This window comes from Paracoccus sp. J56 (genome assembly GCF_019633685.1).
Classification (GTDB): Bacteria; Pseudomonadota; Alphaproteobacteria; order Rhodobacterales; family Rhodobacteraceae; genus Paracoccus; species Paracoccus kondratievae.
Window position 1 is genome coordinate 1 of sequence record NZ_JAFL01000021.1, and the last position, 56623, is coordinate 56623.

The window sequence follows — 56623 nt, forward strand, 5'->3', positions numbered from 1 at the left end:
CGCGCAGATCATCGCATGGTCATTGTGGCGAAGGGCGCATCAGGCCGCAGCAAGACAGGCTCATATCAAACTGAAAACGCAACTGTAATGCTAGTTCTTGCGCAGCGCGTTCAGCAGCGCCGCGCCAAGCGCGCCGGGCTGTTCCTTGCCTGCAGGGGCGGCTGATTTGGGGCCGCGTCCCGATTGGGGTCTGGGCCCCCGCTCTTTCTGCGCGTCGCGTGCCGGGGCGCCGCCGTCCTTGCGCATGGTCAGGCCGATGCGTTTGCGCGGCACATCAACCTCGGTCACGCGGACCTTGACCACTTGGCCTACCTTCACAACCTCATTCGGGTCTTTGACAAAACGATCGGCCAGCTGGCTGATGTGCACAAGCCCGTCCTGATGCACACCGATATCGACGAAAGCACCAAAGGCCGCCACGTTGGTCACCGTCCCCTCCAGCACCATGCCGGGACGCAGATCGGTGATCTCTTCGACACCTTCGGCAAAGCTTGCCGTGACAAAGCTTGGCCGTGGGTCACGACCGGGCTTTTCCAGCTCGGACAGGATATCGCGGATGGTGGGCAGGCCGAAATGATCATCGACAAAGGTCTCGGCCCGGATTCCCTTCAGCGCCTCGCCATTGCCCATGATCTGGCGGATGTCCCGACCGCAGGCAGCGACGATGCGGCGCGCGACGCCATAAGCCTCGGGGTGGACGGCAGAGGCATCGAGCGGCTCTTTTCCGTCGCGAATGCGCAGGAATCCGGCACATTGTTCAAAGGCGCGCGGGCCCAGGCCGCCGACCTTTTTCAGCGCGGCGCGCGACGGGAACGGTCCTTGCGCGTCACGATGCGCGACAATCGCCTGTGCCAGTGACGGGCCCAGGCCGGCCACATGGGCAAGCAGCGGCGCAGAGGCAGTGTTCAGGTCGACGCCGACCGCGTTCACCGCATCCTCGACCACGGCCTCAAGCGTCCGGGCAAGCTGGCGCTGGTCGACGTCATGCTGATATTGGCCGACCCCGATCGATTCGGGGGGCACCTTGACCAGTTCGGCCAAGGGGTCCTGCAGGCGCCGGGCAATCGAGACCGCACCGCGCAGCGACACATCAAGTTCGGGAAACTCTTTCGCAGCCAGTTCCGAGGCGGAATAGACCGAGGCCCCAGCTTCGGAAACGATCACCTTGACCGGAGCCTTGACCCCGGTGGGCAAACGTTTGAGCACATCGGCCACGAACCGCTCGGTCTCGCGGCTGGCAGTGCCATTACCGATTGCGATCAATTCGATCTTGTGGCGCAGGATGGCTGCGGCCAGCGCCGCCTCGGCCCCGCGCAGGTCGGATTTCGGCGGAAAGGGGTAAAGGGTCGCCGTCTCGACCAGCTTGCCGGTTCCGTCCACAGCAGCAAGCTTGACCCCGGTGCGGATGCCGGGATCAAGCCCGATGGTCGGACGCGGCCCGGCGGGCGAGGCCAGCAACAGATCCTTGAGATTGCGACCGAAAACCCGGATCGCTTCGGCATGGGCACGGGTGCGCAGCTCGGTCAAAAGGTCGATATACATGGTGTTGGACAGCCGTACACGCCAGCACCATCCAGCCACCTTGCGTAGCCACAGGTCGCCCGGCTGATCGCCCAGTCGGCCCAGAGCTGCGGCAACGATACCCTCGGCCCGCATTGTACCGGTCTCGGGCTCGGGCGCGATTCCGATGGTCAGGATTTCCTCTTTGGCGCCGCGCAGGATCGCCAGCGCCCTATGCGCCGGGATCGACGCCCATTTCTCGGCATGGTCAAAGTAGTCGCTGAACTTGGCACCGGCCTGCTCTTTGCCCGGCATCACCTTGGCAGAAATGATCGCCTCGGATTGCATGAACTCGCGCAACCGACCAAGAAGCGCCGCATTCTCGGACAGTTCCTCGACCAGAATGTCGCGCGCGCCATCAAGCGCCGCTTTCACATCCAGAACAGCCCCGGTCACATAGGCGGCGGCCAGCGCCTCAGGCGCAGTGGCGCGGTCCTCTTGAATGGCACGCAACAGCGGCTCCAGTCCGTTTTCGCGCGCGATCATCGCCTTGGTGCGTCGCTTGGGCTTGAAGGGCAGGTAGATATCTTCAAGCGTGGCCTTGCTTTCCGCTCCGGCGATGGCGCGGGCCAGATCATCGGTCAGCTTGCCCTGCCCCTTGATCGATTCCAAAATCGCCACCCGCCGCGCCTCAAGTTCGCGCAGATAGACCAGCCGTTCGGAAAGGGTACGCAGCTGTGTGTCGTCCAGCCCCCCCGTCACCTCTTTGCGGTAGCGGGCAACAAAGGGCACGGTAGCACCACCATCAAGAAGGGCCGCCGCCGCCATAACCTGTGCAGGGTTGGCGTTGATCTCGGCGGCTATGGTGCGGGCAATGCGATCGGTTGCGTCCACGGGCGGCATCCTCTGCTGACTGGAGCGCCGTCATAGCCAAAAGCCGCCGGCGTTCCAAGCATACCGTGGCAGCGTCTTCAGGACAGCCGCACCGCCCTGAGAGAGTGCCACAATGCTGGCAGCAACAGACTGCGAGCAGTCGATAAATATTTTTGCTCGTGAAAAGTTAAAATGATACGGGATAAAATCAGGCAGAGGCACGCAGGATCAGCTTGCCCTCAAGCCGCCGCAAAGGATTTGAGGGGCGCACTCCGTTCTCGATCATGCCGAAAAGCGTGTCGACGCTGTTTTCCGCAATTGATACATAGTCTTGTGCGACAGTGGTCAGGCCGGGGGCGGTAAAGCGGGCCATAGGATGGTCGTCATGACCCGCCACGCGCAGGGCGGTAGCCGCGCCGCGCCCTACCCTGAGCCCCTTTTCAAAGGCTGCGGCGATCAGGCCGATGGCGATACGATCATTGGCGCAAAGAACGGTATTGGTGGGCAGCCCATGTGCCGACAGCAGGCGCAGACCGGCGTCATAGCCCAGTTCCTCGAAATCCCATCGGGTCGACTCGACCGGGAAAACATGGGGCTGAAACCCCTGTTCTTCCATGGCACGGACATAGGCCTCACGTCGCTCACGGGCGTTGGTGTTAACGGCGGGCATGTCGAGAAAACAGGGTGGCTCGCCGCTGCGGCACAGGTAATCAACCATCAGACCAACGGTTTGAAAATTGTCGGTTCCGACAAAAATTTCATCTCCATTCATATGGTTGTCGAAAATCACCGTCGGGATATCAGCAGCGAGTTGATGAATGCGGTCCGAGGCAGAGCTGTCCCCAAGCGGTGCGATAACCGCCCCCGCGATGCGCAGGGAATAAAGCATCTCGATGGCGCTCAGCTCACGCTCGGTATCACCATGCGAGCACAGGACGATGGCCCAATAGCCGGCCTCGATGCAGCGGGTTTCGATCTGGCGCACGATTTCGGCATAGAACGGATCGACGATATGGGGGACAAGGATGCCGATATTCCTGGTCAGCTTGCGGTTCTGATTGATGGCAAAAAGGTTCGGGCGGTAACCGTAGCGGGCAATCGCCTCTTCGATCCTCTCACGAGTCGAACGCCGGACGCTGGACGGATCATTGAAATATTTCGAGATCGTCGGCCGAGAGATACCGCTGACGGCCGAGAACTCTTCCATATTCCTGATCTTCTGCTCTTCCATACAGCCCCCCTTGTCCGGCTTGACGCCGAAGCATTTTTTATCTCGCGTAAAGATTTAATTTGACAATATCATCCTGCGGACGATGCCAGTCAATAGCAGCCCCCTGCCCGTCGCAAACCTGATGGGCGGGGGCGTGTTTTCGCCACGGCGCACCCTCAGGGACAACAGGCAGCGACATAGTCCTGTGCCAACTTCTCGACTGCGGCCAGGACCAGATCGCGGGCGCGTGGTGGTAACCGGCCGGCCCGCACATCGGGATAAAGACCTCCCAGATATTGCGAGATCAGCGTTTCGGGCAAATCGACCCCCTCAAGCAGCGCGAAAAGCGCGCTCACGGCCTGTTCGGCAGCAGGCTGTGGCCAGTAATAGCGGATGCGGTCGCTATACGAAAAATGGCGCTGCAATGCGCGCTCGGCGTCAGAGCCGTGATAGTAGCGGTCCCAGTTGCCGGGGGCGTCAAGCATCACCTCTTCCATCACCTCGCGCAGACGGCGGAGGTGCCGGTCGGGGAACAGTTCGCCGGCGATGGCATCAAGACCGTAAAGCGCCTCGCGCAGCACAAAGGTCAACCCGGGCCCAACCTTAAGGATGGCAAAGCCATCCCGGACCAGCGCCCCCAATGCCCCGCGGGTCTGGTAATCGGTTGAATGCGCCTCGTACACCAGCCCGGGCATCCGGGCCAGCGCGGCGCTAAGATCACGCGCAGCCTCGGGGTCATAATCGACAACATTGTGGTTGCCGAACTCGACCCCCGGCTGGACCACCAGACCGATAACGCGGGCGAAAGCATCATCCTGACCGGCATCGGCAAAGGCCTGACGGTGCACCTGAAAGGTGGTCAGCGCCGCCTCGGGACTGGTGACCTCCAGCGTTTCGATTTCCTCCATCGCACCGCCCGGGATCGGGACTTCGGTGCCGATGATATAGACCGGGGCAATACCGTCCTGGGGACGCGCGGCCTCGGCTGCGGCTGCCAGCCGCGCGGCACGGGCGGCGGTAGTGGCGTCATCCAACGCCACCGGCTCACCCGCACAACCCATCGAGCAGTCGAGATGCAGCTTGGTAAAACCGGCGGCAGCAAAGGCGCGGATCATCACCTCGGCCTTTTCCATCGCCTGATCCGCAGGAAGGCTCTTCCAGGGGTTCGGGCCCAGATGATCACCGCCAAGGATCAGCCGCTGCAACGGGAAACCTACGCGCGCCGCGATCTCTTCGACAAAGCGGCGAAAATCGGCGGGGGTCATGCCGGTATAGCCGCCGTCCTGATTGACCTGGTTGCAGGTCGCCTCGATCAGCAGCGGCAGGGGCGTTGGCAGGGTACAGCGCATCGCGGCCTCGATCGCCATCGCATGGGCGGTGCAGATCGAAGGGATGCCCGAGGGGCCGGGGCGATAACGCCATCCGGCAATGGATTTCAGGGGGTTGTCGGTCATGTCTCAGCCTTTCCGTTCCGCAAGCAGCGCATCGAGTTCGGCACGGGTCGAGGTGCCCTCCATCGGGCCCAGCCGGGTGACGGCGCGGGCTCCGGCGGCATTGGCCAGATCAAGGGCCTGCGAGGGCTCTGCCCCCGCCAGCCACAGGCTGAGGAAGGCACCACCGAAAGTGTCGCCCGCCCCGGTCGGATCAACCTCATCCACCGGGAGCGGCGCAGCGTCGAGCCTAAGACCCTGCTGAAACAGGCTTGCACCAAGCGCGCCGCGTTTCACGACCACGGTGCGGATGCCGCGACCCAGCAGCGAGGCGATCACCGCCGCCTCATCCCGGGCGGGATCGAACAAAAACAGCTCTTCCCCCGAGGGCATGAACAGGTCGGTCATCGCCAGCACCACATCCAGCGCCTCGCGCATGCCGGGCGCGTTCAACAGCTCTGGCCGCAGGTTCGGATCAAACGAGATGGTACCGCCCCGCGCCTTGATACGCTGCGCCGCATCCATCACCATCGCCCCAAGCTCCGGCGCCGAAAAGGCCGAGCCCATGACGTGCAGATGGGTGCAGCTGTCGATCAGCGCCCCGGATGCCGGGGTCGGTCGCAGCTTGCCGCAGGCCGAATGGCGGATGTTATAGACAAAGGCGCGGCTGCCGTCCTCGCGGTATCGAACGAAGGCGCTGCCGGTGCTTTCGCCCGGCGCGATCTCGATCCCCGAGACATCGACGCCATCTGCCGCAAGCCGCCTGATATTCACCTGTCCGAAATCGTCATCGCCGACGCGCGAGACGATGGCACAGGCAGTACCCATCTTGCCGACCTGGTCGATAAAGATCGCCGGAGCGCCCGAGGGGAACGGCCCGACCAGCGGCTGTGCCTCAAGAAATCCGTTGCCGCGGGTGGTGGCGACGATCTCGACCAGAACCTCGCCGATTGTAAGAACCTTAACCATCTTTACCCCTGCCGCCGCTTGGCGCGCACGTCCAGCCAGACCGCAATCAGGATCACCAGACCCTTGACGATAAGCTGATAGAAATAGGGCACGGACAGCATGTTCATGCCGTTGTTCATCACCCCGATGATCAGCGCGCCGATCAGCGTCCCGACCATGGTGCCGACACCGCCGGCAAGACTGGTGCCCCCCAGAACCGCCGCCGCGATGGCGTCAAGTTCATAGCTCATGCCCGCATTGGTCTGGGCCGAGTAAAGGCGAGAGGAAAGCAGGATCCCCGAGATCGCCGCCATGACGCCCGAAAGGGTAAAGATGGCGATCTTGAGCCGGTCGACCTTGATGCCGGAATAAAGCGCCGCCTCGCGGTTGCCGCCGGTCAGATATGTACGACGGCCAAAGGTCGTGCGCGACAGCAGGACATGGTTGAAAATGAACAGGACCCCGACAATCCAGATGATGATCGGGATGCCTGCCAGCCGGTCGCTGCCGATGGCTGTCCATGACGCGTCCGAGATCATCGCCGGCGCACCGTTAGTCGGCAGGCTGACAAAGCCACGATAGATGCCCATGGTCGCGACGGTCACGATGAACGAGGGCAGAGCCAGCTTGGCGGTCAACACCCCGTTGATCAGTCCCATCAGGGCCCCGGCCGCCAGTGTGAACAACAGCGCAGGAACAAAGCCCACGCCAAAGGCCAGCGCCTGTGCACCAGCCATCCCCGCAACGGCGATGATCGAGCCGATGGAAAGGTCGATTTCCCCCAGCAGGATCACCCAGGTCATGCCAAAGGCCGCAATCGCGACCACCGCTACCTGTTGCAGGATGTTGGTCAGGTTTGCGACCGTCATGAAACGTTCGTTCAGCAGCGTGAAGATCACGCAAAGCAGCACCAGCGACACAAGAATGCCGCCGTATTGATGCAGCGCCACGACAAGCTGCTGCCTGCCCGCGCGGGGTGTATTATCGGTCGTCTGGGTCATTGATGGGTTCCCGTTGCATGGGCCATGACGCGTTCGGGCGTCAGTTCGCTGCGCGCCAGCGTTGCCTTAAGGGCGCCTTCGGACATGATGGCGATGCGATCCGCGAGCCCCAGCACCTCGGGCAGTTCCGAGGACACCAAAAGGATCGCCGTTCCTTCGGCGGCCAGTTCGCGGATGATGCGATAGATTTCGAATTTCGCCCCGACATCGACGCCGCGGGTCGGCTCATCAAGGATCAGGACGCGCGGACGGGTCAGCAGCCATTTCGCCAGCACGATCTTTTGCTGGTTCCCACCCGACAAGGTGCCGGCAATGGTGTTAAGCGAACTGGTCCGGATGGCGAGGCGCCTTACCTCATCCAGCGCCGCGCGGCGTTCACGACCAAAGCGCAGAAAACCCGCGCTGCCTGCAAATTGCGGCAAGGCCGCCATCGAGATGTTCGGACGCACCGCCGCACCAAGGACCAGGCCTTCTTCCTTGCGGTTTTCGGTGACAAAGCCGATGCCTGCGGCAATGGCCTCGGCCGGGGAGCCGATGCGGGCAGGCTTGCCCCCAAGCAGGACCTGTCCCGTATGCGCGCCCATGCCAAACAGGGCCTTCATCACCTCGGACCGGCCCGAGCCGATCAGGCCGAAAAAGCCCAGGATCTCACCGGGGCGAACGTCAAAGCTGATCTCGCGAAAGCCTGGACCGCTCAGCCCCTGCACCTCAAGCGCGGGCGCAACCTCGGGTCCGGGCGCAGGGGCAAGGCGCGGCGGATAGATCTCATCCATACGGCGGCCGACCATCAGGGTGATCAGCTCTTCAATCGAGGTTTCGTCCCGCTGACGCGTTGCTACATAGGCGCCATCGCGAATGACCGTAATGTCATCAGAGAGGCGCATGATCTCTTCCATCCGGTGCGAGATATAAAGGATCGCCGTCCCCCGCGCCTTGAGACGGTCAATGATGCGAAACAGGATCTCGGCCTCGGAATCCGACAGGGACGAGGTCGGCTCATCGAGGATCAGAACCTTGGCAGGACGGCTAAGGCCCTTGGCGATTTCAACCAGCTGGCGCTGCGCAATCGAAAGCCGGCCGACCTTGGCGTCAACATCGACCGGCAGCCCCAGATCGCGGACCAGCTCGGCCGCCCGCGCCCGCAGTTCGCGGTCGTTAATGAAACCCAGACGCGAGGGCTCGTGCATGGCCATGATGTTTTCGGCCACGGTCAGGTTGTTGCACAGGCTGAGTTCCTGAAACACGATGGCGATACCCTGGGCCGCCGCATCGCGCGGGCTTTGAGGCTGGTAGGGCCGGCCTTCCAGCCGCATCTCACCACCCGAGGGCGGATGCACCCCGACCAGTATCTTCATCAGGGTCGATTTCCCGGCCCCATTCTCGCCCAGAATAGTGTGGACACGGCCGGGCTGCACCTCAAGCCGCATGGACTTCAGTGCCTCGACCGGGCCGAAACGCTTGCTGACGTCGCGCATCGACAGCACGACGGGCGTAGCCTCGCTCATCCTCTTGCCCTCCAGGGGAAAGCGCGGGGCAAGGCCATAAGGCCGCGCCCCGCGCTGCTGGCTTATTTCCTGGTGTAAACGCCGGGCACGATGGGCTGTTCGGCCGGAACCTCTTTGCCCGCGATGACATCGACGGCGGTGTCGATCGCAGTCTTGCCCATCTCTTGCGGGAACTGCTGGATCACGCCGACCATGACCGGATTGGTGTCAACGGCGTTGCGGGCTTCTTCCATGCCGTCAAAGCCGATGACCTTGACCTGATCCTCAAGCCCGGCCGATTTGACCGCAACCGCCGCAGCAAGCGCAGCGTCATCGCCAAAACCAAAGATTCCGGTGATCTCGGGGTTCGCTTGCAGCATATTCTGGGACACGGCCAAAGCTTCGGCGCGGGTGATGCCGGTTTGCTGTGCGACAATTTCGATCTCGGGGTGGGACTCGAGCGCCTTCTTAAAGCCTTCGACCCGGGCGACGACCGATTGCACGGTCGGATAGTCGATGATCGCAACCTTGCCCTTGCCGCCCAGAACCTCGGCCATCAGCTCACCAGCTTTGACGCCGCCGGTGTAGTTGTCGGTGCCGATATGCGAGGTCACCTTGGCCTCGGCTGCGGGGACGTCCACGGTCACGACCTTGATGCCGGCCGCGTCGGCCTTGGCAATCGCCGCCGCCACGCCCTGGCTGTCCACGGGCGAAATCACGATGACATCGACGCCCTTGACGATAAAATCCTCGACATCCGCAAGCTGTTTGTTCAGGTCCTGGTTAGCGATGCTGACTTCCAGGGCCACGCCTTTGGCCTTGGCCTCGGCCTTCATCGCATCGGCCAGCTCGATATAGAACGGATGCTGCTGGGTCAGCAGCGAGGCGCCGATGCCGTCAGCGAATGCAGCGCCACCCATGGTCAGGGCAACAGTGGTCAACAGCGCCGGGAGCGCTTTCTTGAAGGTCATGGAATCCTCCCAGGATCTCGCATTTCGAGGAGAGTTAGGTCGGCACGCCCGACTGTCCACCGAGGCTCCTCCCCACGGCGGTTCAGGGAAAGTTAGGCAAATAATTTACGCGTGTCAAATTTAAAGTTTGTTCGCGGTGATGCTGATAAAAATTTCCGCGCATCCATCTGATTCATCATCATAATCTGCCCGGGACAGGCATTGGATCGCGCCAAACCACCCGCACCTTCCATTCTGCTCAGCGCTCGCGCATAAGAACCCATAGCAGATAGAATCCACCGCATAGTCCGGTCATCGTGCCGATGGGCAGCATCAGCCCAAAGGGCGCACGCTGGCTTAAAAGATCCGCCGCCATCAGCAGACAAGCCCCGGTCAGCGCGCCCGAGATCAGCGGCACCTCCGCCACGCGCGTCAGGCGTCGTGCGATCTGCGGCCCAGCCAGCGCGATAAAGGCGATGGGCCCGGCGCTGGCGGTCGCAACTGCCGTAAGCCCCACCGCCGCAATGACCAGCATCGCCCGGTTGCGCGCAATATTCACGCCAAGCTGCACGGCCATTTCATCACCCAGCTCCATGATTGCAAGACGGCGCGCGTTCAGCACCAATGGCGGCACGAACAGCGCAAGCCCTGCAGCGACGGGCCAGACATGCGCCCAGCCACGCGCGTTCAGCGAACCGGCAAGCCAGATCTGAGCCGACATAGCCCGATCAAGATTACCCATCACCATCAGCAGGTTATTGACGCCCGTCATCACTGCACCAATGCCGATACCGATCAGGATCAGCCGATAACCACCACCCGTGCCGCCGCGGCCACCGCGCGACAAAGCCAGTACCACCAGCGCTGTCGCCAGTCCCGCACCCACCGCAGCAGAAGCAACCTGAAAAGCCCCGGCATTGAACAGGATAATCTGCAAAAGCGCACCAGTCGCCGCGCCGGTGGTGAAACCGATCACGTCAGGGGAACCCAGCGCATTGCGCGACAGCGACTGAAACACCGCCCCCGCCATGCCAAGCGAAGCACCGACCAGCGCACCAGTCAGCACCCGAGGCAGGCGAATACCGTGCAGGACACGGGCAACCTTAGGCTCGGCAGATAGGCCGGCCAGCCCCTCGACCACCTGTATCGGGGATAAGGCCATGGTGCCGGTCCCAAGCAGCAGCAGCCCCAGCATCAGGCAGGCGGATGCAAGCACCACACAGACCGCAACGGCACGCGGTCGCCACAAAGTCGACAGGCGGCCAAGCCGCAGCAAACGGGCGCCGGGCAGAATCATAGACGCGCCACACGAAAGCGCCGCACGATATGGATAAAGAACGGTGCGCCAAGAATGGCCGCGACTATCCCGGCCGCCACCTCGGCAGGAGCGGCAACGACACGGCCGATGATATCTGCCCCGAGCAGCACCGCTGCCGCGAAAAGCGCCGACAGCGGCAGCACCCGGCGATTGTCTGGCCCGGCAAGCGCACGGGCGATATGTGGTGCGACCAACCCGACAAATCCAATCGGGCCGGCAGCGGCGGTTGCCGCCCCGGCAAGGATCATTACCGACACGCAGGCAAGCGCCCAGAACCGTGATGCACGCAGCCCCAGTGCCCGGCCCGCGTCGTGCCCCAACGCCATGGCGTTCAGCCCCGGCGCAAGAATTAATGCCAGTGCGCCCCCCAAGGCCAGCGCGCCGCCCATGGTCAGGGCGACCGCCCAGCCCCGTCCGTCAAGCGCACCAGAACCCCAGTTGCGAAACAGGTCCAGCACCTCAAGCCCCGAGTTCAGAATTACCAGATTAGCCGCCGCGCCGAGCAGGACCGAGACCCCCGCCCCCGCCAGCACCAGCCTGACCGGATCGGTCCCGCTTTCATGGGCGCGTCCCAGCAGGAACACCGCGCCCCCCGCAAGCCCTGCACCCAGAACGCCGAACCAGACATATTGCGCCATCTGCGTCAGCCCAAAGCCTGAGGCGCCAAGGACCACCGCAATGGCCGCGCCGGCATTGACGCCCAGCAGGCCCGGCTCGGCCAGGGGGTTGCGCGTCACAGCCTGCATGACCGCCCCGGCCAGTCCCAGCGCCGCCCCGGCAAAGATCGCCAGCAACATGCGTGGCAGGCGTAGTTCGCGCACCACCAGATGCAGGTCATTGCCCGGATCCGAGTCAACCAACGCCCACACCACCTGCGCCACCGGCACGGGGCGTGAGCCGATGGCAAGGCTCGCCATCGCCAATAGGGTCAGCACAGCAAGCCCCACCGCATATTGCCTGCCGGCGGGCGAGGAATGCACAAGTGGCCTCATTTGCGAAAATAGGGCGCGACCGTCTCGATAATCTGCAGGGCCGAGTAATAATCGACCCGGAACGAATGCGGCCCCAGCGGATACACCCTCCCTTCACGCACCGCAGGCAGGTTCGCCAGCACCGGATCGGCGATGAACTCTTGCACCGTCCTTTCGGTCCCGTTCAGCAGAAAGACGCTGTCTCCGGCAATCGCGGCGGACAGGTTCTCATGCGAGACGAAATCGAAATCTGCCGAACGCGAAACCTCGCCACGCATCACCTGCGGCAGACCGGCAATGGAAAAGCCAAGCGCCTTAAGGACACGCGCCTGCGGGCTGTCGGGTGTGCTGACCGCATAGGTGCCCGCAAAGTTGTAAGAAACGATGCTGGCATCACCCGCAGGCAAGACCAGTCCCGCCCGCGTTTCGGCCGCCTGTCGGGCAAAATCCCCGGTCACGCGGGCGGCATCCTTTTCATGCCCGGTGGCACGGCCAAGGGTGCGTGCCAGATCCTCCCACCCGTCATTTGCGTAATCCAGCACAACCACCGGCACATTCTGCGCCCGGAGCTGTTCAAGATAGGGCAGGATATTGTCGCCCCCTGTCGATGAGGCGACGACAAGGTCCGGCTCCTGCAGCATCAGCGCCTCGATGTCGAAATCAAGGTTCGGATACAGGACCTCGACCCCGCGCTGGTCAGCCACCGCCGCCCATTGCAGGAAAAAGCCCTTATCGTCAGTCAAAGGCCCAATCAAAGCCGATGCGGTCGCAGCAAGCGGTGCATCAATGGCCAGCAGGATGCCGGTCAGGCTGGGCGAGGTCGAAACGATATGCTGCGGAGGTTCGGCAATGGTCACCTCTCCCAATGCGTCGGTGATCTTGCGCGGCCAGCCCTCGGCGTACGCCACGGCGGGCAGGACAAACGCAAGGATCAGCGGGACCAGACGGATGAGCATGGGTTTTCCTCAGATCGGAAGTTCAGCGTCATCAAGGTCTTCCAGCCGCAGGCCGCGCCGACGGATCTCGGCATATTCGCGCAGCCTGATCCGGTCGATCTCTGAGCTGCTGGAGCCATGCTTCCAATAGCCGAAGACCCGTACATCGTCGCGACCAAGTCCGAGAGCACGGAAATGGTTGCGAAACTCACGCATCTCCTGCCGCTCGCCCGCAGCCCAAAGGGTCCAGCCCCCGGGCGCAGAGATCGCCTGCCGGGCGGCAGCAAAAAGCGCGCCGGTAGTGCCGGCCGGACGGGCGCGGCGGATCAAATGATAATCAAGTCCCGCAAGGCGCGGCAGTTCCTCGAACGCTGCAGGATCAGAGGTCTCGATCCACAGGCTGCCGGAAACACCATCCGGCCACGCATCAAGGATGGCGAAAACGGCGGGGATCGCAGTTTCATCAGCAAAGATCGCCACGCGCTTACCGGGTGCAAAGCCGGGAACAAGGTGCTGGCGCGGGCCGATCATATGGACCCTTGTGCCGGGTCCTGCAGCCCGCAGCCAACGCATCGCAGGACTGTCGTCGTCATGGATCACGAAGTCGATTTCGACCATGCCGGAACGCGGGTCAAAGCTGCGGATCGTGTAGATGCGCGAGACCGGGCGTTGCCCCTCGGGGGTCTCGACTTCGATGCGGACGGCTACATTTGCGGCACCCCAGGCCTGTGGATCATGCGCATCAATCCGACCCACCACCCGCGCGACCGAGGGAAAGGGGCAGAGGATCGCGACCACCTCAAGCGTGACGCGGTCCATGTCACGCATGTGATCTGGCTGCGCAAGCAGACCTTCGGGGTCTTCGACGGATTCGGGGTTCAGGCTGGCCATGGCATCCTTTCCGCCCGGGGTCGGGCGCGGGTCTGAAAAGCAGGGATGGCTGATCGCCGGACCGGTCTCTGGCGCAATGGCTGAAACCATATTGCAGAGCATATTCCGCAATGCAATACACATGCCGCAAAGAAACACCCCCAACGGAGACGCGGGAATGTCCTACCGCCTGCACGCCGATGCGGTCACGCTGCGCTATCAGGCGCAGCCGGTGTCGGAAAATCTGTCGCTGGCGATCCCGGACGGATCATTCACCGCCATCGTCGGCCCGAATGCCTGCGGCAAGTCGACACTGCTGCGCGCGCTGGCCCGGCTGCTGACCCCGGATGCCGGGCAGGTGGTTCTGGACGGCAAGGCGATTCTCAGCCTGCCGACGCGCGAAGTGGCGCGGCGATTGGGCCTTTTGCCCCAGTCACCGACCGCACCCGATGGGCTGACAGTGGCCGAACTGGTCGCGCGCGGGCGTTTCCCGCATCAGGGCTTTTTGCAGCAATGGTCGCCGGGGGACGAAACCGCCGTTCGCGCCGCACTGGACATGACCGGCACACTATCGCTCGCCGCGCGCCCGGTGGCCGAACTTTCGGGGGGTCAGCGCCAGCGGGTCTGGATCGCCATGGTGCTGGCACAAGAGACCGGGATTTTGCTGCTGGACGAACCGACAACCTATCTGGACATCGTACATCAGGTCGAGTTGCTGGACCTTCTGGCCCGGCTGAACACGCAGGGCCGCACCGTGGTCGCGGTGCTGCACGAGCTGAACCTGGCCTTTCGCTATGCCTCGCATCTGGTGGCGATGAAGGATGGCGCGGTGGTGGCCGAGGGCGCGCCCGAAAACATCGTCTCCGAGGCGATGATCGAGCAGGTCTTTGGCCTTGCCGCGCTGGTTCAGGCCGATCCGCTGACCGGGCGGCCAATGGTCATTCCGCGCCCGCGCGACTGATCAGTCAAAGGCGCTTTGCCCACCGGTGGCGCGGTTGATAAGCCGCGCTGCATCACGCAGCGCCACACTGGCATGGGGCGAATCAAGCTTACCCAGATTGCCCGCCGTGGTGACGACGCAGATCAGCTCCCCCTGTGCATCAAGGATCGGGGCCGCCTGCCCGGTCACATTGGACAAAAGATGGCTCGTCAGCTCGGCCCAGCCCTCGCTGCGGATACGGTTGATCACCGCCTTGCCGGGCGGAGTGCCGCGGAAACTCACAGGCTGCAAGCGCCGCGCCGCCTCGATCTGCGCGCGGGGCAGAAAGGCCTGGAATACCAGCCCGCAGGCGGTGTTATCGACCGGCAGCACATCGCCAAGGCTGATCGCGGTAATCGCGAAATGGGCGCTGCGAAACCAGCGCACGATGGTCGGGCCGCGCTCGGTCCAGATGCAGACCCCGGCGCTAAGCCCATGGTTCTCGGTCAGTTGTTTCATCTGCGAGCCCGCGATCTCGACCGCGTCGATACGGCGCAACGCGGCAACGCCAAGACTTAGCGAGGCCGGGCCAAGGTCATAGCGGCTGGAGACCGGATCCTGCACCGCCAGCCCTTCTTTGACGAGGCTTTGCATATAACGATGCGCGGTCGAACGGCTGGTGCGCGACAGCTGGGCGATCTCGGTCAGGGCAAGCGACCGTTCGGCCCCGGCAAGAATGTTGAGAAACCGCATCGCAACCGAGATCGACTGGATCGTCCCCGACCGTTTCTGCCGCGAGAGCTTCGCATCCTTATCAAGGAAAGGCTCGAACTCCACCATCGGATGTTTCTCCTGTGCTCGCGGCTGGTACCCATGACAGGCACGTGACAGCCGCGCAACACTAGCGCGCCGAGCAGCCATTAGCAAAGTGCCCGGCATATGGCCGATTGACATGCAGAACGCATTGCGCAATGTGGAACAGGAAATGCCAGCGAGTTCCCCGCGCCAGCCAGCACAACGCGACCAGCCGAGGAACCAATGTCCCACAGATATCGCCACCGCCAGCTGACGCAAACAGTCAGTCTGGTCACGCTTATTGCCGCAGCACCCCTTTGCGCGCAGGAGGCGCCTTCCGACACCATCACGCTCGACACCATCGTCATCACCGGCGACAACATCACTCGCGACCTGAAAGAGACCGCAAGCTCAGTCTCGGTGGTGACCTCGGGTGAGATCGAAAAGGAAAAGGCCGGCAAGACCGAGATTCGAAGTGTGATCGCCGGCACACCCAACGTGATCTATACCGACAATGTCAGCACGCCGGTCATTCGCGGACAGGACGCGCAGGGACCGCATACCGGGGCAAATGCATTCTTTGCCGGATCGGTGCCGCGGGCGACGATCAACCTGGACGGCCATTACCTAAGCTATAATGAACTGTATTTTGGCGCGACCTCGACCTGGGATGTGGATAGTGTCGAGGTGTTCCGGGGGCCGCAGACCACCTCGCAAGGCGCCAATGCCATCGCCGGGGCGATCATCGTCAACACCAAGAACCCAAGCTTTACCCCCGAGGGCGCCTATCGGCTGGAGGGCGGCGACTACAATCAACGTGCGGCCTCGTTCATGTGGTCAGGTCCGCTGAGCGAAGAGTTGGCCGCCCGTATCTCGCTGGATTATTCGGCACGCGACACTTTCATCGACTATGTCGGCTCGAACTTCATCCAAAACGACATCGGGCAGGACTTCCTGAACGCGAATGCGCGGTTAAAGCTGCTGTGGCAACCGGCCGGCCTGCCGGGCCTGTCGGCCAGGCTGACCTACAGTCACAGCCGGATGAAGCGCCCCAGCGCCGAGGGCGCGGCCGAGCCCTATGACAAGCTGCAATCCATCACCACCTGGATGCCAGGCTGGGATCAGACCACTGACACGGCAATCCTTGATGTCGATTACGACCTGGGCAACGGGATCAGCGTCAGCAGCAAGACGCAATATTCGACCTCGGATGTCGAACGCCGCGTCGGCACCCCGACCATGGGGGATGCCAATGTCTCACAGGACAATTACTCAAACGAAAGCAAGCTGACCTTCGGTATGCCCGAAGATAAGGTCAGCGGCGTCGCAGGTGTCTATGTCGCTTTCACCGATCAGGACGAGTGGCTGAACCAAGGGGGCATCTCGACCTTCCGCGACAAGAAATCCAACCTTGGCCTTTATGGTGAACTGAACTGGCGGCTGGACGAACGCTGGACGCTGTCGGCGGGGCTGCGCTACCAGCGCGACCATATCCGCCGTCAGGGCGACGTCTCGCCGCTATTTGCCAAAAGCGACGTAGATTACGATGAAACTTTCGACGTTTTCCTGCCCAAGCTGTCGCTGACCTATGAGGTCACACCAGACTGGAACGTCGGCGCGCTGATCAGCAAGGGCTACAACCCCGGCGGCGTATCGCTGGACTTTGGCTATTCGAAAGAATGGACCAAATTCGACGCCGAGACCGTCTGGAACTATGAGCTCTTTACCCGCGCCGAGTTGATGGAGGGGCGGCTGATGCTGACCGGCAACCTCTTCTACATGGATTACAGCAACGCCCAGCACAACATCGCCCATCTGGTCGATGGCGTGACCTATCTGCAAACGGTCAACGCACAGGACGCCCGCGCCTATGGGCTGGAACTGGGTGCCGACTGGCGCGCAACCGATGCGCTGACCCTGCGCGGCAGCCTTGGCTTGCTGCATACCGAGTTTGAGCGTTTCGATCAGATTCCCGCCTATGAGGGTAATGAATTCGCCCGTGCGCCCGGCAGGATGCTGACCCTCGGCGCAAGCTGGGACGCGACCGACCGGCTGAACCTTGGCGGACAGCTACGCTATGTCGACGGCTATTACTCGAACACCGCCAATACTCCGGCATTCGAGGTTGATGGCTATACCCTTGTCGATCTGAACGCGAGCTGGCGGATCAACGACAAGGTCGAGCTTTACGGCTATGTCAACAACCTCTTTGACGAACGCACACCCACCTTGCTCGAAGCGGCACGTGGCAATACGGTTTTTACTCAGGCCAGCATGACCTCGCCCCGCATGGTCGGTATCGGCATTCGCGGCACCTTCTAGGCGACCGCGTGACAGAGCCGGGCCGGCGCCGTCGTGGCGCCGGCTTTCTTTGACCAGGCGGGAGGAATAATGCGCCGGCCAAGACTTTGCATCGGCATGTCCGTGTCTCGCCCACATGGCTTGGCAACCCTGCCGTCGCAGAGACCTCGACGCGGGCAACAATGGATCTGACCCCGAAATCTCATTCCTTGTCCTGCCCGGCAGTGCGCTGGAAAAGGCCGCGCTGGCACGCAGCGGCAATGTGATCCGGCTGTTTCTGGCTGATCGGGGATATCTTGAAAATGGCCAGCTTGCCCCGTGCAGCCAGCCGGAGGCGGCGATCCACGACCTCGCGCAGGTAGTGGCCCGTGTCATGCGCGTCATTCGCGACGGCCAGGTCGAAATGGTCCGGGGTACCGTCATCCCGATGCCAGAGCAGTCGATTCTGATCCACCCGGACACATCGGGCGCGGTCGGACTGGCCCGGCGCCTGCGTGAAGGCATCACCACGGGCGATGTGACCATTGCGCCCCTGACCCGCCACATTCCGGGCCCCTGAACCCCAATGAAAGAAAGACGACAATGGCATTTTCGGACTACAAGACAGCATTGCTGACAGGCACTTCGGGCGCCGCCGCGTGCGGGTGATCTGGATCAGCCCCGAGCGGGTCGAGCCCGATATCTTTGCCCATGCCGAAAAGATTCCTCCGGCCGAAGCAAGATCTCTGTGTCGATAATGCCTCCAGACGGCGCCGAGGTGACGTAAGGAAGCGGCGCCGTCGCTGACTTTGGACAGCCCCTTTTTCGATTCTGGCCATGAGATCCCCTGTTGCAGCTCTGACTGCTCAGCTGATCACAGTACTGGCTGTCACACGGACCCACCTGTAGCCCGTTACTTCCAGATATCTGATGCCAGAATATGTAATTAATATCATTTATTTGCACATTTATCCGCCCCTTGGGAAAACCCCTTGGGAAATAAGCCAAAGCCCACCTCTGTTTCACAAGCGGTAAACCCGCCGTGAAGACGGAAACCCAGCGCCCGACAGGACGTTATTGCACCGTTGTAGACAGTGGCGAGTACGGGGCCGGCCCGCGTTACCGGCGACCAGAGATAAACAAGCTCCAGCGTCAAAACTGCTGGCCGGACAATCTGGTTTGCCGAGACTTTACTGACCCTGACCCGACTGCTGCACAGCATCAGGATGGCTGGGGCAAACCCATATCCAGCGCCCGGGCAACTCCAACCTGACGTTATTCGCGCCGATATGGTTCGGGCCGCGTTTCGACAAGTGGCAGCCCGGCATCCGCCCAGGCATCCACCCCGCCCGAAAACCAGCCCAGATTGGTATAGCCCAGCGCCGCAATCCGTTTGGTCGCATTCCAGCTGAGCCAGCAATCCAGCTTGCAGAACAGGATCAGCCCCGCTTCGCGATTGCCGCCCGTAATGCGCTGCAGGCTCGCGTCCAGATAATCGCTCTGCCATGGCTCCAGCTGGCCCCATCCGACCACCGGAAGCCAGTGCGCACCGGGCAGCGAAAGATGCCGCTCGGGCATGATCCATTCTCCGTCATCGCCGATCTCAAAGATGCGCGCACCCATGACATCGACGGGCGTCCAGCCCCTGGCGACCAGCGCCTGAACCTCGGCAATATCCAGCGTCCGCGCACCGGGCGCTGTATCAGGCACGGGGGCGCGATAACTGTCGATCCGGTAGCCGTCACTACCGAACAGCGCCTTTGGCTCAGCCAAAGCGGCCAAAGGAAAAAGCCCCGCCAGAAGCAGGAGAAATGCCCCGATTCTGGGGCGAAACGGCAGGGTCCGGCCCCTGCGCGGCATGTGCAATACGACCATGGCACAATTTACCCTCTCTCGATCTCAAGGAAATTTGACCAGGACAGAGCACACACCGGATATGCGCGAAGGACTTTGGAACATGACCAGCAGGATAAGCAAGATATTTCCTCTTGCCCTATCACTCGCATTCTGGGCGCCGATGGCGCTAGGCCATGGTGACACCGCCCCGCAGGCAGTCGACACCACTGGTCTGCCCGAATTGCCGGCCGAGATGGCGACCCAAAACCCTTGGCGCGAAGCCGAAGGAGAGGTCCTGTTCAAGGCAGTAGAAATCGGTGCCAAAGGATTTAACAGCAACTGCGCCCGCTGCCACGGGCTGGAGGCGATTTCGGGCGGGCTTGCGCCGGACCTGCGCTTTCTTGAGGCCAGTGAATATGGTGATGAGTGGTTTTTGGACCGCATCCTGCACGGCTATGAACAGAATGGCGCGGTCAAGATGCCGCCTTTCGAAGGCATCCTGAACCAGCAAGCGATCTGGGCGATCCGTACCTATATCGAGACCCGCCCCGATGCCGATGCGATAGCCGGGAAAAGCACCGAGATCGCTGCGCTTTACGACAAGGTCAAAGCACTGCCCCCGGATGCGGGCGAGGATCAGATCGCCGCGCTTGCCCAGGAGTTGGAGACCGCCGGCAGCGGCTTTGAGGCACTCTCGGGCGCGCCGCGCACTGTGACCGTGCTGGATCAGGCGGCACATATCCTGCGCAGCGGGGCTTCGCACGCACCTGCCGCCGCCGAGCTGATCCAGAGCGTTCTGAGGAAATAGGGCATGGCGCTGTTGACGGACATCCTGCCCGGCGCGGCCTCTCCGCCCCTGCTGACCGGCAAAACCGGACCGGCGGCCGTGGGGGGCGACGCGTTCGACAGCGGCATGTGGCCGTCACACAGGCAGGAATTTCTGGGCGATCCGGCGGTCTGGCGCAATGACCCGGCCGTCACCGTCCTTGCGCCGGGCGCGGCCGAGGATTCCAGCCATGTCCCCTTTCTGATCGACGCAACCGCCGTCACCCGGCCAATCCGGCGCATCGTCGTCACCATCGACTACAGCCCCTTTCCCAAGGCCATCGTCTTTCACCCCGGGCGCGCCCTGCCCTTGTTGGGCTTTGGCGTGAAATACGAGGTCGGTGGGGCCCTGCGCGCCTCGGCCGAGACCGGGGCCGGTGAATGGCTGGTTGGTGCGGCCTATGTCAGCGCGCTTGGCGGCGGCTGCAGCGCCCCCGCCGCCGCGCATCAACGCCCCGACTGGCAAGAAGGGTTTGGCGAATTGCGCGCCCGGCTCTGGCCTGAAACCGGGCGTCTGCGGATGCGGCTGCGCCACCCGCAGGACACCGGCCTTGCCGACGGCATTCCGGCCCATCACCTGACCGAGCTTGCGCTGCTTGATGCCTCGGGGGCGGAAATCGCCACGCTTGAGCTGCATGAGCCGTTAGAGGAAAATCCGGCGCTGACCTTTCTGTTGCCCCCCGATCTGGCGCGCGGACCGGTCATTATCCATGCCCGCGACAATCTGGGATACACCTTCGAAGGCAAGGTGGAGGCCACGCCATGACAGCGTTGTCCCGACGTGCCCTTCTGGCTGGATCCGCTGCGCTTGTCCTGCAGCGACGCGCCTTTGCCCAGCCGCGCAGCTACGGCCTGCAACCCTTTGAGGTCGCGGACGGCATCTGGATGATCGAGGGCCGGCGCGAGGTCTTCAGCCGCGAAAACGGCGGCGATATCGTCAATATCGCGCTGCTCGCGACGGATCAGGGTGCGATCATCGTCGACAGCGGCTCGACCGTCGCCATGGGGACCGAGATCCGCGCCTTTGCCGAACAGCGGCTGGGCGGACTGGCGGCGACGATCAACACCCATCACCACCCTGACCATTGGTTCGGCAACGCGGCCCTGGCCGACCGCCCGTTGCTGGCACTGGCAGAGACCGCCGCGACCTGCCGCGAATACGCCCAGGATTATGCCGAGACGCTGTATTCGATCCTTGGCAGTTGGATTTCCGGCACGCGCACGACGCCAGCGACCGGCAATATCGACCCTGGCACAAGCCAGATCGGGGGGCGGGCGCTGCGGATGATCCCGCTTGCCGGTCACACCTCGGCCGACCTTGCCATCCTTGATGAGGCGACCGGTGTGCTGATTGCCGGGGATCTGGTGTTTCTCGACCGGGCACCAAGCCTGCCTGACGCGGATTTCGCGACCTGGCTTGCGTCGCTGGATCAGCTTGAGGGGCTGGGCAGCGCCGGGGTGGTGCCAGGTCATGGCAGCTATCACCGCACAGGCGAAGGGATCACGCAGACCCGCGCCTATTTACAGGTCACGCGCGAACGACTGCGGATGGCTGCCGAACTGGGCCTGACGCCGGTTGAAACGATGGCTGCCGGCCCTGCCCCCGAATTCGCCGGGCTGGGAGCCAATCCCGAAGAATACCTGCGCTCGGTCGTGCGTCGCTTTGGCGACCTTGAAACCGGGGCTCTGCCGGTCATCGGCAGCGCCTGAAGCTTGGACGGACAAGGCACCCGACGCGGGCAACCCCGTCGTTCATGTATAGGAGGAGACTGCATGAATCGCTTTTTGAAACTGACCTCGGCCAGCGTCCTGGCCCTGACCTGCACAGTGGCGCTGGCGCTGGCCGAAACCAGCCCCGTCACGTGGGAGGACATCCTGAACGATGCCGAAACCACCGATGACGTCCTGATGTACGGGATGGGGGTCAAGGCGCAGCGTTTTTCGTCGCTTGACCAGATCAGCACCGAAACGGTCAAGCACCTGCGCCCGGCATGGTCTTTTTCCTTTGGGGATGAAAAGCAGCGCGGGCAGGAAACTCAGGCGCTGGTCCATGACGGGGTGATCTATGTCACCGGCTCATATTCCCGGATGTGGGCGCTGGACGCCAGGACCGGCAAACGGCTGTGGAAATTCGAGGCCCGCCTGCCCGAAGATATCCGCCCCTGCTGCGACGTGATCAACCGCGGCGCGGCGATCTATGGCGACAAGGTGTTCTTTGGCACGCTGGACGCCAGCATCTACGCGCTGAACAAGGACACCGGGAAAGTGGTCTGGCGTCAGAAGTTCGAGGACCACAAGATCGGCTATACGATGACCGGCGCTCCGACCATCGTGAAGGATAAAGAGACCGGGCGCGTCATGCTGATCCATGGCAGCTCGGGCGACGAATTCGGCGTGGTGGGCAAGCTTTATGCCCGCGATGTCGACACGGGCGAGGAAATCTGGATGCGGCCCTTTGTCGAAGGGCACAAGGGTACGCTGGCCGGGGCCGAAGGCACGGTCACCGGCGATCCTGCCGCGCCAAGCTGGCCCAACAATCCCGACGGAAGCAAGGTCGAAGCATGGAGCCACGGCGGCGGTGCGCCCTGGCAATCGGCAAGCTATGATCCCGAAACGAACACCATCATCGTCGGTGCCGGCAACCCCGCGCCGTGGAACACCTGGGCGCGCACGCCGGGCGACAGTCTCTATACCTCGGGACAGGCTTACGTCGATCCGACGAACGGCGAGCTGGTCGGCTTTTACCAGCACACCCCGAATGACGCCTGGGATTTCTCGGGCAACAACGAGATCATCCTGTTCGACTACAAGGACAAGGATGGCAACGTCCATCGCGCCGGGGCCCATGCCGACCGCAACGGCTTCTTCTATGTCACCGACATCGACGCCCTGTCCAAACGGGGCGGCGAGATCAACCGGCCGACGGCGCTGCTGAACGCCTTCCCCTTTGTCGACGGCATCACCTGGGCCAAGGGCATCGACCTTGAGACCGGCCGCCCGATCGAGGTCGAGGGCCAGCGCCCGCCCCTGCCCGCCGAGGGTGAAACCAAGGGCGCAAGCATCGAGGTCTCGCCTCCCTTCCTTGGCGGCAAGAACTGGAACCCGATGTCTTACAGCCCCAAGACCGGCCTGTTCTACGTCCCGGCCAACCACTGGACCGAGGATTACTGGACCGAGAACGTCACCTATCAGGCCGGTGCCGCCTATCTGGGTCAGGGCTTTCGCATCAAGCGGCTTTACGAAGACCATATCGGCACGCTGCGCGCCTTTGACCCGGCCACCGGCGAAAAGAAGTGGGAGCATAAAGAGGAATTCCCGCTTTGGGCCGGCACGCTGGCCACAGCAGGCGATCTGGTCTTTACCGGCACCTCGGACGGTTTTGTGAAAGCCTTCCACTCTGAGACCGGCGAAGAGCTGTGGAAGTTCAATACCGGCTCGGGCATCGTCTCGTCCCCGATCACCTGGGAAATGGACGGCAAGCAATATCTGGGCATCGCCTCGGGTTATGGCGGCGCGGTGCCGCTGTGGGGCGGCGACATGGCTACGCTGACCACTCAGGTCAGCCAGGGCGGCTCGTTCTGGGTGTTCGAGATCCCGGACGACCTGATGACCGCAACCAAGTAGCGCCGGGCTGAAACAGACGGACGGGCGGGCCTTGTCCCGCCCGGACCTTCACCCCCAGACCCAAGGGAACCAAGATGCTCAGAAGCCTGCCAATCCTTGCCGCACTGGCCCTTGCCTCGGGCGTGCATGTGGCCAATTCCGGACAGACCGGCGGCACATGGCCGGTCATCGTCGATGAGCCAGCCCCGCGCGAAGGATCGCTGGTCATCAATGGCTGCGAAATCGGCCCCGGCGCAGCCTGCCCCCGCGTTGACCTGAGCCATGCCGATCTGCGCGGGCTCAAGCTTAACGGCATCGACCTGAGGGGCGCCAATCTGATGCGCGCAAACCTTTTCGGGGCCGAGCTGAAAGGCGCGGACCTGACCGGCGCCGACCTGCGTGGGGCAAACCTGCAGATGGGACAGCTGCAGGGCGTAATCCTGCGCGATGCCGACCTGACCGGGGCCAATCTGGACTATACCCGGCTTTCGGGCGCCGACCTTTCAGGCGCGAACCTGACCGCCGCGACGCTGGAGGCCGCCATGGCCCCAAAATCGAAATTCGTCGGCGCACAGCTCATCGGCGCGAACCTGATGGAGACCAAGTTCTACAATGCCGATTTTGCCAATGCGGTGATGCAGGGGAACCACGCCCCCTATGCGATCTGGGAGGGGGTGCATATGGAGAACTGCACGGGATGCCCCGTGGACTGGTGATCCTGGTGTCAGCGGCTTTGGCCGCGGCACCCGCCCTGGGCTTTGACCCTGCAGCCGCGCTTGATGCCTGCCGGGGCGAAAGGGACGACGCCCAGCGACTTGCCTGCTATGACCGGCTGGCCGCGCGAAAGCCGGTCGTGGAACATCGCGGCGCGGGCAATCGCATTTTGCCGCTGTTCGACCTCAGCAAGCCGACGCGGCTGGTCTTTGAAAGCATGGATGCAATCATGGTGGTCTATCTGCTGGACGCATCGGGCGCGGTGATCCAGAATCTGCATCAGGCCGGGACCGGTTCGGGCTCGTTCCTGATCGAACGGCCGGGGCGCTATGGCATCCAGGTCAACGCCTCGGGCGGTTGGCTGATCCGACTGGAGGAACCGGGATGACAGTCGCCATACCTCGCGGGCACGCCGCCCGAAACAGACACGACCGACCTGCCAGTCACGGCAGCTATATGAGCGGAACCATGCAACAAGCCCAGCCCTGCCCGCCGACACCCCGGCCGCTGAACACTGCGCTGATCGTGGACGACCACCCGCTGTTTTGCGACGCGCTGTCGATGACGCTGACCGGCCCGGTCGGCATTGCCCGGGTCGAGGCTGTGGGCAGCCTTGCCGAGGCGCTGGATCGTATGACCTGCGAGCCCGTGCCCGATGTGATCGTTCTGGACCTGCACCTGCCCGATGTGAACGGGCTCGAAGGCGTCGTGCGCATGCGGCAGGCGGCGGCGGACCGCCCCATCATCGTGGTTTCGTCCATGGACGAGCGGCGGGTGGTGCGCGGCGCGCTACTGGCTGGCGTCAGCGCCTATGTGCCCAAACACGCCCCGCGCGAGGCATTCCGCGAGGCTTTTGATGCCATTGCCAGGGGCGAAGTGCATACAAGCCGCCTTGCGCTCGACAATGCCACCCCCAGCCTGGAAGAAGAGGCGCTGGCCCGGCTTGCCTCACTGACCCGCCAGCAGGCCCGCATCCTGCAACTGATCAGCGCGGGGCTTTTGAACAAGCAGATCGCGCATGAACTGTCGATCGCCGAAACCACGGTCAAGGCGCATGTCACCGCAATCATGCGCAAACTGCGCGTGCAGACCCGCACTCAGGCGGTGCTGTTTGCGCAAGACATCAGCTTCAACGCCATGACCACAGGATCAGAGATCACCGGCAATGACAGCGAAGAACTGAACCGTTAAGTTCAATCTCGCAGGTGCAGGAACGGAAGGGAGGCCGGGGTGGGCGCAGCGCAGGATTGCATCGCGCGCGCCAGTGCGCCGGCCCGGGATACCGATGTGACCGGGCGACTGGCGCGGGCTCTTGGGCCGGGGCCATTTGCGCTGGTCATGCTGTTTATCTCACCCCAGGCCGATATCGCGCGTATCGCCGCCGAGACAGCCGCTCAACTGCCTGCCACCCATGTCGTCGGCTGCACCACCGCGGGCGAAATCTCTGAGGCTGGCTATGACGAAGGCGCGGTGCTGGCGCTGGGGTTTCCTGCCGATCTTTTCGCGGCCGAAGTGCTTGAGCTGACTGATCTGGACCACCTGTCGCGCAGCGCGGCTGCGGCGGCTTTCTTGCAGCTGCGCCATGACCTTGCCAACAGCCATGCGCATCTGCCCCATGAATTCGCGGTGCTGCTTGTCGATGGGCTGTCGCTGCGCGAGGACGATCTTGCCTCGGCGCTGGCGGCAGGCTCGGGCAGTGTGCCGCTGATCGGCGGATCGGCAGGCGACGGGCTGCGCTTTCAGGAAACGCTGGTCATTCATCGCGGCCGGGCGCTGCGTAATGCGGCGGTCCTGTCGGTGCTGCGCGGACTATGCCCGGTCCGCGCGCTGAACATGGACCACCTGAACCCCACCGAAAGACGCATGGTGGTCACACAGGCCGATCCTGCCGCCCGCATCGTGCAGCGCATCAACGCCGAACCGGCAGCGCAGGAATATGCCCGCATTCTTGGCAAGGATCCTGAGCTAATCGACTACCTGACCTTTGCTTCGCATCCGCTCGCCGTGCGGGTCGGGGGCCGCTACCATGTGCGGGCGGTGCAACGGGTGCTGCCCTCGGGCGATCTGCTGTTCTTTTCAGCCATTGCGGCGGGCGTGGTGCTGGCGCTGACCGAACCCGATGACCTGCCCACGCATCTTGACCGGAAATTGTCGCAGCTTGCCGCGCCGGTGCCGCCGGTGGCGGTCCTTGGCTTTGACTGCGTGCTGCGCCGGATCGAGGCTGAACACAAACAGCGCGGCGCTGCCGTATCGGATGTGCTGCGCCGTCATCGCGTCTGGGGCTTTTCCACCTATGGTGAGCAATTTGGCCCGCTGCACGTCAACCACACCCTGACCGGCTGCGCGATCTATCCGCCCGGGACCCGGCTTACAGGGGTGGACTGATGGCAGGACGCATCTCTGACTGGCTGATCGACCGCGACGATGAGGCCGGGCACAACCTCGAAAAGCTGCTGATCATCGCCGAGGCGCTGATGCGCCATTCCGAAGAGCGCCGGGACGAAAACAGCGCGGCCTTCGAAGAATTCCGCCGCGCCGCCCTTCTGGAAGAGCGCGTCCGCCAGCGCACCCGCGACCTTGAGGCAACGCTTGAACGGCTGAACGCCGCCAATGCGACTGCCGAACGCGCCCGCCGCGACCTGTCACAGGCAATCGAGGCCATCGAGGAAGGCTTTGCCCTTTTCGATCCCGAGGATCGGCTGGTCCTTTGCAACAGCCGTTTCTGCGCCGACCTTACCGAGGTTCATCAGGCGCTGGCGCCGGGCATCAGTTTTGCGACCTATGTTCGCCATCTTGGTCGTTCCCGTCAGGTCCTGCTGCCCGAAGGGACCACCCCCGACGCCTGGATCGCCCAACGGCTGCAACTGCACGGCCAATCACAGCACTTCAACATTGGCCTGACCGGAGACCGCTGGATTCAGGTCAGCGAACAGCGCACCTCTGACGGGGGCACGGTGGTCCTGCATACCGATGTGACCCGCATCATCCGTACCGAGCGGATCGAGCATGGCAAGCTGCTGGACAGTCAGGCGCGGATGATCCGCGCGACCCTGGAACACATCAATCAGGGTGTCGGCATCTTTGACGCCTATGGGGCACTGATCGGCTGGAACCAGCGGTTGGCGGACCTGCTGGAGATCCCGGCGGCGCTGATGCATCGCGGGCTCAGCTTTGAGCGGCTGACGGTGCGGACGCTTTATCAGGCCCGCTTTAACGAGGGGTTCTCGGCCTCGCAGCTGCGTGACTGGGTACGGATGCGCGCGCCCCGCCCACCGCTGTCGTTTGAGCTGTGGCATGCCTCGGGCGTCATTCTGGACGTCCATGGCCGCGAGATGCCCGAACGCGGCTTTGTCATGTCCTTTACCGATGTCACGCGCGAACGGCTGGCGATCCATTCGATGTTGCGCGCCAAGGCCACGCTAGAGGCCCGCGTGACCGCCCGGACCGAGGAACTGGCCGCAGCACTTGCCAATGCCGAACGTGCCAATTCTGCCCGGGTACGCTTTGTCGCGGCGGCAAGCCATGACCTGCTGCAACCGCTGTCGGCTGCCAAACTGTTCGTTGCCTCGGCCCGCGACGATGCCGGAGACAGCGCCCTGCGAGGCACTTTGGAAAAGGCGCATAACGCGCTGCTTAGCGTCGAGGGGATTCTTAGCGCGCTTCTGGACCTGTCGCGGCTGGAATCCGGCGGCACCGAGATCGAGATCGCGCCCCTGTCGATGAAGCTGCTGCTGGCGCAGCTGACCGACGAATTTGCCCCGCTTGCTGCGGCAAAGGGGCTGCGGCTGCGCATCATGTCATGCCGGCTGGCCGTGCAAAGCGACGCGACCTATCTGCGGCGCATCCTGCAAAACCTGATCGGCAATGCCATCCGCTATACGGTTTCGGGCCGGGTGCTGGTCGGTGCGCGCCGTCGGGGGGACCATCTGCGGATCGAGGTCCACGACACCGGCCCCGGCATCGCCCCGGAACATCAGCAGGCGATCTTTCGCGAATTCCACCGCGTCGAGGGCACGGCGTCGGCGGCACAGGGCATGGGGCTGGGCCTTGCCATCGTCGAACGCGCCTGCGCGCTGCTGGATCACCGGCTTGAGCTGCATTCGGTGCCCGGACGCGGCACCCTGTTTTCAGTCGAACTGCCGGTGGCCCATGACCTGCCTTCGATCGACAGCCAGACCTCGGCCCCCTCGCCCTTGCCCGAGACCGGCATGGGCCGCATCGTGCTGCTGGTTGAAAATGACGAGGACCTGCGCAGCGCCATCACCCAATTGCTCGAACGGCGCGGCGTCGAGGTGGTCGAAGCCAGCAGCGGCTCGGAGGCGTTAACGCTTATCGAAGAGATGGGCGTCATCCCCGACATCTATCTGCTGGATCAACAACTGGGCGAAGGCCCAAGCGGTGTTGAGACGGCGCAGGCACTACACCGCCGTTTCGGCAGCCGTCCGACCCGGATCATTACCGCAGACCGCAGCCCCGAGACCCGGCGCGCAGCAGGCCGGGCAGGGCTACAGATCCTGTTCAAACCCATCGCCCCAGAGGCACTTGAGGCCTTCGTCTTTCAGGCCGACGATGCACCGCTCGCCTCGTGAACGGCGTCGGCCGGGCTAAGGACGGCAGGACAGCTGCCTCCCCCACTCCCGCCATTCGACAGAGATCTGACCGGATCAACCTCGAATCAGCACTTCTGCGAAATAAAACCCCACGGTCAAGACAACCAATGGGAGATTCCACCACTTTCCCGTCGAACAGCGCCCCAAACAAGCCGCCCGGTTTCGAGGTCTTGTTGTCGTGCCCGGGCCACCTCGGGCGTCCCTGCTAACCAGCGGTGGTTGCAACTGAAAATCCTGCTGCCGCGACGGTCTGTCAGCACGCGCGCCCGCTAAAACCACCCGTTGGAACGTCACGCCATTTCCGATCTGCCCGGCATGAATGGTTGTCACTTCACGTGACTGTGGACTAGCTTGTTCAGAACAGTCTGGAAAACAGGGATCTCGACATGAAGCTCAAGACATTGTTCGCGGCCGTAGCCATCGCCGCAGCCTCCTTTGGTCAGGCCGCTATGGCACAGGAAATGTCGTTCTTCCGTATCGGCACGGGCGGCACCGCCGGCACCTATTACCCGATCGGCGGCCTGATCGCGAACGCGATCTCCAGCCCGCCCGGCTCACGCGCCTGCGAAGACGGCGGCTCCTGCGGTGTGCCGGGTCTGGTTGCAACCGCCGTGGCCTCGAACGGATCGGTGGGCAATGTGAACGCCATCAACGGCGGCGCGATGGAGGCCGGCTTCAGCCAATCCGACGTCGCCTACTGGGCCCAGACCGGCACCGGCCTTTGGGAAGGCCAGCCGGCCGTCGAAAAGCTGCGCCTGATCGCCAACCTCTATCCCGAAAGCATCCACCTTGTCGCGCGTGCCGATGCGGGTATCGCTTCGGTCGCCGACCTGAAGGGCAAGCGCGTTTCGCTGGACGAGCCCGGCTCGGGCACGCTGGTCGATGCCAAGATCATCCTGGAGGCCTTTGGCCTGTCCGAGGCCGATGTTAAGCCGGAATACCTCAAGCCTGATCAGGCCGCTGACCGGATGCGCGACGGCGCGATGGATGCCTTCTTCTTTGTTGGCGGCTACCCGGCGGGCGCGATCGCCGAGCTGGCCAGCCAGCATGAGGTGACGCTGGTTCCGATCACCGGCCCCGAGGTCGAAAAGCTGCTCAGCACCTATACCTTCTTTGCCACCGACACGGTGCCGGCCGGCACTTATGAAGGCCAGGCGGCCGATGTCACCACGCTTTCGGTCGGGGCGCAGCTGGTCACCAACGCCGACCAGCCCGAAGAGCTGATCTATGGCATCACCAAGGCGCTTTACAACGAAAACACCCAGAAACTGTTTGCCGCTGGCCACGCCAAGGGCAAGCTGATCACCCTGGACAGCGCCACCCAGGGCGCAGGTATCCCCTTCCACCCGGGTGCCGAGCGTTTCTACAAGGAAGCTGGCAAGCTGCAGTAAGCTTGCCCCGCCAGAAACTCGTCAAGGACGCGACCGGTTCCCGGTCCGCGTCCTTTGGACCTGAACCGAACGGCAGAAACACCGCATGACCGAAACCACACGCACACTTTCCGACGACGAGCTACGCGCGCTTGAGGAAGAGTACGATCCCGAGGCGCGCTTCCGCACAGTGACGCGTCCGGTCGCCATCCTGTCAGGGATCATCCTGTTCCTGCTTTCGGTTTACCACTTCTATACAGCCGGCTTTGGCATCCCGCGCGCGACCACCCATCGCGGGCTGCATATGGGCGTGTCGCTGTTCATCATCTTCCTCAGCTTTTCGGCACTGGCGCGCAACCGCCACAAGACCGACGGTTTCGCCATCCTTGGCGTGCCAGTCTATGACTGGGCACTGGCCATCGGCGGCGCGATCAGCGCCTTTTACGTGCCGTGGATCTATTCGCAGCTGCAGTTCCGTGTCGGCAACCCGCTGCCCATCGACATCGCCATGGGCACGCTGCTGCTTGTCGTGTTGATGGAGGCAGTCCGCCGTTCGATGGGCTGGCCCTTGCCGGTGATCGCGGCGCTGTTCATCGCCTATGCTTATTTCGGCAAGTCGATGCCGGGGATTCTGGTCCATCCTGGGGCGGACTGGTCGACCATCGTCAACCACCTTTACCTGACCTCGCAAGGGATCTATGGCACCGCGCTTGGCGTCATCGCGACCTATGTGTTCCACTTCGTCCTGTTCGGGGTGATGGCGCAAAAGATCGGGCTGGGACAGTTGTTCATCGACCTTGCGACCGCACTGGCCGGACGGTTTGCAGGCGGGCCGGCCAAGGTCTCGGTTATTTCTTCGGCCATGCTCGGGACGATCTCGGGTTCGTCGATCGCCAATACCGTGACGACCGGCGCGCTGACCATCCCGGCGATGATCAAAATCGGCTTCAAGCGCCACTTCGCTGCGGCCGTCGAGGCGGCATCCTCGACCGGGGGGCAAATCACACCGCCGGTCATGGGCGCAGTGGCCTTCCTGATGGTCGAATATCTGGGCATTCCGCTGCGCACCATCCTGATCGCGGCGATCGTCCCGGCCTTTATGCATTTCTTTGGCGTGCTGGTTCAGGTCCACCTTGAGGCCAAACGTCTGGGCATTCGTGGCCTGCGCCAGGAGGAACTGCCCAAAGCCTGGAAAGTCCTGCGCGAAGGCTGGCTGTCGGTATTCCCGCTGATCCTGCTGGTGTGGATGCTGATGTCGGGTCGCACGCCCTTTCTGTCGGCCTTCTGGGCGATCACTGCCTGTATGATCGTCTATCTGATCCAGCGGATCATGGCCGCAGGCGCGGTCGAAGGCATCAAGGAAACCGCCGCCGGCATCTATGAAGGCTTTGTCGCCGGTGCACGTCAATCGCTGGCCGTCACCGCCGCCGCCGCACTGGTCGGCGTGGTGATCGGGATCGTCACCCTGACCGGAGTCGGCTTCAAGATCGCCTTCATGGTGACGAGCGTGGCACAGAACTGGGCGGCCTCGTCTCACGATTTTCTGACCTTCCTGCCGTTCGAGCTGTTCAGCATCCAGACGCTGACGCTGCTTTTCACCCTGGTGATGACCGCAATCGTCTGTGTGCTGATGGGCTGCGGCGTGCCGACAACAGCGAACTACATCATCATGGTTGCTGTCGCCGCGCCGGTGCTGGGAATGATGAATGTCGAGCCGCTGGTTGCACATTTCTTTGTCTTCTACTTCGGTGTGCTTGCGGATGTGACGCCACCTGTCGCGCTTGCCGCCTATGCGGGCGCCGGGATCGCGGGGGCCAACGGCTTCAAGGCCGGGAACACGGCTTTCCGGCTGTCGATGGGCAAGGCACTTGTGCCCTTCGTCTTTGTCTTCTCGCCCTCGCTGCTGATTGTTACACAGGCCTTTACCTTGCCCGACTTTCTGCTGGCCTTTGCTGGCGCGGTACTGGGCATCGTGGCGCTGTCGGCAGCGATCACCAACTGGCTCATGGGCCCGCTGCTGTTGTTCGAGCGGATCCTTCTGCCCATCGCCGCGCTTATGATGATTGCGCCCGAGCTGATCTCGACCCTGATCGGGGCGGCGATCCTTGCCGCAGTGGTGCTGCGACAGTATCTCGCCGGCAAATCGGGTCCAACTCTGCTGACCGCATAAGAAAAGCCGGGCCCCGCGATCCTGCGGGGCCCGGTGTTCATCCAGCCTGAAAACCAAGGCTCAGCCCTTTTGCCCGGCATGCGGCGCGCGGTATTCGGCCTGACGCTCCAGCATCCAGCCCGGATATTCGGCGGGCAGTTTGGTCACCGCATCCAGCGCCGCCAGATCCTCGGCCGACAGACTGACCTCGGTCGAGCGGATATTGTCCTGCAATTGCTCGATCCGCTTGGCTCCCACGATGACGCTGGTCACAACCGGCTGATGCAGCAGCCATGCCAGCGCCACCTGCGCCACCGTGCAGCCCTTGGCCAAGGCGATCTCGCGCATGACAGCGATAGCGGCATCGCCACGCTCAAGGTCGACGGGCGGGAAGTCAAAAGTGGCCCGGCGCCCCTGATCCGCAGCACTGCCGCCGCTGTATTTGCCCGACAGAAAACCGCCTGCAAGCGGGCTCCAGACCATCAGGCCGATGCCTTCTGTTTTCAGCATCGGCACGATCTCGCGTTCCAGATCGCGGCCAACGAGGGTGTAATAAGCCTGCAGCGACAGGATCGGGGCAAGCTTGCGTGCCTCGGTGATCCCGACTGCCCTGACCACCTGCCATGCCGCCCAGTTCGACAGCCCGATATAGCGCACATGCCCCTGCCGGACGAGCGTATCAAGCGCCTCAAGCGTCTCGGTCATCGGGGTCAGCGGGTCAAAACCGTGGATCTGGTAAAGGTCGATATGATCCGTCTCAAGCCGCTTCAGGCTTGCCCTGGCCTGCGCCATGATATGGGCGCGCGATGCCCCGCGGGCGTTCGGCCCCTCGCCCATCGGGCCCAGCACCTTGGTCGCAATCACCACATCATCCCGGGGGATGCCAAGGTTGCGAATGGCTTGGCCAAGGATGCGTTCGCTTTCCCCGCCTGCATAAACATTGGCGGTGTCGATAAAGTTGATGCCGGCGTCCAGTGCCGCCCTGACCAATAGGTCGGCCTCGTCCTGACGCAACTGGCCGATCTGACCCCACATCCCCTCGGAGCCACCAAAGGTCATGGTGCCGAGGCATAGTTCAGAAACCAGCAGGCCGCTTGGGCCAAGGGTACGGTAGCGCATGGGGTGTTCCTTCATATCGGATGGTGTTCCGGGGCCAGAAGGCACCGGATCAGGGCCAAGATAGACCCGGCAGGCCGCGGAACTGCACGCCGATCCTCGCAAATCCTTGCACGATCCTCTCACCGGAGCATATTTCCAGCTGCCGATCCCGCGCGCAGGCTCTAGATTAAAGATCATGGAAAACGACGCTCTCGCCCCGCTCAGGGATCTGATCGCCCGCCAGTTTCGGGCCAATGGTCGCGAAACCCCCATTGACGGGCTGGTTCTGACCTCGGTCTCCACACCGACCGGGCCGATCCACGCCGTCTATCGCCCCTCGCTTTGCGTGGTGGTCCAGGGCTCAAAGACCAGCATGCTGGGCGAGCACGCCTATCGCTATGATGCCGGGAAGTGCCTGATCGCATCAATGGAGGTCCCGATCCGGGCCGAGATCACCGGCGCATCCCCCGACCGCCCCTATCTGGCTTTCAGCCTGGCGCTTGACCCTGCGACGATCTCTGATCTGCTGCTGGCACTGGGGCCGGGCAAAGACACCGCTGCCGCCCCCATCGCTTTGGCGGTACATGCGCTGGAACCCGCGCTGATCGACCCGCTGTGCCGGTTGCTTGCTCTGTGCGACCGACCGCGCGACCTGCCGATCCTGTCGCCGCTGATCCAGCGCGAGATTACCTGGCTGCTGCTGAATGGGCCGATGGGGCGGGCGCTGCGCCAGGTCGGGCTTGCCGGCAGTCCAATGGCGCGGATCGCCCGGGCTATCGCCTGTATACGCGACAGCTTTGCCGATCAGTTAAGCATCCGCAAACTGGCCGATGTGGCGGGGATGAGTCCCGCAACCTTTCACCGCCATTTCAAGGCGGTGACAACGATGACGCCAGTGCAGTATCAAAAGCAGCTGCGCCTGCAAGAGGCGCGACGTCTGCTTTTGTCGGGCGACGCAGATGTGGCGCGGATCGGTTATGCGATTGGCTATGAAAGTCCCTCGCAGTTCAGCCGGGAATATCGCCGCCTGTTCGGTCAGCCCCCCGGCCGCGACGGGCAAGAGATCCGCCGCGTGCTGACCCCGCAGATTGGCGCCTGACCAGCCGCAGCCTGCTGCAAATCAGGGCCTTGTTCGTGCAAGCTCACGGGCAGATCGCCATTCCCTGCAACAATGACCGGCCTGCGCTTTGTGAGCAGCCCGTCGCGCGAATGCTCAAGATGAGTTTGCATCAGGTCATGTGCGAGGACTGAATCGCCCGTGCGTATCGCATCTGAGATCGCCGCATGTTCCTCGAACACCTGCGCCAGCCCCCGGACCTCACGCACGACTGAGGCGCCGTGAAAGCGCATGCCGACGGCGATATGATCCCTGAGCGCCTCCATCGCGATCGAGAAACAGGTGTTCTCGGAGGCAATCGCGATCGCAAGATGGAACTGAAAATCAGCATCCTCGCGATGGTGTTGGCGGTTGGTCACATCACGCATCAGGCCAAGGGCCACGTCGATGCGCTCCAGCGCCGCCAGATCACGACGCTCGGCCGCACAGGCGGCAGCCGCGGGTTCCAGCGTCAGGCGGAATTCATAGCAGCTGAGCAGATCCGAGACATTCTCAAGCGGCCCAAAGCCCAACGGCTGCTTCAGCCCGATGGTGCGCACGAAACTACCCGTGCCCTGACGCGAATAGATCAGGCCGCGCTCGCGCAGCTTTCGCAGCGCATCGCGGACAACTGGGCGAGAGACCTCGAATTCGGCTGCAAGGTCATGTTCGGTCGGCAGTCGTTCGTCAGGGTGGTAGGAGCCTGATTTGATCGCCCGTTCCATACGTTCGAACACGATCTCGCTCAGCGATCTCCTTGCCCTTTTTTCCCGGTTCCGCGATTCGGTTTCGCCCTTGAAAGATCTCTGGCAGCGTGACGCGGGTATCCGCTTCGCCGAAACCGCCAGATATAACGATAATGCTGATTTCCTCCATATTGGCCAGAGGCAACCCCGGCAGACATTCCCCCGCAAGCTGCAACGCGGGAATGCCTGTATGGGCCAGGGCCGCCCTGGCCGTCGCCCCGCCCGAGAAAAGCAGCGCCTGCCGGTCAGAAGTCAGCCAGAGATGGATGCCTTGCGCAAGCGCAGCGGGCCACCTGCTGCCCGGATATCTACCCGTCCCCGGCACCGTCGGCACCAGCACATGCGATCGCGGGGCGGTTCCGACGCCCTGTCTGGTCACTGACCCCAAAGCCATGGAACGCCATATGGGCTGTGCCGCCGCGCCTGTTTGCAAGGAACCCCGGTAGGCAGGGTTGGGCCAAGCCCACACAATGTGTCAGCGGGAGGAACGCGCGCCTGACCACTGGGGAACACTGGCCGGTGCCCGGTACACCTTAGCGCCCTTTCCAGACCGGATCCCGTTTCTCGGCAAAAGCGCGCGCCCCTTCGAACTGATCTTCAGAACTGTAAAGCCGCTCGACTGTTTCAAACTGGCTCCTGGTGATCCGGTTCATCGCGTCCTGAAACTTCATGTTCTCGGCCTCGCGAACAATCTCCTTGATCGCGGCAAAGACCAGCGGAGGCCCAGAGGCCAGCTCATCGGCAAGCCTGCGCGCCTCGGCCATCAGATCTTCGGCGCGGGTGATACGGTTGATCAGGCCCCAGCCAAGCGCCTCTTTCGCGTCAAACCATCGTCCGGTCAGCAAAAGCTCCATCGCGATATGATAGGGAATGCGCTTGGGCAGCTTGATCGACGCCGCATCCGCGACCGTCCCCGAGCGGATTTCAGGCAAGGCAAAGGTCGCGTGTCCGGCAGCAATGATGATGTCCCCTGACAAAGCAAGCTCAAGCCCACCGCCGCAGCAGATCCCGTTTACGGCGATGATGACCGGCTTGTTCAGGCCGCGCAGCTCTTGCAACCCGCCAAAACCGCCGACCCCGTAATCTCCGTCAACCGGGTCCCCGGCGGCGGCGGCTTTCAGGTCCCAGCCGGCGGAAAAGAATTTCTCACCGGCCGCTGTCAGGATCGCGACGCGCAGATCGGGGTTGTCGCGAAACCCGGCAAAGACACGGCCCATCTCGCGGCTGGTCGCAAGGTCAATGGCATTCGCCTTGGGCCTTGCCAGCGTGACCTCAAGGATATGGCCACGGATTTCGGTCAGAACTGCGCTCATTGCTTCCCCCTTCGGATCAATGCGTCCACCGCAACGGCATCACCCGTGCGGCAGATCAGTGGGTTAATTTCGGCCTCGATCAGACCGGACGTTGCGCGAACATATGATTGCAGCGCCATCACCGCCGCGATGATCGAACCAATGTCGGCGCCCTGCCCGCCGCGCCAACCTTCAAGCAGCGGCCAGATACGCAGCCTATGCAGTGCCCCCTCGACCTCCTCGGCACTGACCGGCAGCAGCAGCGAGACGCTGTCCTGCAACAGCTCTGTCAGGACACCGCCTGCCCCCAGCGTCAGCATCCAGCCATGCGGGCGGTCGCGGGTGATGCCAATAATCAGCTCGGCCACCGCACCGGTGACCATTTCCTCGACCAGATAAGAGGCCGCGTTGATACGCGTCGCTGCCTCTTGCACGTCCTCCGCTGAGCGCAGGTTGATGGCGACCGCGCCAGCCTCGGTCTTATGCGCGAACCCCTCACCCTTCAGCACGACCGGAAAGCCCAGTTCCCGAGCAACCGAAACCGCCTCATGTGCCCCATTCACCCGGCAGGAAACGGGCGTGCGGATACCATGGGCGGCAAGCTGAGCCTTGGCCTCTGCCTCGGGCAGCAGTTCTTCTGCGACGGGATCGGGACCGGGATCCCACAAAGGGTCGGGGGCGTTGCGCAATGAAGGCAAGGCAGCCGCCGCAATCGCCTCCATCGCCTCGGGGATGCCACAAAGTGGCACGATATTATGCGCCAAACAGCACAACGCCACCTCCTCGGACATGGTGTCGGGGATGCTTGAAATCAGGGCCAGCGGCAGATCAGGCGCCCGGCTGCCGTGGCGGCTGGCCGCAAAAGCCCCCAGCACCCGGTCCCATTCCTGCGTCGCACAGCGATCCGGACGCGGAAAATCCAACACCACGCAGGACATGGCCAGCTCTGGATCGGCCATGGCGCGAAAGCAATCGGTCAACGCGTCGCTGTCGCCCCAGATGTAGGTGTTGTAGTCCAGCGGATTTGACAAGGCGACCCTGGGGCCAAGCGCCTGCCCCAGCGCCCGGCGCTGTTCGGGACCAAGGGGCGGAAACTCGACCCCGGCCGCCAGTCCGGCATCCGCAATCAGACTTGCCTCGCCGCCCGAACAGGACATCGAGGCGATCCGCGCACCGGACAAAGATCCAGCAACGTGAAAGATCTTAAGCGTCTCAAGCAGCGCCGACAGGCTGCTGACCTGCGAAATACCAAGCCGCCCAAGCAACGCCCGCCCCGCCGCATCCGACCCGGCCAGCGAGGCCGTATGCGACACCGTTGCCACACGCGCCTGTTCCGAGGCACCGACCTTCAGGGCGACGATCCGCTTGCCAAGCCGCCTTGCCGTCGCGGCCATAGCCTCGAAAGCGGTAAGGTTGCCGATCCCCTCGATATGCAGGCCAAGTGCAGTGACACGCGGGTCACGCAACAGCGCCTCGCCGACCTCGGGCAGGCCGGTCCGGGCCTGATTGCCCACAGTCACGACATAGCCCACCGGAACCCCGCGCCGCTGCATGGTCAGGTTGATGGCGATGTTCGAGCTTTGCGTGATGATCGCCACGCCGCGATCAATCCGCACCGCACCGTGCTGGTCGGGCCAAAGCGCCGCGCCATCCAGCGCATTGATGAAACCATAGCAGTTCGGCCCCAGAAACGGCATCTCTGCTGCCGCCGCGATCAGCCGCTGTTGCAGATCAGCGCCGTCCGGCAACTCGGCGGCGGCCTCTGAAAAGCCGGCGGCAAAGCAGACGGCCCCGCCCGCCTTCATCTGTGCCAATGCGGCGACAACCGGGATCGTTGCCTCGCGGTTCACGCCGACAAAGGCAGCGTCAGGTGGGAACGGCAAGCTTTGCACGCTGGGGTAGGCCTTGACGCCCTCGATCTGGTCTTTTGACGGATGAACCGGCCAGATCGGACCCGTAAAGCCGATCTTGCGGCATTCGCGGACGATATTGGCACACCATGACCCGCCGCCCACCACGGCGATGCTTTGTGGTCTGAGCAACCGTTCCATCACGCGCCCATAGGACGAAAAAGATCGCGGCTGATGATGTGGCGCTGGATTTCGGAAGTGCCGTCCCAGATCCGTTCGACCCGCGCGTCGCGCCAGAAACGCTCGATGGGGAAATCGTCCATCAGCCCCATGCCGCCAAAGATCTGTAACGTCCTGTCCGTGACCCTGGCCAGCATTTCAGAGGCATAAAGCTTGGCGCTCGCTATCTCGCGGTTCGCAGGCAGCCCCTGATCCAGACGCCACGCCGCCGCAAGGGTCAGCCAATCAGCCGCGTCGATCTCGGTGATCATATCGGCAATCTGAAAGCTGACACCCTGAAATTTCGCAATCGGCTGACCAAACTGTCTGCGCTCGGCCGCGTAGTTCAGGGCATAGTCAAAACAACGACGCGCCCGGCCGACACAAAAGGCCGCGACCGTCAATCTTGTGGCGTAAAGCCATTCATTCATGACCCTGAAGCCGCCATCCACCTCACCCAGCACCTGCTCTTTCGGCAGGCGGCAGCTGTCGAAATAAAGCGTGTAATTCTTGTAGCCGCGATGTGAGACAGAGTTATATCCGTCACGGATCTCAAACCCCGGAGTGCCACGGTCCACAAGAAAGCAGGTGATCCGCTTTTTTGGTCCGTACGGGGAATCGTCGACGCCCGTGGCGACAAAAACGATGAAGAAATCGGCATGTTCAGCGCCAGAGATGAAATGCTTTGAGCCGTTGACGATCCAGTCATCACCGCTGCGGACCGCCTGACATTTCATGCCACGAACATCAGAGCCCGCATCAGGTTCGGTCATGGCCAACGCATCCATTTTCTCACCGCGCACGGCGGGGAAAAGGTAGCGTTCGCGCTGATCTCCGACGCAAGCCATCAGGATATTCTGGGGGCGCCCGAAAAAATGCGTCAGCGCCATCGAACCTCGGCCCAGTTCCCGCTCGACCAAGGTGATATCGACATGGGAAAGCCCTGCGCCTCCGACCTCTTCAGGAAAGTTGCAGGCGTAAAAGCCCAGGTCGCGAACCTTTTGCTTTAAAGACTCGGCAACTTCGCGCGGGACCGTTCCGCTGCGCTCGACCAGCTGTTCATGCGGGTAGATTTCGTTTTCAACAAAGTCCCGGACCGTTTTCACAATCATGTCCTGTTCCTGAGTCAATGCGAAATCCATGGCCTTCTCCCTTGCCGATGCCCCCTGACTATGTAACGGCTCGGCAAGCGAGATCATGCAAAGTAGGTTTATTTTCATGCAGAAATGGCAGGAGGCGAAAATAATTCGGCGAGTCGATGTCCTGCTGTTCGACAGGTTCTCGAACCATTGCCTGGCCAATACGATCGAACCCTTGCGCGCGGCGAATGATCTGGCCGGGGAAAGGCTGTATACGTGGCGTTTTCTCAGCATGACGGGTGCGCAGGTCACCTCTTCCAGCGGATTGCCGGTGATGCCCGAGGCGGGGCTGACCCAGGACGATGGCGCAGACTATCTGATCGTGATGCCCAGCTATGATTTCCGCCAGCACGCGACAGGCAAGGTGGCGCGCGCGCTCCGGGCTGCGGCAGGTAAATATGCAAAGCTGATCGGCATGGATACAGGTGCCTGGTTACTTGCCGCGGCCGGGCTGCTGGATGGACGCCGCGCCACCATTCACTGGGATGAGCTTGATGCCCTTGCCGAGCAGTTTCCGAATGTCGAGGTGTTCACCGACCGGTTTGTCGCGGATGGGAACTGCATTACCTGCGGCGGCGTGACGACAGCTTTCGACCTGATCCTGTCCCTTATCCGCGAACATCATGGGCCGATGCTGTCAATCGAGGTTGCCAGCATGTTCATGCATGGCATCAGAAACGACCTCAGGGATATCCGGCCTTTGGACAGCCAGCTTGTCAACGATGCCATCTCTCTGATGCGCAGAGAGATTGAATATCCGCTACGAATACCCGAGATCGCCGGGCGACTTCGGATCAGCCGAAAAAAACTGGAAGAGCTTTTTCTGGAACACACCGGCTCCACCCCGCAATCCATCTACAAATCCCTGCGGCTGCGTGAGGCGCGAAGACTGGCGCAAAGTTCCGGTTTCAGCATAGCCGAGATCGCCACACGCTGCGGCTATGCCGATCCCTCTGCGCTGACCCGGGCATTTCAGATCGAATATGGCCATCCGCCAAGTTTTTACCGGGGGCATAGAGGCGCCACAGGTCAGGCCTGACGCATCAGCCAACCTTGTCCTGTGGCAAAGCAGCAAACTCTATTCGCTCTCGGATGACGACGCCGATTATTCCGGCCCATCACTCTTTGCCCCCTTGGATGACTGACGTCGCTTTGGGGCGGTATAATAAGTGTTCAGCTCTGACAGATGCCGGTCGGCATTTTCCAATGCAGCCAATGCACCCTCACGGTTGCGATTGGCCAAAAGCCCGCAAAGCACCTCGGACACGGCCAGCGCAGGGGCAAGAGTGTGAAAAAAGGTCGGGCTTTCCGTAGGGCAAAGGATCACTTCATCTGCCATGGCAGCCAAAGGGGAAACCTCGCTGTCGGTAATCGCCACCATGCCCAGCCCTTTGTCGCGGGCCATGCGCGCCAGCTCAAGCGAATAGCGCGCATAAGGGTTGATCGACACCGCCAGCAGCACATCCTGCGGTCCGGCCCCCATCAGCCCGTCACCGACCGTCCCCGCAGGCCCGTCCAGATGCACGCTGTGCTCTCCCAGCAGCGTCATCACATAATGGAAATGCCATGCAACCAGATGACAAGAGCGCAGCCCCAGCACATAGATGCGGCGGGCCTCGCCAAGACGTGCGGCGGCTGCCTCCAAGCGGCTTACGGCCCCCGGCTCGGTCAGCCGCGCAATCTGCACCGAGAGGCTTTGCAGCATCTGCACGGCCAGCCCGTCTTGGCTTACGCTCGCCCGTTGCTGCTGGGCAGCGAAACCATCAATGCGCTGCCGGATGGCGCGGGCATGATGGGCACGGATGTCGTCATAACCATCCAGACCCAGAAACTTGGCCAGCCGGGTCATGGTCGAGGGCTGCACCCCCGCACTGCGCGCCAGCTGCCGCATTGAGACCAGCGCCACCTCATCTGGATGTTCAAGAATATAGCGCGCGGCCTGCTGCAACTGCGACGGCATTCCATCAAACGCGGCAATGAGTTGAGCCCGCAGGGCGTCTTGATGAGACATTCGTTCCAAGCCTTTGGGTCATGTGCCGTCAGAATTGGTAAAAAACGTGCAAAGTGCAACGTAAAAGCTCAGATTCCGGTGCTACAGACGTTTCTTCAACGAAGAAATAAAACATTTGTTGCCTGATACCATAAGTTTTGGCACAAACGAATCAGGGAGGAGGGGGAGAGCGATTCCCCTTCATCAGCAGGGCAAATAAATGACCAGAATACTCCACCGCTCGATTGCGGCGGCGCTGCCGCATGCCGTCTCTGGACAGGGCGTCTATATTCAGGATGCCGAAGGGCGCCGCTATATCGACGGCTCCGGGGGAGCAGCGGTAAGCTGTCTGGGCCATGGCAATCCCGAGGTGCTTGAGGCCATGCGGGTCCAGATGGACCACATCGCCTATGCCCATACCTCATTTTTCACCACCGACGTCGCCGAGCGGCTGGCCGAGCGGCTGGTGAGACTGGCTCCCGAGGGGCTGGATTATGTCTATCCCGTCTCGGGCGGTTCCGAGGCGGTCGAGGCAGCGTTAAAGATGGCGCGCCAGTATTTCGTCGAGATCGGCCAGCCGCAGCGGCGCCACATCATCGCCCGCCGCCAAAGCTATCACGGCAATACCATCGGGGCGCTCGCCGCTGGTGGCAATGCCTGGCGCCGTGCCCAATTTCAGCCCATCCTGCCCGAAACGCACCACGTTTCCCCCTGCTATGCCTATCGCGACCAGCGCCCGGACGAGACGACCGACGCCTATGCCCAGCGGTTGGCAGCGGAACTAGAGGCCAAGATCATCGAACTGGGGGCCGATCAGGTCATCGCTTTCGTCGCCGAGCCCGTTGTCGGTGCGACCATGGGCGCGGTTCCGGCGGTCCCCGGCTATTTCCGCCTGATCCGCGAGGTCTGCGACCGGTATGGCGTCCTGCTGATCCTTGACGAGGTGATGTGCGGCATGGGGCGTACAGGCTCGCTTTTCGCTTGCACGGCCGAGGAAGTGCGCCCCGATCTTGTCACCATCGCCAAGGGGCTTGGGGGTGGTTACCAACCCATTGGCGCAGTCATGCTGTCCGAACAGATCTATCGCGCCTTTGCCGATGGCTCGGGGCTGTTTCAGCACGGCCATACCTATATCGGCCACCCGGTCGCGGCCGCCGCCGCCGATAAGGTCGTCGAGATCCTGTCACGCCCCGGAATGATGGAACATGTGCAGGCCATGGGCGAACGCCTGCAAGCGGGCCTGGACGCAACATTAGGTCAATCCCCCCATGTCGGCGATATCCGGGGGCGAGGCCTGTTTCGCGGAATCGAGCTTGTCGCGGACAAGGACGGCAAGGCGTCTTTCGATCCGGCCCTCCGCATTCACGCCCGGGTCAAGAAAGAGGCGATGGCGCGAGGGCTGATGTGCTATCCGATGGGCGGCACCATCGACGGGGTGCATGGCGATCATGTGCTGCTGGCACCGCCCTATATCATTCAGCCCGAGGAAATCGACCAGATCATCGACCGTCTTGCCGGCGCCATCGCCGCCGCCACCGCCACCGCGGGGTAGCGTTGTCATGCAAGCGCGCATCGCCTTTGCCGGTTTCAACCTTGAATCGGTCAGCAGCGTTCCGCAACAGGTCGAGCTGGCCGAGTTCCAGCGCGTCTGTACCCGCGGTGCCGAGATCCTGGTAAGGTTTCGCGGCACCAATACCGTTCCGGGCGGCTGCATCGGGGTCTGTGACGCCGAAAGCGCCGAGCTTGTGCCGCTGTTCCATACGCTTTTGGGCGCGCTGGGTCCGGCAAGCGACGAAGCTGTGGCGCATTATACCGATGAGTTGCTAGAAGGGGTCGCCAAGGCAGAACCGCTTGACGGGATCGTCCTGTTCCTCCACGGCGCTTGCTGGGCCAACAGCTATACAGATGTCGAACGTCATATCATCGACAGCCTGCGTGCCGCCCAGCCTGATCTGCCCATTGCTGTCGCCCTGGACTATCACGGCAATATCGACGCGCGGATGCTGCAAGGCGCCGATATCGCCGTAGCTTACCGCCATTCCCCGCATATCGACATGGGCGAAACCGGCAAGCGCGCCACCCGCGCCCTGCTGCGCATGATCCGCACCGGACAAAGACCCGGGCTTGCGGTGGCACGTCCGGGTATCGTCATCCCGTCGATCATGTCGGCCACCTCGCTGCAACCGCTTGCGACCGTCATGGCTGAGGCACGCGAAACTGAGGCCAGGCATGATTGCGACATCTCGGTCATGGCCGGGTTCTCTTACGCGGACGCCGCCAACACCGGCATGTCGGTCATCTGCCTTGACTGGCAGGGGCAAGCCTCGGCCGAGGCCCGGGCCCTGCATTTCGCCCGCCGCCTGCACGGGCTGCGGCGTGAATTGTCCGGGGCCGTCCCGGTGATCTCGGTCGATGAGGCCATGGCAGATCTTGCCGCGCATCCTGCAACAGGCAGACCGGTGGTGCTGCTGGAGCACGCAGACCGGATGAACGATTCCACGCATCTTTTGCGCGCCTTAATGAACCGGAATGTCGGCAAGGTCATGGTGCCGTTCCTGCTGGATCCACAGACGGCGGCACAGGCTCATGCAGCGGGCGCCGGCGCACGCATTCCGGTCAGTCTTGGCGGCAAAAGCGCGCCCGAGACCGGCGGACCGATCAATGCCGAAGCAGACGTGCTATGGTCCGGCCAGAAAAGCTTTACTGTGTCAGGCCGCTATCAGCAGGGCAGCTTCGTCGATCTGGGCCTGACCGCACTGCTGCAGATCGGGCAGGTGCGGATTTCGGTCACATCGCATTTCGCCTTTGCCGTAGACGGAGATCCTTTCGCCATCTTTGGCGAGCAGCCACAGGATTACGATGTGATCCTGCTGCGTTCCAAGACGCATTTTCGCGACTTTTACGAACCTTTGGCCGAACGCATCCTGGTGGTCGACACCCCCGACCTTGGCCCTGCGGATGTGCGGCTGATCCCCTATCGCCGGCTGGACATCACCCGGGCATGGCCGTGGTGCGAACTGCCGGAAATCACAAAAAAACCAGAAACAGGAGAGGTATGATGACGATTTCGGGACTTCGCGCCCTCGGCTGGGCCGCTATGGCGACAGGGTTTCTTCAGGCTGGTCCGGCTTTGGCCGAGACGGTCCTGAATGTGGTGATGCAGGCACCATTGCGCACGCTGGACCCGCATCTGAGTACGGCCCAGATCGTGCGCACGCACGGGTTCATGGTCTTTGACACGTTGCTGGGGATGGATGCGGATTACAAACCGCAGCCCCAGATGGCTGACTACCAGATATCAGAGGACGGGCTGACCTATACCTTTACCCTGCGCGACGGACTTAGCTGGCATGACGGCACCCCGGTCACGGCCGAGGATTGCGCAGCCTCGTTGAAACGCTGGGCGGCAAACGATCCGGCCGGACGCAAGATGATGGAATATGTCGCCTCGATAGAGGCGACTTCGGACAGGGTGCTGGTCCTGAAGCTGGACCGGCCCTTTGGGCATGTGCTGGACCTGCTGGCCAAACCCTCACCCGTGCCACCCTTTATGATGCCAAAACGTCTGGCCGAGACCCCGGCGGGCGAGCAAGTGGCCGAAATGATCGGTTCGGGCCCGTTCAAATTCGTCGCCGACGAGTACCGGCCCGGCGATCAGGCCGTCTATGTCAGAAACGAGGACTATCAGCCGCGCTCTGAGCCGGCCAGCTGGACTGCCGGCGGCAAGGTCGTGAATATCGACAAGGTGGTGTGGAAGGCGATGCCCGACATGCAGACCTCGATCAACGCGCTGCAATCAGGCGATATCGACCTGATCGAGCAGGTGACCATTGATCTGCTGCCTTTGCTGCAGATGAATGACGAGGTGGCATACGGCGTCATCAACCCGCTGGGCAGTCAGGTGACGGGCCGCTTCAACCACCGCCTGCCGCCCTTTGACAATGCCGAGGTCCGCCGCGCCGCCATGTATGCACTGGATCAGGAGCAGCTGATGCAGACCGCCATCGGCAATCCGGAATATTACACGCTTTGCGCCTCGGACTACGGGTGCGGGGTGCCTCTGGCCTCGGATGCCGGCTCGCAATACCTGACCGGCAGCCCAGAAGAGCGGATGGCCAAGGCACAAGAAATCCTCAAAAGCTCGGGCTATGACGGAACGCCGGTGCTGATGATGCAGCCGACGGACCTGACCATCCTGTCCACCCAGCCCATCGTCGCCGCCGAACGCCTGCGCGAGGCAGGTTTCACAGTCGAGGTCGCCTCGATGGACTGGGCCACGCTGCAATCACGCAAGAACGGTTGGCAACCCGCGGCCGAGGGCGGCTGGAACATGCTGTTTACCTATTGGGGCGTGACCGGGATCTGGAACCCTCTGGTGCATGCCATGCTGGACGGGTCGGGCAGCGACAACGCCTGGGCGGGCTGGCCGGTCAGCCCCGAAATCGAGACCCTGCGCGAACAGTATCTGGTCGCCACCGAACTGGATGAGCAAAAGCGCATCGCCTCGGAAATCCAGCAGATCGCCTATGATCAGGGCTTTTACTACAATGCCGGAGAGTTCCAGTCGGTCGCGGCATGGCGGAACAGCATCACCGAGCTGCAACCCGGGCCGATCACCCTCTTCTGGGGCGTGAAAAAGCCTGAATAAGCCAGTCCCCGCGCGGGTCCATCCCGCGCGCCGACGCTTTACGAGAGGTCGTCATGCTCTATTATCTGCTGCGCCGCCTGCTGATGGCGGTGCCCGTCATGTTCCTGATCGCGCTGATCGTGTTTCTGTTGCTGCGGCTGACGCCGGGCGACCCGGCCCAGGCCATCGCTGGCGATCAGGCCAGCCCCGAACAGATAGCCGCTATCCGCGACAGCCTTGGCCTTGATGCGCCGCTGACCACACAGTTCACGACCTGGATCGGCAATATGCTGCATGGCGACTTTGGCAATTCGCTGATTTCACAGCGTCCGGTGCTTGAAATGATCGGCCAGCGTATCGGCCCGACCCTGGCGCTTGCGACGGTGGCGATGATCCTGACCGTCATCATCTCGCTGCCTCTGGGCGTCGCCGCCGCGCGCCGCCATGGCGGGCTGGTGGACCGGCTGGTCATGTCCCTGTCAGTCCTTGGATTTTCAGTGCCGATCTTTGTCATCGGCTATGTGCTGATCGGGATTTTCGCAGTGCATCTGAAGTGGTTTCCGGTCCAGGGCTATAAGCCTCTTTCCGATGGGATCTGGCCCTTTCTGCACCGCATCTTTCTGCCCGGGCTGGCGCTGTCCTCGATCTATATCGCGCTTGTGTCACGCATGACCCGCGCGGCGATGCTTGAGGTTCTGCGCGAAGATTATATCCGCACCGCCCGCGCCAAGGGATTGTCCGAACGCGTGGTGCTGTTTCGCCACGCGCTGCGCAACGCGGCAATCCCCATCCTGACCGTGGTCGGAACCGGGTTTGCTATGATGATCTCGGGCGTGGTGGTGACCGAAACGGTATTCAACGTCCCCGGTCTTGGCCGACTTGTGGTCGATGCTGTGCTGGCGCGGGACTATCCGCTGATTCAGGCAATCATTCTGCTGACCGCCGGAACCTATGTCGTCATCAACCTGCTGATCGACGTCTCATATGCGCTGACCGACCCAAGGATCCGCTACCAATGACGACGCCCGCCTACCCCGCTTTGCCGCGCCGCCGATTTGCCCGCAACCTGCCGCATTGGACCGTCATCCTGTCGCTGGTGGTCCTTGCCGCAGCACTTGCCATGGCGGTGCTTGCCCCACAGCTTGCCAATTTCGATCCGACACGGATCAATGCCGCCATGCGTCTGCAACCGGCGTCCGAAACCTACTGGCTGGGCACCGACAGCTTTGGCCGCGACCTTTATTCCCGGATCATATATGGCGCCCGCGTCTCGCTGGTGGTCGGTGCGGGCGTCGCGGCAGGTGCGATCCTGATCGGCCTGCCGCTGGGGCTGCTGGCCGGGTGGTTTCGCGGCGTTGACGCGGTGCTGATGCGGCTGATGGACGGGATGATGGCCATTCCCGGTATCCTGCTGGCCATCGCCATTGTCGCGCTGACCAAGGCGGGGCTGGTTACAGTCATCATCGCCATCATGATCCCCGAAATCCCGCAGGTGGTGCGGCTGGTCCGCTCACGCGTGCTGGCCGCCCGTGCCGAACCTTATGTCGAGGCTGCCCAGCTGCTTGGCACACCCGCTCCGCGCCTGATCCTTCGCCACCTGTTGCCTGCGACCATTGCACCACTGATCGTGCAGGCAACCTATATCTACGCCTCGGCTATCCTGACCGAGGCGGCGCTGTCTTTTCTTGGCGTAGGTATTGGCACCGAAACCCCGACCTGGGGCAATATCATGGCCGAAGGGCGGCTTTACTTTGCCATGCGACCCTGGCTGGTATTCTGGCCAGCCATCGTGCTGTCGCTGTGCATCCTGTCGATCAATCTCTTGGGCGATGCATTGCGCGACCGCCTTGATCCAAAGATGAAAGGGAGGGCCGAGTGATGGCTGATCACACCACTGCTGCCCCGCCGGTCTTGTCGATCCGCGACCTGCGCGTATCGACCTGCGGCCGCGAGCCCGTCGAGATTCTCAAGGGCGTCGGCTTTGACATCGCACCGGGCGAGACGGTCTGCCTTGTGGGGGAATCCGGATCGGGCAAATCCGTGACCTCTCTGGTGACGATGGATCTGCTGCCACAGGGCGAGCTGTGCGCGACCTCAGGGTCGGTCAAACTGAACGGTGAAGAGATCCTGACCGCCACCCCCGCGCGAACCAAGACGTTGCGCGGATCGGATATGGCGATGATCTTTCAGGAACCGATGACGGCACTGAACCCGGTGCTGAAAATCGGTCTGCAAATGGACGAGGTGTATCGCGCGCACCGCCGCATGAGCCCGGCCGAACGCAGGCAAGCGGCGCTTGAGGTTTTTGCCTCGGTGCATCTGCCCGATCCCCCACGCATCTATGACAGCTATCCGCACCAGCTGTCCGGCGGTCAGCGCCAGCGGGTGATGATCGCCATGGCACTGGCTCTCAAACCCAGGCTGCTGATCGCGGATGAACCGACCACGGCGCTGGATGTAACGACCCAAAAGCAGATCCTGACGCTGATCCGCGAATTGCAGGAACAGCAGAATACTGCCGTTCTGTTCATCACCCATGACATGGGCGTAGTCGCCGATATTGCTGATCGCGTCTGCGTCATGCGTCATGGCGAAATGGTCGAATCCGGCACGGTCGAAGAGGTGCTAAGCCGCCCGACGCAGCCCTATACGCAGGCGCTTTTGCGGGCTGTGCCCTCTTTGACACCGCGCAAGCCGCGCCCCGAGGTCACCGGCACCCCAGCGATCGAGGTCAACGCGCTGGAAAAGGTGTTCCAGATAGGTTCGCTGGCCGGTCAACTTATGGGTCGCGCCCCGCATCGCGTCCATGCGGTAAACCGTGTCAGCTTTCGCCTGGCGCAGGGGCGAACACTGGGCATCGTCGGCGAAAGCGGTTCAGGCAAGTCCACCGTTGCGCGCTGCGTTCTGCGGCTAGAGGATCCCAGCGCCGGCGAAATCCGCATTGATGGTCAGGATATCGCCCGCCTGCGCGCGGGCAAAGCGTTGGCCTCGGCGAGGCGCCGGGTGCAGATGGTGTTCCAAGATCCCAACCGCTCTTTGAACCCGCGGCTGCGCATCGCCGAAAGCATGATCGAGGGGCCGCTGAACCTGGGCGAAAGCCGCGCCTCAGCTCTTGGCCGCGCGGGCGAGCTGATCGAGGTCGTAGGGTTGCCTCGTACCAGCCTGCAACGCTTTCCACATCAGTTTTCGGGCGGCCAGCGCCAGCGCATCGCCATTGCCCGGGCACTGATGATGGACCCCGAGGTTATCGTCGCTGACGAAGCGGTGTCCGCGCTGGATGTCTCGGTACAGGCGCAGGTGCTGGAGCTGCTTGCAGATTTGCAGGCCAAACGTAATCTGGCCATCCTGTTCATCACCCATGACCTGCGTGTCGCAGCACAGATCTGTGATGAGGTGATGGTAATGCGCCGCGGTGCGGTGGTGGAACATGGCCCCGCGGCCGAGGTGCTGGCCCATCCGCGCCATGATTACACCCGCAGCCTGATCGCGGCAGCGCCTGGCCGGGACTGGGATTTTGCCGCAGGACGCCGGCTGGAGGTGCTGACATGATCACCGCAAGTCTTGTCCAGATGGACGTGACAACACTGGACCCCACCCGGAACCTGCGCAAGGTCCACGACCATATCGCCGCCGAGGCGGGGCACGGCGCGCAACTGATCCTGTTCCCCGAACTTGTCAACACCGGCTATGTCGAGCCAATGGTGCCGGGCGGACCCATGACCATCCCGGCCGCGGATTATGCCGGCGCGCTTTATCACGCCTGCGCCGCACCCGATGGGCCCGAGATCGCAGCACTGGCCGAGGCAGCGCAGCAGCATGACACGCATATCGTTATAGGTATGGGGATGCGCGACCCTATACGCGCGGGCGTCATGCGCAATTGCTCGTTGCTGATCGGGCCTTCGGGTGTTCTGGGCTGCTATGCCAAGATCCACCAGTGGCAGAACGAAAAGCTGTATTTCACTGGCGGCGACCAGATCCATACCCACGCTTTTGGTGAAACCCGGCTTGGCATGCAGATCTGCTACGACATCCGCTTTCCTGAAATCACCCGCATCATGGCCATGCAGGGCGCGGGGATAGTCACCTCGGTCTGGGCCTCTTTTGGTGCCGAAGATACGCCAGTCGCGGATGAGGCGCTATTTCTGCACCGGGCCTATACCCGGGCAACCGAAAACGGCGTCTTTTTTCTAAGTTGCAACCGCTGTGGCAGCCATGGCGGGCAGCGGTTTTTCGGCCGCTCCTGCGCACTCGCACCCGATGGTGCCGTGCTGGGCGCATTGGACAATGATGGCGAGGATGTGCTGAGGGTCGAAGTCGACCTTGCCCAAATCGCCCGCTATCGGGGCTTTACCGGCATATGGGCCGACCGTGCGCCCCAGATCTATGCCAAATACTTTCCCTGACCCGGAGCTTTCCATGACCTCGCCCTGCCCTCCGCTGTCGGATGCCGACTGGCCCGCCGAAATCCTTGACCTGCGCGAAGGCTTTGCCGGAGCGTTGAACGTCTATCGCACCATGGCCCATCACCCCGCACTGTTGCGGGCCTGGGCACCGCTGCGCCAGCATATCGTCAAGGATACCGCTCTGGGGCCGATCCGCTCAGAGCTGGTGATCCTGCGGGCCGCGCATCGCATGGGATCGGATTATGAATGGGCTCATCACGTCAGCCGCGCCCGCGCACTTGGGATGCCGGATCAGCGCATTCTGGGCATGCGCGGCGAAAACGACAACAGACCCGATGGTGAGGATGGGCTGATCGCCGCAGCGGTAGATGCGCTGTTCGAACAGCGCCGCCTGCCAGCGCCGCTTGAGGCAGAGCTGGCCCAGACTCTGGGGCGCAAGGCGGTGATCGACCTGATCGCCACCGTCGGCTTTTATTCGGTTCTGGGTTATATTCTGATGACCTATGAAACCCCGGTCGATGCCGGGGTCGCACAGGAGATGCAGGATCACCCGCTGTAGGACGCAGCGTCAAGGGCTTGGCCTGAGCCACTGGGCGCCTTTGCCTGGGCCAGGTCCATCAATCTGCTACCCCTCCTGAACCTGCCGCGCGGCTGTCAGGTCCAGTCTGACCAGCTCTCCGTTGCCAAGCGCCTGACGGGGCATTCCCTTTCCGCCGTCAACGGCCAGCTGCAAACCACCGAGCCATGCGCCATGGCCAAAAGCCAGGACTGGCCCGGAGGCCGCCAACACCCGCTCGCGCACCCGCGTGATCCGGGCGATGAAATCGGAAAACGGCTCGCCCAGCGGCAAGGTGTGTGGCGCATTTTCCCAAGCACCCGGATGGGCGGCCTCCAGTTCGGCCCAGGTGCGCCCTTCCCACGCTCCAAATGCGATCTCGGCCAGGTCGGGGTCAGGCTCGGCGGCAAAGCCGTGCAGTTCGGCCGTGCGGCGCGCCCGCTCCAGCGGAGAGGTCAGGACCAAAGCGAAATCCCGTCCTGCCAAAGCCTGACGGTTTGCAGCCAGCACCGCCATACCCTGCAGGCTCAGCGGGTCCTCCAAGGCGATATCCCGTCGGCCTTGCAGACGGCCCTGAGCATTCCATGGCGTACGGAAATGGCGGATGAACCAAAGCTCGGCCATGGATCAGGCTACCAGCAAGGGCGCGTTCTGGCTGTCGATCGCCAGCGACACGGGCGCGCCCTCGTCATAAGGTGGCCGACCGGAAGAGTGCAGCGTATCGACGATAATCTTGCCGTCCGCCGTATCTACCAGATAGCGGATCTGGCTGCCCAGAAACTCGCGATGCGCGACCCTGCCCGCAATCGTGCCATCCGACATGCTGATGTGGATATTCTGGGGACGCAGGACGATGCAGTTCGCGCCCTTGACCATGGCTGCTACGGGCAGGTGCTGGCCACCCGCCGTCACGAATTCTGCCCCCTGCAGGGCGCCTTTCAGGATATTCGCGGTACCAAGGAACCCTGCAACAAAGGCATTGGCCGGCTGGTCATACAAATGTTGCGGAGTGCCGATCTGCTGGATCACCCCCTTATCAAGGACCGCCATCCGGTCAGAAGTGGTGTTCGCCTCTTCCTGATCGTGGGTGACGAAAATCGTCGTCAGGCCCAGTTTGCGCTGCAAGGCCAGCAACTCGCGCCGCATCTGAACCCGCAGCGCAGCGTCAAGGTTCGAGAGCGGTTCATCCAGCAGCAGAACCTGTGGTTCGATGGCGATGGTGCGTGCCAGTGCGACGCGCTGCTGCTGCCCGCCTGAAAGCTGGGCGGGCATCCGGTCAGCCAGATGCAAAAGGCCGACAATCTCAAGCGCACGCTCAACCTTGGGGCCGATCTCGCGTGCAGGCAGGCGGCGTTCTTCCAGGCCAAAGGCTACGTTGCGGCGCACCGACATGTGGGGCCACAGCGCATAGGACTGAAACACCATGCCGACGTTACGCCTCCACGGTGGCAGGTTTGCGATATCACGATCACCGATCAGGATGCGTCCGCGTGGCGTGGGCCCAAAACCTGCAATCGCCCGTAAAAGAGTCGATTTCCCCGACCCCGAAGGGCCAAGAAAGGCAAAGAACTCACCCGGTTCGATGACCATGTCGATACCTTCCAGCACCTTGGTGTCACCGAAGGACAGGTGCAGATCCTCGATACGGATGCCAGCTTTGGTCTGTGTCATCTGTGCTTCTCCGAAACTAGTGCTGATCGCCAGTCATGGTCTGGCGCGCACGCTCGCGCTCAATGATGCGCTGCGAAAGGTAGGTGCCGACCGCCACGATCACGACGGCAAGGATACCAAGCGCGGCCCCCGGACCGCGTCCGGCGGGCGATTGCATGTAAAGATAGATGCCATAGGCCAGCGGCGCGTCCGAGGATCGTCCGACCAGCATGATCGTCGCCGAAAGCTCTACCGCGGCTGTGGCAAAACTGGTGACGAACCCGGCAAGGATGCCCCCGGTCATCAGCGGCACCACGATACGGCGGATAGTGCTTGAGCGTGAGGCGCCAAGGCTTTCGGCAGCCTCTTCAAGCGACAGCGCGACCTGCTGCAGTGCCGCCATACAGGCCCTCAACGCATAAGGCAGGCGCCGCACGGCCAGCGCCACAATGATGATCCCCCAGAAACTGGACATCTGGCCCAGCCCGAAAGGCAGCTGGATGCCGTGGAACATGCGCAAATATCCGATCCCCAGCACCACCCCAGGCACGGCCAGCGCAGCGGTAGCCATGTAATCCAGCCATTTGCGTCCCGGCAGCCCGGTGCGGATCACGATATAGGCGATGGCAGTTCCCAGAACGACGTCGACCACGGCAGCCGATCCGGCATAGACAAGCGTGTTCCAGACATATTGTGATGACTGGGTAAAGATCGTGCCAAAATGCTGCACGGTGAACCCGTCTGGCAGCGGCGAGAATGACCAGATCGTCCCGAATGCCAGCAAAAGCAGCCCGATATGGGGCGACAGGACCATGGCCAGGATCAGCAGGATCACGCCCCATGCCAGCCATTTCTCGCGCGGTTTCAGATCCCTGCGGGACAGGCCACCACCACCCTTTTGCACGGTTGCATAGTCCTTGCCCCGCATGAACAGAAAGGACACCCAAAGCGAAAAGACCGAGAACGCCACCAGAATGAACGAGATCACATAGCCCATCGGATCATTGATGCCGACCCCGGTGATGCGCAGATAGGCCTGCGGAGCCAGCATGTTGTTCACGTTCAGCAGCAGTGGCGTGCCCAGATCGTCAAACACCTTGATAAAGACCAGCGCCGCCCCGGCCAGATAGCCAGGCATCGCCAGGGGAAAGACGATACGCCGGAACATCCGCATCCCATACGAGCCAAGGTTTTGCGCCGCCTCTTCCATTGAGCGGTCGATATTGCGCAGGCTTGCCGACAGGTTGATCAGGATGAACGGAAAGTAATGGATCGACTGGACCAGAATGACGCCGTTCAGCCCCTCCATGAACGGAATGCGAAAGCCCAAATACTGGTTCAGCAGCAAGTTGATCGAGCCGTTGCGCCCAAATAGCAGTGACATCGCCACCGCCCCGACAAAGGGAGGCATGATCAGCGGGATCACCCCCAGCGCCTGAATTACCGCCGCACCCCCAAAGTTGAAGCGTGTGGTGATATAGGCAAGAGGCAGCGCGATCACCGTCGCCACGACCACCGACATCAGCGAGACGTAAAACGAGTTAACAAAGCTTTCACGAAACAGCGTCGTGCTGAAAAAGTCCTGAAAATTCTGCAGCGTAAAGCTACCGGTCCGCGCCTCCAGAAAGGCTACATAGATTACCTGCGCCACTGGCAGGATCAGAAACGCCATCAAAAAGATCGCGATCAAGATACCTGCGACCGCAGCTCCTGACAGGCGCGGAAACAAGGTGAACCCGCTTGAAGCGGTCTGGGAAGTGTTGGGCATGGTGTCCTCGGGGCGTCAAAAGGCGTCACGGATACCCGCGCCGCCACAGGCAACGCGGGATCGAACTTCCTGCCGTCACTTCATCGCTGTAGCCTGGTCAGCCAGTTCCTTGGCCTTGCGATAGTTCTCGACCGCAAAGCTGTCCCAGGCCTGCTCGATTTCAGCCTGACGGCCGACAACCTCAGTCCCGGGTTCCGCGCGCGAGATGGTAAAAACCTGGGTAAAGGCCGGGTCCTGCGCCTCGGCCTCGGTGATCGGCATGGCCTCGATCAGCGCACGGGCCTCGGCAATCAGCGCGGCGGCCTCCTTGTTGCCGGTGTCGGCATGGGCTGCCTCGGCCTTTTGCACGGCAGCAACGGCCCCGCGCAAATCGTCCAACCGATAGGTCACCAGCACGTCGAAAAGCGAGTTCACCAGATTGTAGCGGACCCCGGATTTATCCACATCAAACTCGATCGCACCCGGCGCAAACTCTTCGGAAAACGGGTTCGGAAAGCCATCGGGGGCGCTGGCATAGATCTTGGGATCGACCGGCAGACGCATGATCGCAGGGTCCAAAAGGACTTTTTGCCCTTCTGGCGACAGCAGGAACTCGACGAACTGTTTTGCACCCTCGGGGTTCGGCGCATTTGCAATGATGCCGATATTGGCTGGTACGATGGCGGTCACGCTGGGATAGACCAGTTCGACCGGAAAGCCCGATGCCTTGGACGCGAGTCCAAAAAAGTCGATGACGATGCCAAAGCCGGTCGCGCCCGAATTGACCGCATCCGGAACGCCAAAACTGCGTTCGGTAACGGTATTCATGTTGCCCGAGATCCACTTCCAGGTGGCCCAGCCCTGATCCCAGCCTTCGCCTTGCAGCACGGTCTCGACCGTCAGGTGGGTGGTGCCAGAACGCGAAGGCGAAGACATCGCAACATGGCCGTTATATTCAGCACGCTTCAGATCCTCCCATTCACGCGCGATGGGCAGGTCGTTCGCCTGAACATAACGGGTGTTATACATGATCCCATAACCCGAGGCAGCGAAGCCGAAATAGGTGCCGTCGGGATCATGGACCGGATAGCCACCGATCACATCGGGAATACCCTCGAACTTTACGTCCACCTTGGCGAGCAACTCTTCCTCTTTCAGTACCTCGAAAGCGTCGGGGGCAGACGCCCACATCAGGTCAATGGTATTCGCGCTGCGGGTCTCTTGCAGATGCGAGACAGCAGCGTTGGTGTTGCGGCTGACGACTTCAAGAGAGGTGGACCCGCCTGGTGAGACAGTTTGGCGGCTTGGCTAAGGTGGATCGGGTTGGTTTCTATGCCGCCAGTCGCTCCGTCATTTCCGCCGTAGCATAGACCTCGTCGGGTGTCCTGCCGCCGAAGGTCGAGTGCGGGCGTCTCTCATTGTAGTAGGCTATCCATGAACCGATCCCGTTGCGGGCTTCGCTTCCGGTCTCGAAGGCGTTGAGGAAGACGCACTCGTATTTGAGGCTGCGCCACAGCCGCTCGATGAAGACGTTGTCCATCCAACGGCCGCGCCCGTCCATCGAGATGCGGATGCCGGCGTCCTTCAGCGTGGTGGTGAAGGCGAAGCTGGTGAAC

At 62.5% G+C, this 56623-nt stretch carries 48 protein-coding genes and 1 pseudogene; 24 read left to right on the top strand and 25 right to left on the bottom strand.

Annotated features, from left to right (window positions below; genetic code table 11):
* Positions 1–90 precede the first annotated feature (90 nt).
* The 11 genes from M511_RS14365 to M511_RS14415 form a co-directional block, all read right to left on the bottom strand.
* Complete coding sequence (locus M511_RS14365) at positions 91–2403, bottom strand: Tex family protein (protein WP_240547646.1); 2313 nt, start codon at positions 2401–2403, stop codon at positions 91–93.
* A gap of 178 nt (positions 2404–2581) precedes the next feature.
* On the bottom strand, positions 2582–3604 hold the full coding sequence (locus tag M511_RS14370) for a LacI family DNA-binding transcriptional regulator (RefSeq protein WP_029371677.1): 1023 nt from the start codon (positions 3602–3604) through the stop codon (positions 2582–2584).
* Between the two features lie 155 nt (positions 3605–3759).
* Positions 3760–5037 carry a D-tagatose-bisphosphate aldolase, class II, non-catalytic subunit gene (locus M511_RS14375; RefSeq protein WP_085502551.1) on the bottom strand — a complete coding sequence of 426 codons (1278 nt, stop codon included), beginning with the start codon at positions 5035–5037 and terminating at the stop codon, positions 3760–3762.
* Positions 5038–5040: 3 nt separating this feature from the next.
* Positions 5041–5982: a tagatose kinase gene (locus M511_RS14380; RefSeq protein ID WP_085502552.1), complete on the bottom strand. Its 942-nt coding sequence runs from the start codon at positions 5980–5982 to the stop codon at positions 5041–5043.
* Between the two features lie 2 nt (positions 5983–5984).
* Positions 5985–6962 carry an ABC transporter permease gene (locus tag M511_RS14385; RefSeq protein ID WP_010394450.1) on the bottom strand — a complete coding sequence of 326 codons (978 nt, stop codon included), beginning with the start codon at positions 6960–6962 and terminating at the stop codon, positions 5985–5987.
* The gene (locus M511_RS14390) at positions 6959–8467 is read right to left on the bottom strand and encodes a sugar ABC transporter ATP-binding protein (protein ID WP_085502553.1); all 1509 of its coding nucleotides are present in this window, start codon (positions 8465–8467) and stop codon (positions 6959–6961) included. Before M511_RS14390 ends, M511_RS14385 begins: the two co-directional genes overlap by 4 nt.
* Before the next feature lie 62 nt (positions 8468–8529).
* On the bottom strand, positions 8530–9417 hold the full coding sequence (locus M511_RS14395) for a substrate-binding domain-containing protein (protein ID WP_085502554.1): 888 nt from the start codon (positions 9415–9417) through the stop codon (positions 8530–8532).
* Between the two features lie 238 nt (positions 9418–9655).
* The gene (locus tag M511_RS14400) at positions 9656–10693 is read right to left on the bottom strand and encodes a FecCD family ABC transporter permease (protein ID WP_085502555.1); all 1038 of its coding nucleotides are present in this window, start codon (positions 10691–10693) and stop codon (positions 9656–9658) included.
* Positions 10690–11694 (bottom strand): FecCD family ABC transporter permease, encoded by a 1005-nt coding sequence (locus M511_RS14405; RefSeq protein ID WP_139824597.1) that lies wholly within the window; start codon positions 11692–11694, stop codon positions 10690–10692. Before M511_RS14405 ends, M511_RS14400 begins: the two co-directional genes overlap by 4 nt.
* A gap of 8 nt (positions 11695–11702) precedes the next feature.
* A complete protein-coding gene (gene fepB, locus M511_RS14410) occupies positions 11703–12641 on the bottom strand; it encodes a Fe2+-enterobactin ABC transporter substrate-binding protein (protein WP_010394445.1) in 939 nt (312 codons plus the stop codon).
* A 9-nt stretch (positions 12642–12650) separates the two neighbouring features.
* Positions 12651–13511, bottom strand: coding sequence for a siderophore-interacting protein (locus tag M511_RS14415; protein WP_176224560.1), 861 nt, complete (start codon positions 13509–13511; stop codon positions 12651–12653).
* Positions 13512–13668: 157 nt separating this feature from the next.
* Between M511_RS14415 and M511_RS14420 the strand changes: the two genes are divergently transcribed.
* Positions 13669–14451 carry an ABC transporter ATP-binding protein gene (locus tag M511_RS14420; protein WP_010394443.1) on the top strand — a complete coding sequence of 261 codons (783 nt, stop codon included), beginning with the start codon at positions 13669–13671 and terminating at the stop codon, positions 14449–14451.
* On the opposite strand, the gene M511_RS14425 is transcribed toward M511_RS14420, so the two are convergent.
* The gene (locus tag M511_RS14425) at positions 14452–15249 is read right to left on the bottom strand and encodes an IclR family transcriptional regulator (protein WP_010394441.1); all 798 of its coding nucleotides are present in this window, start codon (positions 15247–15249) and stop codon (positions 14452–14454) included.
* Positions 15250–15447: 198 nt separating this feature from the next.
* Between M511_RS14425 and M511_RS14430 the strand changes: the two genes are divergently transcribed.
* Positions 15448–17526 (top strand): TonB-dependent receptor, encoded by a 2079-nt coding sequence (locus M511_RS14430; protein WP_085502558.1) that lies wholly within the window; start codon positions 15448–15450, stop codon positions 17524–17526.
* 115 nt (positions 17527–17641) lie between these two features.
* Entirely contained in the window at positions 17642–18064 is a 423-nt protein-coding gene (locus M511_RS14435; RefSeq protein WP_085502559.1) for a LamB/YcsF family protein, read from the top strand.
* Between the two features lie 695 nt (positions 18065–18759).
* Here the strand turns inward: M511_RS14435 and M511_RS14440 are convergent.
* Positions 18760–19359, bottom strand: a complete 600-nt coding sequence (locus tag M511_RS14440) for a rhodanese-like domain-containing protein (RefSeq protein WP_085502560.1) — start codon at positions 19357–19359, stop codon at positions 18760–18762.
* An 82-nt stretch (positions 19360–19441) separates the two neighbouring features.
* On the opposite strand from M511_RS14440, the gene pedF reads away from it, so the two are divergent.
* The 11 genes from pedF to M511_RS14495 all read left to right on the top strand — a co-directional run bounded on the left by pedF (position 19442) and on the right by M511_RS14495 (position 32612).
* Positions 19442–20128 carry a cytochrome c-550 PedF gene (gene pedF, locus M511_RS14445; protein WP_217809614.1) on the top strand — a complete coding sequence of 229 codons (687 nt, stop codon included), beginning with the start codon at positions 19442–19444 and terminating at the stop codon, positions 20126–20128.
* 3 nt (positions 20129–20131) lie between these two features.
* The gene (locus tag M511_RS14450) at positions 20132–20911 is read left to right on the top strand and encodes a quinoprotein dehydrogenase-associated SoxYZ-like carrier (RefSeq protein WP_085502562.1); all 780 of its coding nucleotides are present in this window, start codon (positions 20132–20134) and stop codon (positions 20909–20911) included.
* Positions 20908–21855, top strand: a complete 948-nt coding sequence (locus M511_RS14455; protein WP_010394426.1) for a quinoprotein relay system zinc metallohydrolase 1 — start codon at positions 20908–20910, stop codon at positions 21853–21855. Before M511_RS14450 ends, M511_RS14455 begins: the two co-directional genes overlap by 4 nt.
* A gap of 63 nt (positions 21856–21918) precedes the next feature.
* Positions 21919–23769, top strand: coding sequence for a PQQ-dependent methanol/ethanol family dehydrogenase (locus M511_RS14460; protein WP_139824598.1), 1851 nt, complete (start codon positions 21919–21921; stop codon positions 23767–23769).
* Between the two features lie 74 nt (positions 23770–23843).
* A complete protein-coding gene (locus M511_RS19540) occupies positions 23844–24464 on the top strand; it encodes a pentapeptide repeat-containing protein (protein ID WP_010394422.1) in 621 nt (206 codons plus the stop codon).
* On the top strand, positions 24446–24850 hold the full coding sequence (locus M511_RS14470) for a hypothetical protein (protein ID WP_085502563.1): 405 nt from the start codon (positions 24446–24448) through the stop codon (positions 24848–24850). The genes M511_RS19540 and M511_RS14470 overlap by 19 nt, the downstream gene beginning before the upstream one ends.
* An 80-nt stretch (positions 24851–24930) precedes the next feature.
* On the top strand, positions 24931–25653 hold the full coding sequence (locus M511_RS14475; RefSeq protein WP_085502580.1) for a response regulator: 723 nt from the start codon (positions 24931–24933) through the stop codon (positions 25651–25653).
* A gap of 39 nt (positions 25654–25692) precedes the next feature.
* Positions 25693–26847: an FIST signal transduction protein gene (locus M511_RS14480; RefSeq protein ID WP_085502564.1), complete on the top strand. Its 1155-nt coding sequence runs from the start codon at positions 25693–25695 to the stop codon at positions 26845–26847.
* Positions 26847–29051 (top strand): hybrid sensor histidine kinase/response regulator, encoded by a 2205-nt coding sequence (locus tag M511_RS14485; RefSeq protein ID WP_085502565.1) that lies wholly within the window; start codon positions 26847–26849, stop codon positions 29049–29051. Before M511_RS14480 ends, M511_RS14485 begins: the two co-directional genes overlap by 1 nt.
* Positions 29052–29458: 407 nt before the next feature.
* The gene (locus M511_RS14490; RefSeq protein ID WP_010394413.1) at positions 29459–30463 is read left to right on the top strand and encodes a TAXI family TRAP transporter solute-binding subunit; all 1005 of its coding nucleotides are present in this window, start codon (positions 29459–29461) and stop codon (positions 30461–30463) included.
* Positions 30464–30548: 85 nt separating this feature from the next.
* Positions 30549–32612, top strand: a complete 2064-nt coding sequence (locus M511_RS14495; protein WP_010394409.1) for a TRAP transporter permease — start codon at positions 30549–30551, stop codon at positions 32610–32612.
* 60 nt (positions 32613–32672) lie between these two features.
* Here M511_RS14495 and M511_RS14500 read toward each other — a convergent pair whose 3' ends face one another.
* Positions 32673–33710, bottom strand: a complete 1038-nt coding sequence (locus M511_RS14500; protein WP_010394407.1) for an aldo/keto reductase — start codon at positions 33708–33710, stop codon at positions 32673–32675.
* A gap of 175 nt (positions 33711–33885) precedes the next feature.
* On the opposite strand from M511_RS14500, the gene M511_RS14505 reads away from it, so the two are divergent.
* Positions 33886–34788 (top strand): AraC family transcriptional regulator, encoded by a 903-nt coding sequence (locus tag M511_RS14505; protein WP_085502566.1) that lies wholly within the window; start codon positions 33886–33888, stop codon positions 34786–34788.
* On the opposite strand, the gene M511_RS14510 is transcribed toward M511_RS14505, so the two are convergent.
* The 5 genes from M511_RS14510 to M511_RS14530 form a co-directional block, all read right to left on the bottom strand.
* Positions 34725–35522, bottom strand: a complete 798-nt coding sequence (locus tag M511_RS14510; RefSeq protein ID WP_254901062.1) for a FadR/GntR family transcriptional regulator — start codon at positions 35520–35522, stop codon at positions 34725–34727. The genes M511_RS14505 and M511_RS14510 overlap by 64 nt on opposite strands.
* A complete protein-coding gene (locus tag M511_RS19675) occupies positions 35473–35925 on the bottom strand; it encodes a nucleotide-binding domain containing protein (RefSeq protein ID WP_085502568.1) in 453 nt (150 codons plus the stop codon). Before M511_RS19675 ends, M511_RS14510 begins: the two co-directional genes overlap by 50 nt.
* A 139-nt stretch (positions 35926–36064) precedes the next feature.
* Entirely contained in the window at positions 36065–36844 is a 780-nt protein-coding gene (locus M511_RS14520; RefSeq protein ID WP_010394405.1) for a carnitinyl-CoA dehydratase, read from the bottom strand.
* A complete protein-coding gene (locus M511_RS14525) occupies positions 36841–38874 on the bottom strand; it encodes an acetate--CoA ligase family protein (RefSeq protein ID WP_085502569.1) in 2034 nt (677 codons plus the stop codon). Before M511_RS14525 ends, M511_RS14520 begins: the two co-directional genes overlap by 4 nt.
* Positions 38874–40034 (bottom strand): acyl-CoA dehydrogenase family protein, encoded by a 1161-nt coding sequence (locus tag M511_RS14530; protein ID WP_085502570.1) that lies wholly within the window; start codon positions 40032–40034, stop codon positions 38874–38876. Before M511_RS14530 ends, M511_RS14525 begins: the two co-directional genes overlap by 1 nt.
* Positions 40035–40110: 76 nt before the next feature.
* On the opposite strand from M511_RS14530, the gene M511_RS14535 reads away from it, so the two are divergent.
* Entirely contained in the window at positions 40111–41070 is a 960-nt protein-coding gene (locus tag M511_RS14535) for a GlxA family transcriptional regulator (protein WP_085502571.1), read from the top strand.
* A 66-nt stretch (positions 41071–41136) separates the two neighbouring features.
* Here the strand turns inward: M511_RS14535 and M511_RS14540 are convergent, their stop codons facing one another.
* A complete protein-coding gene (locus M511_RS14540) occupies positions 41137–42042 on the bottom strand; it encodes a MurR/RpiR family transcriptional regulator (RefSeq protein WP_010394396.1) in 906 nt (301 codons plus the stop codon).
* A gap of 199 nt (positions 42043–42241) precedes the next feature.
* On the opposite strand from M511_RS14540, the gene M511_RS14545 reads away from it, so the two are divergent.
* The 8 genes from M511_RS14545 to M511_RS14580 are packed head-to-tail and all read left to right on the top strand — an operon-like array spanning position 42242 to position 51613.
* Positions 42242–43573: an aspartate aminotransferase family protein gene (locus M511_RS14545; RefSeq protein ID WP_085502572.1), complete on the top strand. Its 1332-nt coding sequence runs from the start codon at positions 42242–42244 to the stop codon at positions 43571–43573.
* Positions 43574–43580: 7 nt separating this feature from the next.
* Complete coding sequence (locus M511_RS14550; RefSeq protein ID WP_085502573.1) at positions 43581–45080, top strand: M81 family metallopeptidase; 1500 nt, start codon at positions 43581–43583, stop codon at positions 45078–45080.
* Positions 45077–46669 carry an ABC transporter substrate-binding protein gene (locus tag M511_RS14555; RefSeq protein WP_240547647.1) on the top strand — a complete coding sequence of 531 codons (1593 nt, stop codon included), beginning with the start codon at positions 45077–45079 and terminating at the stop codon, positions 46667–46669. The genes M511_RS14550 and M511_RS14555 overlap by 4 nt, the downstream gene beginning before the upstream one ends.
* Positions 46670–46722: 53 nt before the next feature.
* The gene (locus M511_RS14560) at positions 46723–47667 is read left to right on the top strand and encodes an ABC transporter permease (RefSeq protein WP_010394385.1); all 945 of its coding nucleotides are present in this window, start codon (positions 46723–46725) and stop codon (positions 47665–47667) included.
* The gene (locus M511_RS14565) at positions 47664–48527 is read left to right on the top strand and encodes an ABC transporter permease (RefSeq protein WP_085502575.1); all 864 of its coding nucleotides are present in this window, start codon (positions 47664–47666) and stop codon (positions 48525–48527) included. Before M511_RS14560 ends, M511_RS14565 begins: the two co-directional genes overlap by 4 nt.
* Complete coding sequence (locus M511_RS14570; RefSeq protein ID WP_010394383.1) at positions 48527–50197, top strand: ABC transporter ATP-binding protein; 1671 nt, start codon at positions 48527–48529, stop codon at positions 50195–50197. The genes M511_RS14565 and M511_RS14570 overlap by 1 nt, the downstream gene beginning before the upstream one ends.
* On the top strand, positions 50194–51054 hold the full coding sequence (locus M511_RS14575; protein WP_085502576.1) for a carbon-nitrogen hydrolase family protein: 861 nt from the start codon (positions 50194–50196) through the stop codon (positions 51052–51054). The genes M511_RS14570 and M511_RS14575 overlap by 4 nt, the downstream gene beginning before the upstream one ends.
* A gap of 13 nt (positions 51055–51067) precedes the next feature.
* Complete coding sequence (locus tag M511_RS14580; RefSeq protein ID WP_010394381.1) at positions 51068–51613, top strand: carboxymuconolactone decarboxylase family protein; 546 nt, start codon at positions 51068–51070, stop codon at positions 51611–51613.
* Positions 51614–51679: 66 nt separating this feature from the next.
* Here M511_RS14580 and M511_RS14585 read toward each other — a convergent pair whose 3' ends face one another.
* The 5 genes and pseudogenes from M511_RS14585 to M511_RS14605 all read right to left on the bottom strand — a co-directional run.
* Positions 51680–52234 carry a histidine phosphatase family protein gene (locus M511_RS14585; protein WP_085502577.1) on the bottom strand — a complete coding sequence of 185 codons (555 nt, stop codon included), beginning with the start codon at positions 52232–52234 and terminating at the stop codon, positions 51680–51682.
* A gap of 3 nt (positions 52235–52237) precedes the next feature.
* Complete coding sequence (locus tag M511_RS14590) at positions 52238–53281, bottom strand: ABC transporter ATP-binding protein (protein WP_085502578.1); 1044 nt, start codon at positions 53279–53281, stop codon at positions 52238–52240.
* A gap of 16 nt (positions 53282–53297) precedes the next feature.
* Positions 53298–55028, bottom strand: a complete 1731-nt coding sequence (locus M511_RS14595; RefSeq protein ID WP_010394373.1) for an ABC transporter permease — start codon at positions 55026–55028, stop codon at positions 53298–53300.
* A 75-nt stretch (positions 55029–55103) separates the two neighbouring features.
* Positions 55104–56264 (bottom strand): annotated as a pseudogene (locus tag M511_RS14600) (ABC transporter substrate-binding protein); the annotation flags it as partial.
* Positions 56265–56337: 73 nt separating this feature from the next.
* A partial coding sequence (locus tag M511_RS14605) for an integrase core domain-containing protein (protein ID WP_139824599.1) occupies positions 56338–56623 on the bottom strand: 286 nt, incomplete at its 5' end.

Coding starts and splice junctions, on each gene's coding strand:
- M511_RS14495 (WP_010394409.1), top strand. CDS start 30,549: ATGACCGAAACCACACGCACACTTTCCGACGACGAGCTACGCGCGCTT.
- M511_RS14595 (WP_010394373.1), bottom strand. CDS start 55,028: ATGCCCAACACTTCCCAGACCGCTTCAAGCGGGTTCACCTTGTTTCCG.
- pedF (WP_217809614.1), top strand. CDS start 19,442: ATGACCAGCAGGATAAGCAAGATATTTCCTCTTGCCCTATCACTCGCA.
- M511_RS14375 (WP_085502551.1), bottom strand. CDS start 5,037: ATGACCGACAACCCCCTGAAATCCATTGCCGGATGGCGTTATCGCCCC.
- M511_RS14385 (WP_010394450.1), bottom strand. CDS start 6,962: ATGACCCAGACGACCGATAATACACCCCGCGCGGGCAGGCAGCAGCTT.
- M511_RS14470 (WP_085502563.1), top strand. CDS start 24,446: ATGCCCCGTGGACTGGTGATCCTGGTGTCAGCGGCTTTGGCCGCGGCA.
- M511_RS14590 (WP_085502578.1), bottom strand. CDS start 53,281: ATGACACAGACCAAAGCTGGCATCCGTATCGAGGATCTGCACCTGTCC.
- M511_RS14550 (WP_085502573.1), top strand. CDS start 43,581: ATGCAAGCGCGCATCGCCTTTGCCGGTTTCAACCTTGAATCGGTCAGC.
- M511_RS14390 (WP_085502553.1), bottom strand. CDS start 8,467: ATGAGCGAGGCTACGCCCGTCGTGCTGTCGATGCGCGACGTCAGCAAG.
- M511_RS14415 (WP_176224560.1), bottom strand. CDS start 13,511: ATGGCCAGCCTGAACCCCGAATCCGTCGAAGACCCCGAAGGTCTGCTT.
- M511_RS14580 (WP_010394381.1), top strand. CDS start 51,068: ATGACCTCGCCCTGCCCTCCGCTGTCGGATGCCGACTGGCCCGCCGAA.
- M511_RS14485 (WP_085502565.1), top strand. CDS start 26,847: ATGGCAGGACGCATCTCTGACTGGCTGATCGACCGCGACGATGAGGCC.
- M511_RS14520 (WP_010394405.1), bottom strand. CDS start 36,844: ATGAGCGCAGTTCTGACCGAAATCCGTGGCCATATCCTTGAGGTCACG.
- M511_RS19540 (WP_010394422.1), top strand. CDS start 23,844: ATGCTCAGAAGCCTGCCAATCCTTGCCGCACTGGCCCTTGCCTCGGGC.
- fepB (WP_010394445.1), bottom strand. CDS start 12,641: ATGCTCATCCGTCTGGTCCCGCTGATCCTTGCGTTTGTCCTGCCCGCC.
- M511_RS14450 (WP_085502562.1), top strand. CDS start 20,132: ATGGCGCTGTTGACGGACATCCTGCCCGGCGCGGCCTCTCCGCCCCTG.
- M511_RS14555 (WP_240547647.1), top strand. CDS start 45,077: ATGATGACGATTTCGGGACTTCGCGCCCTCGGCTGGGCCGCTATGGCG.
- M511_RS14540 (WP_010394396.1), bottom strand. CDS start 42,042: ATGTCTCATCAAGACGCCCTGCGGGCTCAACTCATTGCCGCGTTTGAT.
- M511_RS14500 (WP_010394407.1), bottom strand. CDS start 33,710: ATGCGCTACCGTACCCTTGGCCCAAGCGGCCTGCTGGTTTCTGAACTA.
- M511_RS14370 (WP_029371677.1), bottom strand. CDS start 3,604: ATGGAAGAGCAGAAGATCAGGAATATGGAAGAGTTCTCGGCCGTCAGC.
- M511_RS14430 (WP_085502558.1), top strand. CDS start 15,448: ATGTCCCACAGATATCGCCACCGCCAGCTGACGCAAACAGTCAGTCTG.
- M511_RS14530 (WP_085502570.1), bottom strand. CDS start 40,034: ATGGATTTCGCATTGACTCAGGAACAGGACATGATTGTGAAAACGGTC.
- M511_RS14440 (WP_085502560.1), bottom strand. CDS start 19,359: ATGGTCGTATTGCACATGCCGCGCAGGGGCCGGACCCTGCCGTTTCGC.
- M511_RS14490 (WP_010394413.1), top strand. CDS start 29,459: ATGAAGCTCAAGACATTGTTCGCGGCCGTAGCCATCGCCGCAGCCTCC.
- M511_RS14420 (WP_010394443.1), top strand. CDS start 13,669: ATGTCCTACCGCCTGCACGCCGATGCGGTCACGCTGCGCTATCAGGCG.
- M511_RS14575 (WP_085502576.1), top strand. CDS start 50,194: ATGATCACCGCAAGTCTTGTCCAGATGGACGTGACAACACTGGACCCC.
- M511_RS14460 (WP_139824598.1), top strand. CDS start 21,919: ATGAATCGCTTTTTGAAACTGACCTCGGCCAGCGTCCTGGCCCTGACC.
- M511_RS14395 (WP_085502554.1), bottom strand. CDS start 9,417: ATGACCTTCAAGAAAGCGCTCCCGGCGCTGTTGACCACTGTTGCCCTG.
- M511_RS14435 (WP_085502559.1), top strand. CDS start 17,642: ATGGCTTGGCAACCCTGCCGTCGCAGAGACCTCGACGCGGGCAACAAT.
- M511_RS14505 (WP_085502566.1), top strand. CDS start 33,886: ATGGAAAACGACGCTCTCGCCCCGCTCAGGGATCTGATCGCCCGCCAG.
- M511_RS14455 (WP_010394426.1), top strand. CDS start 20,908: ATGACAGCGTTGTCCCGACGTGCCCTTCTGGCTGGATCCGCTGCGCTT.
- M511_RS14365 (WP_240547646.1), bottom strand. CDS start 2,403: ATGCCGCCCGTGGACGCAACCGATCGCATTGCCCGCACCATAGCCGCC.
- M511_RS14535 (WP_085502571.1), top strand. CDS start 40,111: ATGCAGAAATGGCAGGAGGCGAAAATAATTCGGCGAGTCGATGTCCTG.
- M511_RS14585 (WP_085502577.1), bottom strand. CDS start 52,234: ATGGCCGAGCTTTGGTTCATCCGCCATTTCCGTACGCCATGGAATGCT.
- M511_RS14545 (WP_085502572.1), top strand. CDS start 42,242: ATGACCAGAATACTCCACCGCTCGATTGCGGCGGCGCTGCCGCATGCC.
- M511_RS19675 (WP_085502568.1), bottom strand. CDS start 35,925: ATGGCTTTGGGGTCAGTGACCAGACAGGGCGTCGGAACCGCCCCGCGA.
- M511_RS14570 (WP_010394383.1), top strand. CDS start 48,527: ATGGCTGATCACACCACTGCTGCCCCGCCGGTCTTGTCGATCCGCGAC.
- M511_RS14560 (WP_010394385.1), top strand. CDS start 46,723: ATGCTCTATTATCTGCTGCGCCGCCTGCTGATGGCGGTGCCCGTCATG.
- M511_RS14380 (WP_085502552.1), bottom strand. CDS start 5,982: ATGGTTAAGGTTCTTACAATCGGCGAGGTTCTGGTCGAGATCGTCGCC.
- M511_RS14565 (WP_085502575.1), top strand. CDS start 47,664: ATGACGACGCCCGCCTACCCCGCTTTGCCGCGCCGCCGATTTGCCCGC.
- M511_RS14525 (WP_085502569.1), bottom strand. CDS start 38,874: ATGGAACGGTTGCTCAGACCACAAAGCATCGCCGTGGTGGGCGGCGGG.
- M511_RS14475 (WP_085502580.1), top strand. CDS start 24,931: ATGCAACAAGCCCAGCCCTGCCCGCCGACACCCCGGCCGCTGAACACT.
- M511_RS14400 (WP_085502555.1), bottom strand. CDS start 10,693: ATGATTCTGCCCGGCGCCCGTTTGCTGCGGCTTGGCCGCCTGTCGACT.
- M511_RS14425 (WP_010394441.1), bottom strand. CDS start 15,249: ATGGTGGAGTTCGAGCCTTTCCTTGATAAGGATGCGAAGCTCTCGCGG.